This window comes from Serratia sp. PL7 (assembly GCF_945957435.1).
In genome coordinates, this window is record NZ_CAMFLB010000005.1 from 287,412 (window position 1) to 345,082 (window position 57,671).

The 57,671-nt window shown below is 55.5% G+C and carries 54 protein-coding genes (2 of these 54 cut by a window edge); 11 read left to right on the forward strand and 43 right to left on the reverse strand.

Features of this window, described 5'->3' with window-relative positions; all coding sequences use genetic code 11:
• The 16 genes from tolA to sdhC form a co-directional block, all read right to left on the reverse strand.
• Positions 1 to 302, reverse strand: partial view of a cell envelope integrity protein TolA gene (tolA, locus tag N6G83_RS23675; RefSeq protein ID WP_211135481.1) — the 5' end (the start) only. 907 nt of this gene lie to the left of the window's left edge; only the first 302 of its 1,209 coding nucleotides appear in the window; its start codon is at positions 300 to 302; its stop codon lies off the left edge, out of view.
• Between the two features lie 78 nt (positions 303 to 380).
• Positions 381 to 809, reverse strand: a complete 429-nt coding sequence (gene tolR, locus N6G83_RS23680; protein ID WP_024529347.1) for a colicin uptake protein TolR — start codon at positions 807 to 809, stop codon at positions 381 to 383.
• Positions 810 to 825: 16 nt separating this feature from the next.
• Positions 826 to 1,509, reverse strand: coding sequence for a Tol-Pal system protein TolQ (gene tolQ / locus N6G83_RS23685; protein WP_024483139.1), 684 nt, complete (start codon positions 1,507 to 1,509; stop codon positions 826 to 828).
• A complete protein-coding gene (gene ybgC / locus N6G83_RS23690; RefSeq protein WP_021805263.1) occupies positions 1,506 to 1,913 on the reverse strand; it encodes a tol-pal system-associated acyl-CoA thioesterase in 408 nt (135 codons plus the stop codon). Before ybgC ends, tolQ begins: the two co-directional genes overlap by 4 nt.
• 133 nt (positions 1,914 to 2,046) lie before the next feature.
• Positions 2,047 to 2,343, reverse strand: coding sequence for a cyd operon protein YbgE (gene ybgE, locus N6G83_RS23695; protein ID WP_024529346.1), 297 nt, complete (start codon positions 2,341 to 2,343; stop codon positions 2,047 to 2,049).
• Positions 2,343 to 2,456, reverse strand: a complete 114-nt coding sequence (cydX, locus tag N6G83_RS23700) for a cytochrome bd-I oxidase subunit CydX (protein ID WP_021805265.1) — start codon at positions 2,454 to 2,456, stop codon at positions 2,343 to 2,345. Before cydX ends, ybgE begins: the two co-directional genes overlap by 1 nt.
• A gap of 17 nt (positions 2,457 to 2,473) precedes the next feature.
• Positions 2,474 to 3,613, reverse strand: coding sequence for a cytochrome d ubiquinol oxidase subunit II (cydB, locus tag N6G83_RS23705; RefSeq protein WP_074027944.1), 1,140 nt, complete (start codon positions 3,611 to 3,613; stop codon positions 2,474 to 2,476).
• A gap of 15 nt (positions 3,614 to 3,628) precedes the next feature.
• On the reverse strand, positions 3,629 to 5,197 hold the full coding sequence (gene cydA, locus N6G83_RS23710) for a cytochrome ubiquinol oxidase subunit I (RefSeq protein WP_021805267.1): 1,569 nt from the start codon (positions 5,195 to 5,197) through the stop codon (positions 3,629 to 3,631).
• Positions 5,198 to 5,963: 766 nt separating this feature from the next.
• The gene (sucD, locus tag N6G83_RS23715; protein WP_024483143.1) at positions 5,964 to 6,836 is read right to left on the reverse strand and encodes a succinate--CoA ligase subunit alpha; all 873 of its coding nucleotides are present in this window, start codon (positions 6,834 to 6,836) and stop codon (positions 5,964 to 5,966) included.
• On the reverse strand, positions 6,836 to 8,002 hold the full coding sequence (sucC, locus tag N6G83_RS23720; RefSeq protein ID WP_004949756.1) for an ADP-forming succinate--CoA ligase subunit beta: 1,167 nt from the start codon (positions 8,000 to 8,002) through the stop codon (positions 6,836 to 6,838). The genes sucD and sucC overlap by 1 nt, the downstream gene beginning before the upstream one ends.
• 119 nt (positions 8,003 to 8,121) lie before the next feature.
• Positions 8,122 to 9,339: a 2-oxoglutarate dehydrogenase complex dihydrolipoyllysine-residue succinyltransferase gene (odhB, locus tag N6G83_RS23725; RefSeq protein ID WP_021805269.1), complete on the reverse strand. Its 1,218-nt coding sequence runs from the start codon at positions 9,337 to 9,339 to the stop codon at positions 8,122 to 8,124.
• Positions 9,340 to 9,349: 10 nt separating this feature from the next.
• Positions 9,350 to 12,166: a 2-oxoglutarate dehydrogenase E1 component gene (sucA, locus tag N6G83_RS23730; protein ID WP_024483146.1), complete on the reverse strand. Its 2,817-nt coding sequence runs from the start codon at positions 12,164 to 12,166 to the stop codon at positions 9,350 to 9,352.
• 256 nt (positions 12,167 to 12,422) lie between these two features.
• Positions 12,423 to 13,139 (reverse strand): succinate dehydrogenase iron-sulfur subunit, encoded by a 717-nt coding sequence (locus N6G83_RS23735; protein ID WP_021805271.1) that lies wholly within the window; start codon positions 13,137 to 13,139, stop codon positions 12,423 to 12,425.
• A gap of 16 nt (positions 13,140 to 13,155) precedes the next feature.
• Complete coding sequence (sdhA, locus tag N6G83_RS23740) at positions 13,156 to 14,922, reverse strand: succinate dehydrogenase flavoprotein subunit (RefSeq protein ID WP_024529344.1); 1,767 nt, start codon at positions 14,920 to 14,922, stop codon at positions 13,156 to 13,158.
• Positions 14,923 to 15,270: a succinate dehydrogenase membrane anchor subunit gene (gene sdhD, locus N6G83_RS23745; RefSeq protein ID WP_021805273.1), complete on the reverse strand. Its 348-nt coding sequence runs from the start codon at positions 15,268 to 15,270 to the stop codon at positions 14,923 to 14,925.
• Positions 15,264 to 15,653: a succinate dehydrogenase cytochrome b556 subunit gene (gene sdhC / locus N6G83_RS23750; protein ID WP_024483149.1), complete on the reverse strand. Its 390-nt coding sequence runs from the start codon at positions 15,651 to 15,653 to the stop codon at positions 15,264 to 15,266. Before sdhC ends, sdhD begins: the two co-directional genes overlap by 7 nt.
• 646 nt (positions 15,654 to 16,299) lie before the next feature.
• Here sdhC and N6G83_RS23755 point away from each other — a divergent pair.
• Positions 16,300 to 17,589: a citrate synthase gene (locus tag N6G83_RS23755; protein WP_021805275.1), complete on the forward strand. Its 1,290-nt coding sequence runs from the start codon at positions 16,300 to 16,302 to the stop codon at positions 17,587 to 17,589.
• Positions 17,590 to 17,676: 87 nt separating this feature from the next.
• Here N6G83_RS23755 and nei read toward each other — a convergent pair whose 3' ends face one another.
• The 12 genes from nei to N6G83_RS23815 form a co-directional block, all read right to left on the reverse strand.
• Positions 17,677 to 18,468: an endonuclease VIII gene (gene nei / locus N6G83_RS23760; RefSeq protein ID WP_211135483.1), complete on the reverse strand. Its 792-nt coding sequence runs from the start codon at positions 18,466 to 18,468 to the stop codon at positions 17,677 to 17,679.
• A gap of 72 nt (positions 18,469 to 18,540) precedes the next feature.
• Complete coding sequence (gene pcp / locus N6G83_RS23765; RefSeq protein ID WP_074027942.1) at positions 18,541 to 19,185, reverse strand: pyroglutamyl-peptidase I; 645 nt, start codon at positions 19,183 to 19,185, stop codon at positions 18,541 to 18,543.
• An 8-nt stretch (positions 19,186 to 19,193) separates the two neighbouring features.
• Positions 19,194 to 20,201, reverse strand: coding sequence for a DUF979 domain-containing protein (locus N6G83_RS23770; protein ID WP_199062902.1), 1,008 nt, complete (start codon positions 20,199 to 20,201; stop codon positions 19,194 to 19,196).
• Positions 20,198 to 20,929, reverse strand: a complete 732-nt coding sequence (locus N6G83_RS23775) for a DUF969 domain-containing protein (RefSeq protein ID WP_021805279.1) — start codon at positions 20,927 to 20,929, stop codon at positions 20,198 to 20,200. The genes N6G83_RS23770 and N6G83_RS23775 overlap by 4 nt, the downstream gene beginning before the upstream one ends.
• A gap of 66 nt (positions 20,930 to 20,995) precedes the next feature.
• Positions 20,996 to 21,733 carry a 5-oxoprolinase subunit PxpA gene (gene pxpA, locus N6G83_RS23780; protein WP_074027941.1) on the reverse strand — a complete coding sequence of 246 codons (738 nt, stop codon included), beginning with the start codon at positions 21,731 to 21,733 and terminating at the stop codon, positions 20,996 to 20,998.
• The gene (pxpC, locus tag N6G83_RS23785; RefSeq protein ID WP_074027940.1) at positions 21,730 to 22,656 is read right to left on the reverse strand and encodes a 5-oxoprolinase subunit PxpC; all 927 of its coding nucleotides are present in this window, start codon (positions 22,654 to 22,656) and stop codon (positions 21,730 to 21,732) included. Before pxpC ends, pxpA begins: the two co-directional genes overlap by 4 nt.
• Complete coding sequence (pxpB, locus tag N6G83_RS23790; protein WP_199062900.1) at positions 22,650 to 23,306, reverse strand: 5-oxoprolinase subunit PxpB; 657 nt, start codon at positions 23,304 to 23,306, stop codon at positions 22,650 to 22,652. Before pxpB ends, pxpC begins: the two co-directional genes overlap by 7 nt.
• Positions 23,307 to 23,530: 224 nt before the next feature.
• Entirely contained in the window at positions 23,531 to 24,274 is a 744-nt protein-coding gene (locus N6G83_RS23795) for a type 2 GTP cyclohydrolase I (protein WP_211135506.1), read from the reverse strand.
• A 17-nt stretch (positions 24,275 to 24,291) separates the two neighbouring features.
• Positions 24,292 to 25,272, reverse strand: coding sequence for an MBL fold metallo-hydrolase (locus tag N6G83_RS23800; RefSeq protein WP_211135485.1), 981 nt, complete (start codon positions 25,270 to 25,272; stop codon positions 24,292 to 24,294).
• 22 nt (positions 25,273 to 25,294) lie between these two features.
• Positions 25,295 to 26,719, reverse strand: a complete 1,425-nt coding sequence (gene phrB, locus N6G83_RS23805; RefSeq protein WP_024529336.1) for a deoxyribodipyrimidine photo-lyase — start codon at positions 26,717 to 26,719, stop codon at positions 25,295 to 25,297.
• A gap of 15 nt (positions 26,720 to 26,734) precedes the next feature.
• Positions 26,735 to 27,688 carry a YbgA family protein gene (locus N6G83_RS23810; RefSeq protein WP_024529335.1) on the reverse strand — a complete coding sequence of 318 codons (954 nt, stop codon included), beginning with the start codon at positions 27,686 to 27,688 and terminating at the stop codon, positions 26,735 to 26,737.
• A 122-nt stretch (positions 27,689 to 27,810) separates the two neighbouring features.
• On the reverse strand, positions 27,811 to 28,017 hold the full coding sequence (locus tag N6G83_RS23815; RefSeq protein ID WP_024529334.1) for a YbfA family protein: 207 nt from the start codon (positions 28,015 to 28,017) through the stop codon (positions 27,811 to 27,813).
• Between the two features lie 431 nt (positions 28,018 to 28,448).
• Between N6G83_RS23815 and N6G83_RS23820 the strand changes: the two genes are divergently transcribed.
• The 6 genes from N6G83_RS23820 to kdpE all read left to right on the forward strand — a co-directional run bounded on the left by N6G83_RS23820 (position 28,449) and on the right by kdpE (position 36,391).
• The gene (locus tag N6G83_RS23820) at positions 28,449 to 28,538 is read left to right on the forward strand and encodes a K(+)-transporting ATPase subunit F (protein WP_037375124.1); all 90 of its coding nucleotides are present in this window, start codon (positions 28,449 to 28,451) and stop codon (positions 28,536 to 28,538) included.
• Positions 28,538 to 30,226 (forward strand): potassium-transporting ATPase subunit KdpA, encoded by a 1,689-nt coding sequence (gene kdpA, locus N6G83_RS23825; protein ID WP_211135487.1) that lies wholly within the window; start codon positions 28,538 to 28,540, stop codon positions 30,224 to 30,226. The genes N6G83_RS23820 and kdpA overlap by 1 nt, the downstream gene beginning before the upstream one ends.
• Before the next feature lie 25 nt (positions 30,227 to 30,251).
• On the forward strand, positions 30,252 to 32,321 hold the full coding sequence (gene kdpB, locus N6G83_RS23830) for a potassium-transporting ATPase subunit KdpB (RefSeq protein ID WP_211135489.1): 2,070 nt from the start codon (positions 30,252 to 30,254) through the stop codon (positions 32,319 to 32,321).
• An 18-nt stretch (positions 32,322 to 32,339) separates the two neighbouring features.
• Entirely contained in the window at positions 32,340 to 32,909 is a 570-nt protein-coding gene (kdpC, locus tag N6G83_RS23835; protein ID WP_024529331.1) for a potassium-transporting ATPase subunit KdpC, read from the forward strand.
• An 80-nt stretch (positions 32,910 to 32,989) separates the two neighbouring features.
• A complete protein-coding gene (gene kdpD, locus N6G83_RS23840; protein ID WP_024529330.1) occupies positions 32,990 to 35,683 on the forward strand; it encodes a two-component system sensor histidine kinase KdpD in 2,694 nt (897 codons plus the stop codon).
• 18 nt (positions 35,684 to 35,701) lie between these two features.
• On the forward strand, positions 35,702 to 36,391 hold the full coding sequence (gene kdpE, locus N6G83_RS23845; RefSeq protein ID WP_024529329.1) for a two-component system response regulator KdpE: 690 nt from the start codon (positions 35,702 to 35,704) through the stop codon (positions 36,389 to 36,391).
• Here kdpE and N6G83_RS23850 read toward each other — a convergent pair.
• The 4 genes from N6G83_RS23850 to seqA form a co-directional block, all read right to left on the reverse strand.
• Positions 36,388 to 36,696: a DUF3861 domain-containing protein gene (locus N6G83_RS23850; protein ID WP_021805293.1), complete on the reverse strand. Its 309-nt coding sequence runs from the start codon at positions 36,694 to 36,696 to the stop codon at positions 36,388 to 36,390. The genes kdpE and N6G83_RS23850 overlap by 4 nt on opposite strands.
• On the reverse strand, positions 36,696 to 37,334 hold the full coding sequence (locus tag N6G83_RS23855) for a PadR family transcriptional regulator (RefSeq protein ID WP_024483167.1): 639 nt from the start codon (positions 37,332 to 37,334) through the stop codon (positions 36,696 to 36,698). Before N6G83_RS23855 ends, N6G83_RS23850 begins: the two co-directional genes overlap by 1 nt.
• Before the next feature lie 189 nt (positions 37,335 to 37,523).
• Complete coding sequence (gene pgm / locus N6G83_RS23860; RefSeq protein WP_211135492.1) at positions 37,524 to 39,167, reverse strand: phosphoglucomutase (alpha-D-glucose-1,6-bisphosphate-dependent); 1,644 nt, start codon at positions 39,165 to 39,167, stop codon at positions 37,524 to 37,526.
• A 77-nt stretch (positions 39,168 to 39,244) separates the two neighbouring features.
• On the reverse strand, positions 39,245 to 39,787 hold the full coding sequence (gene seqA / locus N6G83_RS23865) for a replication initiation negative regulator SeqA (protein WP_021805296.1): 543 nt from the start codon (positions 39,785 to 39,787) through the stop codon (positions 39,245 to 39,247).
• A gap of 241 nt (positions 39,788 to 40,028) precedes the next feature.
• Between seqA and ybfF the strand changes: the two genes are divergently transcribed.
• From ybfF to fur, 4 genes are all read left to right on the forward strand, one after another.
• Positions 40,029 to 40,811: an esterase gene (gene ybfF / locus N6G83_RS23870; protein ID WP_211135499.1), complete on the forward strand. Its 783-nt coding sequence runs from the start codon at positions 40,029 to 40,031 to the stop codon at positions 40,809 to 40,811.
• 247 nt (positions 40,812 to 41,058) lie between these two features.
• Positions 41,059 to 41,346, forward strand: a complete 288-nt coding sequence (ybfE, locus tag N6G83_RS23875) for a LexA regulated protein (RefSeq protein WP_021805298.1) — start codon at positions 41,059 to 41,061, stop codon at positions 41,344 to 41,346.
• Positions 41,347 to 41,549: 203 nt separating this feature from the next.
• On the forward strand, positions 41,550 to 42,089 hold the full coding sequence (fldA, locus tag N6G83_RS23880) for a flavodoxin FldA (RefSeq protein ID WP_021805299.1): 540 nt from the start codon (positions 41,550 to 41,552) through the stop codon (positions 42,087 to 42,089).
• Positions 42,090 to 42,414: 325 nt separating this feature from the next.
• On the forward strand, positions 42,415 to 42,861 hold the full coding sequence (gene fur / locus N6G83_RS23885) for a ferric iron uptake transcriptional regulator (protein ID WP_021805300.1): 447 nt from the start codon (positions 42,415 to 42,417) through the stop codon (positions 42,859 to 42,861).
• A gap of 182 nt (positions 42,862 to 43,043) precedes the next feature.
• Here fur and N6G83_RS23890 read toward each other — a convergent pair whose 3' ends face one another.
• The 11 genes from N6G83_RS23890 to N6G83_RS23940 form a co-directional block, all read right to left on the reverse strand.
• Complete coding sequence (locus tag N6G83_RS23890) at positions 43,044 to 45,707, reverse strand: beta-N-acetylhexosaminidase (RefSeq protein ID WP_211135500.1); 2,664 nt, start codon at positions 45,705 to 45,707, stop codon at positions 43,044 to 43,046.
• Positions 45,708 to 45,725: 18 nt separating this feature from the next.
• Positions 45,726 to 46,052 carry a ChiQ/YbfN family lipoprotein gene (chiQ, locus tag N6G83_RS23895; protein ID WP_024529321.1) on the reverse strand — a complete coding sequence of 109 codons (327 nt, stop codon included), beginning with the start codon at positions 46,050 to 46,052 and terminating at the stop codon, positions 45,726 to 45,728.
• 50 nt (positions 46,053 to 46,102) lie between these two features.
• Positions 46,103 to 47,491 (reverse strand): chitoporin ChiP, encoded by a 1,389-nt coding sequence (gene chiP / locus N6G83_RS23900; RefSeq protein ID WP_211135501.1) that lies wholly within the window; start codon positions 47,489 to 47,491, stop codon positions 46,103 to 46,105.
• A gap of 578 nt (positions 47,492 to 48,069) precedes the next feature.
• Positions 48,070 to 48,804, reverse strand: coding sequence for an SDR family oxidoreductase (locus tag N6G83_RS23905; protein ID WP_024529319.1), 735 nt, complete (start codon positions 48,802 to 48,804; stop codon positions 48,070 to 48,072).
• Between the two features lie 4 nt (positions 48,805 to 48,808).
• A complete protein-coding gene (locus N6G83_RS23910) occupies positions 48,809 to 49,057 on the reverse strand; it encodes an acyl carrier protein (RefSeq protein WP_024529318.1) in 249 nt (82 codons plus the stop codon).
• 14 nt (positions 49,058 to 49,071) lie between these two features.
• Positions 49,072 to 49,881 carry a MaoC/PaaZ C-terminal domain-containing protein gene (locus N6G83_RS23915; protein WP_312847378.1) on the reverse strand — a complete coding sequence of 270 codons (810 nt, stop codon included), beginning with the start codon at positions 49,879 to 49,881 and terminating at the stop codon, positions 49,072 to 49,074.
• Positions 49,878 to 51,128 carry a beta-ketoacyl-[acyl-carrier-protein] synthase family protein gene (locus N6G83_RS23920; protein WP_211135502.1) on the reverse strand — a complete coding sequence of 417 codons (1,251 nt, stop codon included), beginning with the start codon at positions 51,126 to 51,128 and terminating at the stop codon, positions 49,878 to 49,880. The genes N6G83_RS23915 and N6G83_RS23920 overlap by 4 nt, the downstream gene beginning before the upstream one ends.
• Entirely contained in the window at positions 51,121 to 52,524 is a 1,404-nt protein-coding gene (locus tag N6G83_RS23925) for an efflux transporter outer membrane subunit (protein ID WP_211135508.1), read from the reverse strand. Before N6G83_RS23925 ends, N6G83_RS23920 begins: the two co-directional genes overlap by 8 nt.
• A complete protein-coding gene (locus N6G83_RS23930; protein WP_211135503.1) occupies positions 52,524 to 54,479 on the reverse strand; it encodes an ABC transporter permease in 1,956 nt (651 codons plus the stop codon). Before N6G83_RS23930 ends, N6G83_RS23925 begins: the two co-directional genes overlap by 1 nt.
• On the reverse strand, positions 54,472 to 55,623 hold the full coding sequence (locus N6G83_RS23935; RefSeq protein ID WP_409529722.1) for an efflux RND transporter periplasmic adaptor subunit: 1,152 nt from the start codon (positions 55,621 to 55,623) through the stop codon (positions 54,472 to 54,474). The genes N6G83_RS23930 and N6G83_RS23935 overlap by 8 nt, the downstream gene beginning before the upstream one ends.
• A gap of 8 nt (positions 55,624 to 55,631) precedes the next feature.
• Positions 55,632 to 57,671: the 3' portion of a peptidase domain-containing ABC transporter gene (locus tag N6G83_RS23940; protein WP_211135505.1), read on the reverse strand. The gene runs 99 nt beyond the window's last position; the window shows 2,040 of its 2,139 coding nt (coding positions 100–2,139); the start codon falls outside the window, past its right edge; it ends in the stop codon at positions 55,632 to 55,634.

The following is a 57,671-nucleotide window of genomic DNA, read 5'->3' on the forward strand; positions in this document are numbered from 1 at the left end:
TCCGCCGCCTGTTTCTGCTGCAGCTCTTCAGCCTGCTGCTCCGCCTTCTTCTGGCGCTGCTTTTCTGCACGCTGTGCATCGCTGCTCTGTTGCTGCTGGCGGTTGTACTGCTCTACCACCGCCCCTGGATCGACCATCACGGCCCCGACCACGGAACCATCACCGCCGCCGCCTGCACTACTCATTTCAGTATTTTCGTACAGCGAACCCCAAATCAACAGGGCAATCAATAGAATGTGCAGAACCACCGAAACAATCACGGAGCGGTTCAGCTTATCATTTTGCTCAGTTGCCTTTACCAAAATAGAATCCCAAAAACTGCTGCTTAAACGGGGTTCCTGCACCACAGTGCAGGAACCGGGTTGCCACTGACCTTACGGTTAGATTGGCTGGGTCATCAACCCTACGGAAGCGACACCCGCCTGATGCAGAATATTCAATGCCTTGATAATCTCATCATACGGGACTTCCTTGGCCCCACCGATCAAAAACACCGTCTTCGGATTAGCTGCCAGACGCGACTTGGCTTCGGCCGCCACCTGCTCAGGCGGCAACAGCTCCATACGGTTGTGATCCACCACCAGGGTGTATTGGCCTACGCCGGAAACTTCCAGGATCACCGGAGGATTATCGTCGCTGGACACCGTCTTGGAATCGGTGGCATCAGGCAAATCAACTTCAACGCTTTGGGTAATGATTGGCGCGGTTGCCATAAAGATCAGCAACAGCACCAACAAGACGTCCAGCAGCGGAACAATGTTGATTTCCGACTTCAGCTCACGCTTGTTACGACCACGAACTTTCGCCATGCTACCCTCCTACTTCCTATTTGCTGTCGCTGGAGAAGGCCTGACGATGCAGAATAGCGGTGAACTCTTCCATAAAGTTGTCGTAATTCTGCTCAAGCTTGTTAACGCGCTGGTTTAGGCGGTTATAGGCCATAACGGCAGGGATCGCGGCAAACAGACCGATGGCCGTGGCGATCAACGCTTCGGCGATACCCGGAGCGACCATCTGCAAGGTGGCTTGTTTTACCGCGCCCAGGGCGATAAAGGCGTGCATGATCCCCCACACGGTACCAAACAGGCCGATGTACGGGCTGATGGAACCCACGGTGCCGAGGAAAGGAATATGGTTTTCCAGCGTTTCCAGCTCACGATTCATCGAAATACGCATCGCACGCGTTGCCCCTTCGATCACCGACTCCGGCGCATGGCTGTTAGCGCGGTGCAAACGGGCAAACTCTTTGAAACCGGAATGGAAAATCTGCTCTGAGCCAGTCAGGCTATCGCGACGCGCCTGGCTTTCCTGATACAGACGGGAAAGCTCGATACCAGACCAGAATTTGTCTTCGAAGGCTTCGGCGTCGCGAGTGGCCGCATTGAGGATGCGGGTCCGCTGGATGATAATCGCCCAAGAGGCCACTGAAAAGCATATCAAAATCAGCATGATAAACTTGACCAGCAGGCTCGCCTTCAAGAATAGATCTAGGATGTTCATGTCAGTCACTGCTTAAACTCCGCGACAATAGACTTAGGAAGCGCTATCGGCTTCATTTGGTGTGGATCAATGCATGCAATCAATACATCGGCCTGACTCAAGAGAGTACCGTCAGAATTAACAATGCGTTGAGCAAACGTAAGAGAAGCCCCGCGTATTGAGGTGATTTTGCTCTGCACTTCCAGCAGGTCGTCAAGACGAGCTGGTGACAGATAATCCACCGTCATACGCCGGACAGCGAAAGCGACATGTTCTTCACTGAGCAGCTGCTGTTGATGAAAGTTATGTTGACGCAGCATCTCGGTGCGCGCTCTTTCATAAAAAGCGACGTAACGGGCATGGTAGACCACACCACCGGCATCGGTGTCTTCAAAGTAAACACGAACCGGCCATCGAAACAACTTATTACTCACGAGACTTCCAAACCAAGGCAATTGAACGCTTGCTACTATACGCAAGACGGATCGGGTTGGGAATGGGTTACTGAATGGGAATGAAAATAATTATGGGCCTGAACGGCCCATAACAGGGGGGATGCGTAATAGATTATAAAGAAACGTAAAGTAATCCTGCGGCCAGGATCACAATTGCAGGTAATGGCGCGAAAAATGCACGCCAAAACGTGCTCTGATGCCGAAAGCCGACACCGTGAATGATGCCCGCACATACCGCCCAGATCAGCAAGATGCCCTGCCAGATCTCTAACGAGCTGGTACGTGCTGCAAAACGGCTAGGATCCCAGAAGATACATCCCGCCAAAATCACCGCCAACACCAATGAAAGGGCCCGAACCGGGCCCTTGTCGGTGATAGCGTACAGCTTATCCACCAGTGACGAACTCATCACTTACCGTCTTGCTGCGCTTTTGAATCTTCACTGTGCTCAAGCGCCAGCGCCGTGATGATACCGAAGGCACAGGCAAGAAGCGTTCCGAGGATCCAGGCAAAATACCACATGGTTTAGCTCCTTTTGCTTAGTACAGCGAATGCTTATTTTTTTCGATGAAGTTCTTATCCAGGCGACCAAACATTTTGTAGTACGCCCAAGCGGTGTACGCCAGAACGATTGGCACGAAGATAATGGCAACAACGGTCATCACCTGCAGCGTGAACAGGCTGGAAGTCGCATCCCACATGGTCAGGCTGACGTTAGGCACGGTGCTTGATGGCATAACGAACGGGAACATGGTTACCCCAGCCGTCAGGATCACGCAGGCAATCGTCAGTGATGAACTCAGGAACGCCATCGCAGCTTTGTCCAAACGGGCAAACAGGATAGTGAACAGTGGCAGAACCACGCCCAACGCCGGCAGTGCCCACAGGATTGGATACTTGTTGAAGTTGATCAACCAGGCACCTGCCTGATGAGCGACTTCTTTACGCAGTGGGTTGGATTCCGCTGCCGTATCCAGTGCTGAGGTGATCACGAAACCGTCGATACCTTTCACCAGCCAGATACCCGCCAACAGGAAGCATACGCCCATCACCAGCGCAGAAATCTGCGCCGCAGCGCGTGAGCGCAGGTGAATCTCGGCAGTGGTACGCATCTGCAGGTAGGTTGCCCCCTGAGTCACCAGCATGGTCAGGCTGACAATACCGGCCAGCAAACCAAACGGGTTCAGCAGTTGGAAGAAGTTGCCGGTATAGAACAGACGCAGATATTCGTCAATATGGAACGGTACGCCCTGTAACAGGTTACCGAACGCCACGCCGAACACCACCGCAGGCACGAAGCTACCAACAAAGATGCCCCAGTCCCACATGTTACGCCAGGTGCTGTTCTCCAGCTTCGAGCGGTAGTCAAAACCGACCGGGCGGAAGAACAAGGCAGCCAGCACCAGGATCATGGCCACATAGAAACCAGAGAACGCGGCAGCATAGACCATTGGCCAGGCGGCAAACAATGCGCCACCGGCGGTGATCAGCCACACCTGGTTACCGTCCCAGTGCGGGGCAATGGCGTTGATCATTACCCGGCGCTCGGTATCGGTTTTACCGATGATGCGCATCAGAATACCGACACCCATATCGAAACCATCGGTGACGGCGAAACCGATCAGCAGAATGCCAACCAGGAGCCACCAGATAAATCGCAGTACTTCATAATCAAACATATCTTGGACTCCTGTTTAGCGCGCTTCCTGCACGGCGGCAGTCGGTTGTTCAAAGTGGTAGCGGCCAGTTTTCAGGCTGCTTGGACCCAGACGTGCAAACTTGAACATCAGGTACATTTCAGCCACCAGGAACAGGGTGTACAAGCCACATATCAGCCCCATCGAGAACAGAATGTCGCCTGCGGTCAGCGAAGAGGTGGCGACTGCGGTTGGCAGCACCTCACCTATCGCCCACGGCTGACGGCCATACTCCGCCACGAACCAGCCCGCTTCAACGGCAATCCATGGTAACGGCAGGCCGAACAACGCAGCGCGAAGCAGCCATTTCTTCTGACCGATACGACCACGTACCACGCTCAAGAATGACAGGCCGATAATAAACAGCATCAGCACACCACAGGCCACCATGATACGGAAGGCGAAGTACAGTGGAGCAACGCGCGGGATAGAATCTTTGGTTGCCTGCTGGATCTGCGCTTCCGTTGCGTCGGTGACGTTTTCGGTATAGCGCTTGAGCAGCATGCCGTAGCCCAGATCCTGTTTGGTATCGTTGAATGCGGTACGCACTGCAGGATCGGTATTACCACCACGCAGCTCTTCCAGCAGTTGGTAAGCTTTCATACCATTACGGATACGCACCTGGTGCTGAGCCATCAGTTCGCGCAGACCGATAACCGGGGTGTCGATAGAACGGGTAGCAATCAGGCCGAGCGCCCAAGGAATTTGAATCGCGAAGGAGTTCTCCATTTTCTCCTGGTTCGGAATACCGAACAGGGTAAATGCGGCCGGAGCCGGTTGAGTTTCCCATTCGGCTTCAATGGCAGCCAGTTTGGTTTTCTGCACGTCCCCCATTTCGTAGCCGGATTCATCACCCAGTACGATAACGGAAAGGATAGCAGCCATACCGAAGCTGGCAGCAATGGCGAACGAACGCTTGGCAAAAGCAACGTCACGCCCTTTCAGCAGGTAGTAAGAGCTGATACCCAGCACGAACATCGCGCCGGTGGTGTAGCCAGAGGCCACGGTGTGAACAAATTTCACCTGAGCGACCGGGTTCAAAACCAGCTCGGAGAAGCTGAGCATCTCCATACGCATGGTTTCAAAGTTGAAGTCGGAGGCGATTGGGTTTTGCATCCAGCCGTTGGCGACCAGGATCCACAACGCAGACAGGTTTGAGCCGAGGGCAACAAACCAGGTGACCGTCATGTGCTGGATCTTGCTCAGGCGATCCCAGCCGAAGAAGAACAGACCGACCAGCGTCGATTCCAGGAAGAACGCCATCAGACCTTCGATAGCCAGCGGGGCCCCGAAGATGTCACCAACGTAATGAGAGAAGTACGACCAGTTGGTCCCGAACTGGAACTCCATGGTCAACCCGGTGGCCACACCCAGAGCAAAGTTAATTGCGAATAACTTGCCCCAGAATTTGGTCATATCTTTATAAATTTGTTTGCCGGACAGCACATATACCGTTTCCATAATTGCCAGCAAAAACGCCATACCCAGCGTTAATGGGACAAATAGGAAGTGGTACATCGCCGTTAAAGCAAACTGTAAGCGCGACAGTTCGACAATATCAAACATCTTGACTCCTTGCTCCTCGCAGGAAGACTCCGACTTGCGGTTATCGGTATTACTCCCGAAAGAGTAGCCGGTAACGCCCCGCAGTGAATGCCCTTAAACACAACAAAATTTGATCCAGCCTCTCCGCTTTCAACCGCACGTTCAGAGCCAGACCACGAGGGACGGGAGCAAAACGCACCAATGAAAACCGACAGCGGGTAACAAATGCAACAAGATCAACCATCCGTAATTACACAATGGCATGATACTCGCCAAAGCCCATACAATAAATAGGTATTTGCGTGACACAGGTTGGACTTTTGGCTACAGGTCAAAAATCAGCCTAAATAGGTAGCTAGGCCTATATTGATCTAAAACAATTTAAGCCTATCTGCATATTATTGCTAGGCTCATTACACATTTTACTGTAATTTCCCAGCGCCCATGTTAAGCAATGGTTTAATTGTTTTTTATTGATATCTTTGTGTTAAATAAATGTAATTTAAAATACCCTCAATTGTATTAATTCAGCATTACCATTCGATAGATATTAACTTTTTATTTTCAATGCCGATTACAGTGAGTTAACTCACAAATCTGCTTTTTGCTAAGTAATCATAGACCATGTTGCGAGGTTGATCTCAGAACCTGCAAATACTGAGTGGTCAGTTCGCACCTCCCGCAACAATACCTTGCAAAAACCCCCTTCCCTCTCAGTGACATACAAAAAAAAGGCCGCCCAAAGGGCGGCCAAACATGTCGAGATATTATTATTTGCTATAGGGTACTAACGATTCAGGATCGCCTTCACTGCGTCACCGATATCAGCCAGGCTGCGTACGGTTTTCACCCCTGCCGCTTCCAGAGCCGCGAACTTCTCATCCGCAGTCCCTTTGCCGCCGGCAATGATGGCGCCAGCATGGCCCATACGCTTGCCTTTAGGTGCAGTAACACCGGCGATATAGCCCACCACCGGCTTGGTGACGTGCTCTTTGATATAGGCCGCCGCTTCTTCTTCCGCGCTGCCGCCAATCTCACCGATCATGACGATAGCTTCGGTCTGCGGATCTTCCTGGAACAACTTCAGGATATCGATAAAGTTGGAACCCGGGATCGGGTCACCACCGATACCGACGCAGGTAGACTGCCCCAGACCGGCGTCAGTGGTTTGTTTTACCGCTTCATAGGTCAGAGTACCTGAACGGGAAACGATGCCCACCTTGCCTGGCAGATGGATATGGCCAGGCATGATACCGATCTTGCATTCGCCCGGGGTGATTACACCTGGGCAGTTCGGGCCGATCATGCGCACGCCGGCTTCATCCAGCTTCACTTTCACGGTCAGCATATCCAGAGTTGGGATACCTTCGGTGATGGTGATGATCAGTTTGATGCCCGCATCGATAGCTTCCAGAATGGAGTCTTTGCAGAATGGCGCTGGCACGTAGATAACAGACGCGGTAGCGCCGGTCGCTTCAACAGCTTCACGCACGGTGTTGAACACTGGCAGACCCAGGTGCTGAGTACCGCCTTTGCCTGGAGTCACGCCACCAACCATTTTGGTACCGTAAGCGATAGCTTGTTCGGAGTGGAAGGTACCCTGGCTACCGGTGAAACCCTGGCAGATTACTTTGGTGTTCTTATCGATTAAAATGGACATTATTTACCCTCCACTGCCGCAACAACTTGCTGAGCCGCATCAGTCAGGCTGGTCGCAGCAATGATATTCAAACCGCTGTCCGCCAGTTTCTTGGCGCCCAGTTCGGCGTTATTCCCTTCCAAGCGCACCACCACCGGGACGTTAACGCCCACTTCGGCTACCGCGCCAATGATACCGTCGGCGATCAGATCGCAGCGTACGATGCCACCGAAGATGTTAACCAGTACCGCTTTCACCTTGTCATCAGACAGGATGATTTTGAAGGCTTCGGTCACGCGCTCTTTGGTTGCGCCACCGCCCACATCCAGGAAGTTGGCTGGTTCGCCACCGTGCAGTTTCACGATGTCCATGGTACCCATCGCCAGACCGGCACCGTTCACCATGCAACCGATGTTACCGTCGAGGGCAACATAGTTCAGTTCCCACTGAGCCGCACGGGATTCACGCTCGTCTTCCTGAGAAGGGTCACGCATTTCACGCAGTTCGGACTGGCGGAACAGGGCGTTGCCATCGGCACCCAGCTTACCATCCAGGCAGATCAGATCGCCCTGCTTGGTCACGACCAGCGGGTTGATCTCAACCATCGCCAGATCGCGCTCCAGGAACAGCGTTGCCAGACCCATAAAGATTTTGGCAAACTGGCCGACTTGCTTGCCGGTCAGGCCCAGTTTGAATGCCAGCTCACGCCCCTGGTAAGGCTGTGGGCCTGCCAGTGGGTCGATGGTCATTTTGTGGATCAGTTCCGGGGTCTCTTCCGCAACTTTCTCAATTTCAACGCCGCCTTCGGTGGAAGCCATAAACACTACGCGACGGCTGGCACGGTCAACTACCGCTCCCAGATACAGCTCTTTATCGATGTCAGTGGCCGCTTCTACCAGGATCTGGTGAACCGGCTGGCCCAGCGCATCGGTCTGGTAGGTCACCAGGCGTTTACCCAGCCAGGCTTCGGCAAAAGCACGGATATCTTCTTTGCTGTTAACCACTTTAACGCCACCAGCTTTACCACGGCCGCCAGCATGAACCTGACATTTTACCACCCACGGGCCGGAGCCGATTTTAGATGCGGCTTCTTCTGCTTCACGCGGAGTGGTACAGGCGTAACCGGTTGGTGCTGGCATGCCATACCGAGCAAACAGCTGTTTTGCCTGATATTCGTGTAAATTCATGATGTTCTATCCATTCAGGTCAGAAAGTTTTAGCCGGGTCACTTTCGCGGTATTCCGCATGACTTATCGGCCACATAGCACAGGGTGTGGGCGCGGCAAGGCCGCGCCCTTGCAGGGATTTAAACGTCCAGCAGCAGACGAGCCGGATCTTCCAGCATGTCTTTCACCGTCACCAGATAACTCACCGACTCTTTGCCATCGATCAGACGATGATCGTAAGACAGAGCCAGATACATCATCGGCTGGATCACGACCTGACCATTGACCGCCATTGGGCGATCCTTGATGGCGTGCATACCCAGGATGGCGCTCTGCGGTGGGTTGATGATCGGGGTAGACATCAATGAACCGAAGACGCCGCCGTTGGTAATGGTGAAGTTACCGCCGGTCAGCTCTTCCACGGTCAATTTGCCGTCACGGCCTTTGATCGCCAGCTCTTTGATTTTCTTCTCGATGTCCGCCATGCTCATGGAGTCGACGTCACGCAGTACCGGCGTTACCAGGCCACGTGGAGTCGATACCGCAATGCTGATATCGAAGTAGTTGTGGTAAACCACGTCGCTACCGTCGATAGAGGCGTTCACTTCAGGGAAGCGTTTCAGCGCTTCGACTACCGCTTTGATGTAGAAGGACATAAAGCCCAGACGTACACCGTGGCGTTTTTCGAAGGCTTCACCGTACTGCTTGCGCAGATCCATGATCGGCTGCATGTTGATTTCGTTGAAGGTGGTCAGCATCGCGGTGCTGTTCTTCGCTTCCAACAGGCGCTCGGCAACGCGTTTGCGCAAACGGGTCATAGGAACACGTTTTTCGCTACGGCCGCCCAAGGCTGGCTGAGGTGCCGCCGCTGGGGCTGCTGCAGCCGGTGCCGCTTTCTTGCTGGCAGCCAGGTGCGCTTCTACGTCTTCACGCGTGATACGGCCACCCACGCCGCTGCCTTTGATGGCGGCAGCATCGAGATCGTGTTCGGCAATCAGGCGGCGGATCGCCGGGCTGAGTGCGTCGTTGTTCTCTTCTTCCAGGCTGGCGGTTGCACGCTGAGCCGGAGTTGATTCAACGCTCTGAGCTTTCGCTTCGGTCGGCTTGCCAGAGCTGTCACCCTGACGGATACGCCCGAGAAGCTGACGTGAAGTCACGGTTGCGCCTTCGTCTTCCAGGATTGCTTCCAGTACACCGGCTTCACTGGCTGGCACTTCCAATACAACTTTGTCGGTTTCAATCTCAACCAGCACTTCGTCACGCTGAACGGTGTCACCCGGTTTTTTATGCCAGGTGGCGACGGTCGCATCGGCAACGGATTCAGGGAGGTCAGGAACCAGAATATCTACGCTACTCATTAGCTTTCCTTTAAATTTTTTCTTCAATATTCAGCGCGTCATTCACCAGAGCCTGCTGCTGCTTCTGGTGTACGGACATATAACCTACCGCCGGAGAGGCAGAGGCTGGACGTCCTGCGTAACGTAAAGAGGCCCCAAACGGGATCACTTCACGGAAATTGTGTTGGCTGCAATACCAGGCGCCCTGGTTCAACGGCTCTTCCTGACACCAGACGAAATCATGCACGTGGGCATACTGTTCCAATACCGCCTGAACGGCCTGATGCGGGAACGGATACAGCTGCTCGATACGTACGATGGCCACGTCTTTCTGGTCGTTCTTGCGGCGTTGCTCCAGCAGATCGTAATAAACCTTACCAGAACACAGCACCACGCGTTTCACCGCTTTGGCATCCAGCTCGTCAATTTCGCCGATGGCCGGTTGGAAGGTGCCGTTTGCCAGTTCTTCCAGAGAAGAGACTGCCAGCGGATGACGCAGCAAGGACTTCGGTGACATCACCACCAGCGGACGGCGCATACCGCGCAACGCCTGACGGCGCAGCATATGGTAGACCTGTGCCGGAGTGGATGGGATGCACACCTGCATGTTCTGTTCCGCACACAGCTGCAGGTAACGTTCCAGACGCGCAGAGGAGTGCTCTGGGCCCTGGCCTTCGTAACCGTGCGGCAGCAGCATCACCAGGCCACACATACGGCCCCACTTCTGCTCACCGGAGCTGATGAACTGGTCGATCACTACCTGAGCACCGTTGGCAAAGTCACCAAACTGCGCTTCCCAGATGGTCAGGGTGCGCGGTTCTGCGGTGGCGTAGCCATATTCAAATGCCAGAACGGCTTCTTCAGACAGCACTGAGTCCCAGACTTTGAATTCGCCCTGGCCGCTGTGGATATTAGCCAGCGGGACATAGACAGAACCATTTTTCTGGTTGTGCACCACCGCATGACGGTGGAAGAAGGTGCCACGGCCAGCATCTTCGCCGGAAATACGGATCGGGATGCCTTCATCAGCCATGGTGGCGTAAGCCAGCGTTTCCGCTGCGCCCCAGTCGAACGGTTTGTTGCCTGCGGCCATCTCGGCACGATCGCCGTAGATTTTCGCGACGCGCGACTGCATTTCGATCGCTTCCGGTACGCTGCTGATGCGGCGAGCCAGTTCCTGCAGGCGCTTCATCTCAACCTTGCTTGGGTACTCTTCGTCCCACTCATGGTTCAGGTATGGCGACCAGGTAAAGGAGTGCAGGTTCATCGGACGCCACTCTTCAACCACGCAGTCACCGCGGTCGAGAGCATCGCGATACAGGTTGACCATTTCCGTGGCATCTTCCAGGCTGGCAACCTTCTGTTCGGTCAGCACGTCAGCGTAGAGCTTGCGTGGCGTTGGGTGTTTCTTGATCTTCTGGTACATCACCGGCTGGGTAGCACTTGGCTCATCGGCCTCGTTATGCCCATGACGACGGTAGCAGACCAGATCGATCATCACGTCACGTTTAAAGGTGTTACGGAAATCCAACGCCAGACGGGTGACAAAGGCCACCGCTTCCGGATCATCGGCATTCACGTGGAAGATAGGAGCCTGCACCATCTTGGCAATATCGGTACAGTATTGGGTGGAACGCGCGTCCAACGGGTTGGAGGTAGTGAAGCCAACCTGGTTGTTGATGACGATACGCACCGTACCGCCCACTTCATAACCGCGAGCCTGCGACATGTTCAGGGTTTCCTGAACCACGCCCTGCCCGGTGATTGCCGCGTCACCATGAATGGTGATTGGCAGCACCATGTTGCTGCGCGCTTCGTCCAGACGGTCGCGGCGGGCACGTACAGACCCCATGACAACCGGGCTGACGATTTCCAGGTGTGACGGGTTAAACGCCAGCGCCAGGTGAACCATGCCGCCTTCGGTTTCCACGTCGGAAGAGAAGCCCTGGTGATATTTCACGTCACCGGTGCCCAGGTGTTCTTTATGTTTGCCGGCAAACTCGTCGAACAGGTCAGCCGGTTTTTTACCCAGCACGTTGATCAACACGTTCAGACGGCCACGGTGGGCCATACCCAGCACCACTTCACGCGTGCCGTTTTTGCCCGCGTGACGCACCATTTCTTTCAGCATTGGCACCAACGCGTCGCCACCTTCCAGCGAGAAGCGTTTAGCCCCAGGGAATTTGGCACCCAGGTAACGCTCCAGCCCTTCGGCTGCCGTCAGTTCGCTCAGGAAACGGCGTTTCTCATCGGTGGTGAAGCTGGCACGCCCCGCGACCGATTCAATGCGCTGCTGGATCCAGCGTTTCTCTTCGGTGTTGGTGATGTGCATATACTCGGCACCGATCGAACCGCAGTAGGTCTGCTTCAGCGCCGCGTACAGATCGCTCAGCTTCATGGTTTCTTTGCCGATGGCAAAAGAACCCACGTTGAAGGTTTCCTGGAAGTCGGCTTCGGTCAGGTTGTGGTACGCCGGATCGAGATCGGGAACGCGCTCCTGTTTCCACAGATCTAACGGGTCGAGGTTGGCGTGCTGATGCCCACGGAAGCGGAAGGCGTTGATCAGCTGCAATACCTTGACCTGCTTGGCATCGGTTTCAGGATCGTTGATGGTGGTGTTATAACGAGCAGAATCTTTCGCCAGGCGGCGGAAGTAATCTCGCGTTTGGGAGTGGAGCTGATCGGGTTTGACACCCGCAGTTGGTAGTTGCTGGAAAATGGAACGCCAACTATCTTCAACGGAGCTCGGATCGGTTAAAAAGTCTTCATAGAGCTGCTCTATGTAGGACTGGTTCGCGCCCGCCAGATAGGAGGAATCCAGCCAGGCCTTCATTGCGCCGTTCTGCATTTTGATCCCTTAAGCTTTAAAGCTTCAGTTTTCGCCGTGGTTAACATAATTACCGTAATGGTACGCTTAACGGTTCACTAGACGTGCTTATACCTAAGTGCACGTTCTGTTTTGGACCTTGCGGCCCCTTACAAGGAACCTCTAAAAACCGGCGGGACAAACCTGATTGCCTTTAACCACAATCACGGGTCAGTTTTTAGAGATCCCCTCTTGGGATGTGCGCCGGTAAAGCCCCCGGCGCAGCATCTCGTTCTGTTTATGCGCCGCGTTGCAGCAGCATAGACTTGATATGACCAATTGCACGGGTCGGATTCAAGCCCTTAGGACATACACTGACACAATTCATAATGCTATGGCAGCGGAAAACACTGAAAGCGTCGTTCAGATCGTCCAATCGTGCTTCAGTTTCCGTATCACGGCTGTCGATCAGGAAGCGGTACGCCGCTAACAGACCGGCCGGGCCAACAAACTTGTCAGGATTCCACCAGAACGATGGGCAAGAGGTGGAGCAACAGGCACAGAGAATACATTCGTACAATCCATCCAGTTTTTCCCGCTGATCCGGCGTTTGCAGGTGCTCACGCGCCGGAGGATTCTTGCCATCATTAATCAGGAACGGCTTGATCTTTTCATACTGGGTATAGAACTGCCCCATATCCACCACCAGATCGCGCACCACCGGTAAACCCGGCAGCGGGCGGATCACAATCTTGTTGTTGCCTTTACGCAACGACGAGACCGGAGTGATACAGGCCAGACCGTTCTTACCGTTCATATTGATGCCGTCTGAACCGCACACGCCTTCACGGCAAGAGCGGCGGAAAGATAAGGTCGGGTCCTTTTCTTTCAGCTGGATCAACGCATCCAGCAGCATCATGTCACGGCCTTCTTCCGCTTCCAGGCTGTAGTCCTGCATATGCGGGGCGCTATCGACATCCGGATTGTAGCGATAGATAGAGAATTCAAGTTTCATCAATCGAGCTCCGCAATTAGTAAGAACGCACTTTCGGCGGGAATGCCGCGCGCAGCTTCGGTTGCATGTTCACTTCACGACGCGTCATGCTTTCCGATTGCGGCAGATACAGCGAATGGCACAGCCAGTTGGCATCGTCACGCTCCGGGAAGTCGAAGCGGCTATGCGCGCCACGGCTCTCGGTACGGAAGTTGGCCGACACGGCGGTGGAATACGCGGTCTCCATCAGGTTATCCAACTCCAGGCATTCGATGCGCTGGGTGTTGAATTCGCTGGAGGTATCATCCAGGCGTGCGTTCTTCAGTCGTTCACGGATCACTTTCAGCTCTTCCAACCCTTTCGCCATCGCATCACCTTCGCGGAACACCGAGAAGTTATGCTGCATACAGGATTGCAGTGCCTTACGGATCTCCACCGGATCTTCACCAGAACGGGTGTTGTTCCAACGGTTCAGACGATCCAGCGAAGCTTCGACGTCCGATTCGCTGGCTTCGCGGCTTTCGCCCTGCTCTGCCAACGACTCTTGCAGGTGCATACCGGCAGAGCGACCAAATACCACCAGATCCAGCAGCGAGTTGCCACCCAGACGGTTGGCGCCGTGTACCGATACGCAGGCAATTTCGCCTACCGCGAACAGACCTGGGATCACCACGTCTTCGCCTTTCTCGTTCACGGTCAGCGCCTGGCCGGTCACTTTGGTCGGAATACCGCCCATCATATAGTGGCAGGTAGGAATGACCGGGATCGGCTCTTTCACCGGATCGACGTGGGCGAAGGTACGGGACAGCTCCAGAATACCCGGCAGGCGGGACTCCAGCACTTCCTTGCCCAGGTGATCCAGTTTCAGCTTGGCATGTGGGCCCCATGGACCATCACAGCCGCGACCTTCACGGATCTCAATCATGATCGAACGTGCCACAACGTCACGGCCCGCCAGATCTTTGGCATTTGGCGCATAACGTTCCATGAAACGTTCGCCATGTTTATTCAGCAGGTAACCACCCTCACCACGACAACCTTCGGTGACCAGTACGCCAGCCCCGGCAATACCGGTTGGGTGGAACTGCCACATTTCCATATCCTGCACCGGTACACCGGCACGCAGCGCCATACCGACACCGTCACCGGTATTGATGTGGGCGTTGGTGGTGGATTGATAAATACGGCCTGCCCCACCGGTAGCCAGAATGGTTGCCTTGGCTTTGAAGTACACGACTTCACCGGTTTCGATACAGATAGCGGTGGTACCGACTACCGCACCGTCCTGGTTTTTCACCAGATCCAGCGCATACCACTCGGAGAAGATGGTGGTATGGTTTTTCAGGTTCTGCTGATAAAGGGTGTGCAACAACGCGTGACCGGTACGGTCTGCCGCCGCAGCGGTACGGGCCGCCTGCTCGCCACCAAAGTTCAGTGACTGGCCGCCAAACGGGCGTTGATAAATGCGGCCATCGTCCAGACGGGAGAACGGCAGGCCCATGTGTTCCAGTTCCAGAATCGCTTCCGGGCCGGTTTTACACATATATTCAATGGCGTCCTGGTCACCGATGTAGTCGGAACCCTTCACCGTGTCGTACATATGCCATTCCCAGTTGTCTTCGTGGTTATTGCCCAAGGCAACGGTAATGCCGCCTTGTGCAGACACGGTATGGGAACGGGTCGGGAATACTTTGGAAAGCAGGGCACAGGTTGAGCCCGCCTGGGAAATCTGCAGCGCCGCGCGCATACCTGCGCCACCAGCACCGATAACAACTGCATCAAACTCTCTGATTGGCAGTTTCATTTATGCACCCCACACTACGATTGTTCCGTACAGTAAATAGACCAGCAACGTGACAACAATCGCCAGTTGCAGCACCAGGCGTAACGCCAGTGGCTTGATATAGTCCGTCAGCACCTGCCACATTCCCACCCAGGCGTGAACCAGGATCGACAGCAATGTCAGCAAGGTGAATACTTTCGTAATGGAGGTGGCGAAGAAACCGCGCCAGATTTCATAGGTGATGTCCGGAGCCGTAACCACGAAGCCCAGGATATAGAGAACATACAGGGTGATGACGATAGCGGAAGCACGCAGTAACAACCAGTCGTGTACGCCGTTACGTCCTAATGCAGAAACGTTGCTTACCATACGAGGACTCCAGCCAGAATTGACAGCACGACGGTCAGACCGAACGCCACCTGGGCAGAACGGGTACCTGCGGCTAAACTCTCTTCGATATAGCCAAAATCCATTAACAAGTGACGAATGCCACCGCAAATGTGATAGGCCAACGCGGTGAGGATCCCCCAGAAGATGAATTTCACGAAGAAGCTATTCATGATGGCGGCAGCGTGCAGGAAGCCCTCTTGAGAAGAGAGAGAGATACCCAGCAGCCAGAGGAGAATGCCCACGGCAACGAAAGTAATTACGCCAGAGACTCGGTGTAAGATGGACGCTATCGCAGTTACAGGAAACCGGATCGTTTGCAGATCCAGATTGACAGGTCTTTGTTTTTTCACGGTTTTGCCCACACAGCTCTTATTATTTTCCTTCCTCCGGACCTGGGTGGGGATCAGACAGCGTCCAAGAGTTTTCACTCTTACACCTCACGCGCTCAAACATCGACATCCTAGTGCTTAAACGGCGCGTAGTGATAACGCTGGGTGCTCCTACTTCAGGGTAATCCGGAGACCTGGCGGCAGTATAGGAGGTTCACATTCTTATTACAATTCCCATACAATCCCTTTGGTCACATTTCCCCAGAACAGTGATTTAGATCACGATTATTACATTTAGCACGAAATTAATTATCTGATTTGACAAGAGATCAACATTTCCATTACAAATAGGGTAGCAATCAACCCTATGATGCACTAGCGGTCACCGGATACACTTCCCCCTAAGCACAAGTTATGCAAGAGTGTAGCGATAGTGTATGTGGTTAACATTCCAAACAGATCGTAGGTAATGATTAAAAGAAAATAACGAATCCCGATGAATCGTTAACGGCTGCTAACCCGTCTTGTTCGCCTGGTGCAAACTCTGTCCCCTACCGGCGCAAATGCGCTGTCGCTCACAGAGTTAGCGTTCGCTCGACTTTAATGCGGGCAACCTGCGGAGATTTAAGGTATTTCAGTTGTTAGAGGTTTTTAAAATAAGGCGTTAAGGAGACTGTAAATGACTGATAAGAAAGCGACGCTAAGCATCAACAACGGCGAAGCTCCGATCGAACTGGGCGTACTCACCCCTTCACTGGGTCCTGATGTGATTGACGTACGCGCCCTGGGCTCCAAAGGTTATTTCACATTTGATCCCGGCTTTACTTCTACCGCTTCCTGTGAATCCAAAATCACGTTCATCGACGGCGACAAAGGTATCCTGCTGCACCGCGGCTTCCCGATTGAGCAGTTGGCAAAAGAGTCCTCCTACCTGGAGGTGTGCTACATCCTGCTGTACGGCGAAACCCCGAGCGCTGAAGAGTTCGAAACCTTCAAAACCACGGTAACCCGTCACACCATGATCCACGACCAGATCACCCATCTGTTCCGTGGTTTCCGCCGTGACTCGCACCCAATGGCGGTGCTGTGCGGGGTAACAGGTGCCCTGGCCGCGTTCTATCACGATGCGCTGGACGTCAACAATGAACGTCACCGTGAGATCACCGCGTTCCGCCTGCTGTCCAAAATGCCTACCGTGGCAGCGATGTGTTACAAATATTCCCTTGGCCAGCCGTTTGTTTATCCACGCAACGACCTGTCCTACGCCGGTAACTTCCTGCGCATGATGTTTGCTACACCTTGCGAAGAGTACGTGGTGAACCCAGTGCTGGAACGCGCCATGGATCGTATTCTGATCCTGCATGCCGACCATGAGCAGAACGCGTCCACCTCCACCGTGCGTACCGCCGGTTCCTCAGGTGCCAACCCGTTTGCCTGTATCGCGGCCGGTATCGCTTCCCTGTGGGGGCCTGCCCACGGCGGTGCCAACGAAGCGGCACTGAAGATGCTCGAAGAGATCAAAACCGTTGAGCACATCCCTGAGTTCATCAAGCGCGCCAAAGACAAGAATGACTCGTTCCGTCTGATGGGCTTTGGCCACCGCGTGTACAAAAACTACGATCCACGCGCCACCGTGATGCGTGAAACCTGTCACGAAGTGCTGAAAGAACTGAACAAGAAAGACGACAACCTGCTGCAGGTCGCGATGGAGCTGGAACACATCGCGTTGAACGACCCGTACTTCATCGAGAAGAAACTGTACCCGAACGTCGATTTCTATTCAGGCATCATCCTGAAAGCGATGGGTATTCCTTCTTCCATGTTTACGGTGATCTTCGCAATTGCCCGTACCATTGGCTGGATTGCCCACTGGAACGAAATGCACGACGAAGGCATCAAGATCGCCCGCCCACGTCAGCTGTATACCGGCTATGCCGAGCGTGAGTTCAAGTCTCAGGTTAAGAAGTAAGCTTTAGCAGGGGCGTCATATTCGCCCCAACTCGGCTAATGACCCTATCGACTTAACGCTGCCCCACTGGCAGCGTTTTTTTATGGGTTACTTCTGGCAAACCGGGCACCAATAGAACGGTCGCGAAGATAGCGCCGTTTTCTCGATCATTGCCCCACAGCGCGGGCAAGGCTCACCACTGCGATGAAACACCTTGAAGCTGAACAGCGTGCCATGATGGCGATTTTCATCTACCTGACCACGGGTCTGGTATGAAATACGTGGAATATCCAACAACGCCTGCGCCAACTGATGCAACGCATCAGGGGTGAGATCCTGCGGTTTATGCTTGGGTGCCAGTTCTGCCTGCCACAAAATCTCGGCTCGCAGGTAGTTGCCCAGGCCAGCCAGAAAAGACTGATCCAGCAGCATCCCGCCCAACTGGCGCTTACAAAACGCCGGCGATAACAGCCGCTGTTCCACCTGATCTACGGTCAAAGCCATATCCAGCACATCAGGACCAATACGCTTTAAGAACGGGTGTTGCTCGATCTCACCGCGCGGCGCAATGGTGATATCCGAAGCGCTGTACAACAAGATCGCCCACTCGGCAGTCTCCAGTCGTACGCGCAGATCGCGCTTGGTTTCTGGCGTTTCGCCCGCTCGCACCACCTTCCACACGCCGTAAAGCTGGTTGTGGCTGTACATGGTCAAACCGTTGGAAAAATCGGTTAACAAGGCTTTACCACGCGGTTCAATGGCAGTGATACGTTCACCGACCAGCTCGCCCTGATAGTGTTTCAATTGCGGGAAAGCAAACCAGACTTCGGTCAGTGGCTGATCGATCATCACCGCCGCCAGCTTATCTGCCGCCCGGCGGATCTCCGGCCCTTCTGGCATGGACAACTCCTTGATTGAAAAGGGTCCGGCAAGCCGAACCCTAAGGTTAACATGGAGGTAGCATAAATCACCTCAATGCGTGGCGCCACCCACCACTTTCAAGTCATGCTCTACCTGCAAGGCAATCGAAATCGCCATTTCCAAAGCAAACAGCACCGTCTGTGCTGCCATACTCGGCGCACCAGGATGCTGTGCAGCCTGCTCAGGCAGGTAAGGGATATGGATAAAGCCGCCCTTCACCGCCTGCTGCCCGCTTAAGCGGTGCAACAGACCGTACATCACATGGTTACAGACATAGGTCCCGGCGGTTTGTGATACCGAGGCCGGAATGCCAGCCTCACGCATCGCATTCACCACCGCCTTGATCGGCAAGGTGCTGAAATAGGCCGCCGGGCCGTCAGCTACAATGGCCTGGTCGATCGGCTGCTGTCCCTGATTATCGGGAATGCGCGCGTCATCGACGTTAATCGCGACCCGCTCCAGCGTGATGTCGGTACGCCCGCCCGCCTGACCGATCGCCAACACCATCGCTGGCTGAACTTCGTCAATGGCCGCGTTCAACACCGTCAACGCCTCACCGAAGACGCAAGGTAGCTGACGCGCAATAATATGCGCCCCGCCAAGCTCCAGATCGTTAAGCTGCTTCACTACCTCCCAGGATGGGTTGACACGCTCGCCGTCAAACGGCTCAAAGCCGGTAATCAATACTTTCTGCATGCGTTCTCCTAGAGGAACATCAGGAAATAAAGCAGGAATACGTTAACCAATAGCAACGTGACCCCGGTCGGTATCTGCGCCTTGATGACCGCATTCTTGTCCGGCAACTCCAGTAACGCCGCCGGTACAATATTAAAGTTAGCAGCCATTGGCGTCATCAACGTGCCGCAATAGCCGGAGAACATGCCGATAGCCGCCATCACCGCGGGGTTACCACCATGTTGCAGTACCAAGATCGGAATACCGATACCCGCAGTGACAATCGGGAAAGCCGCAAACGCGTTCCCCATGATCATGGTCAACACGGCCATGCCGATGGCATACACCGCTACGGCGATAAAGCGGTTATCTACCGCCAGGTATTCCTGCGTTAAGTGGGAGATGGCCGTACCAACGCCCGCAACGGTGAACAGCAGGCCAAGAGTAGCCAGGATCTGCGGCAGGATGAAGGCCCAGCCGATGGAATCCAACAGACGACGAGCTTCCTGCACTGGCTGCGACATTTTCTCACGGGTCATCTTCACCGCAATAACCAGGCCAAGCAAACAGCCGAGGGTCATGGAGAACAGCGTGATCAAGGTGGAGTGGTTACCGCTGCCAAACACCGCCTGTTGCAAGGCCGGGATATTATTGAACAGCAGCACACCGATCACCGTGACGACCGGGATCGCCAGCGCCGGGATAAACAGACGGTTGCCCAAGCGTTTGGCACTGGTTTCGCGCTCTTGCGGGCTGCGCTGATGATAGCTGCCAAGACGCACACCGCCAAAACCGGCGATCAGAGCCATCACCACCACCAGAACCCCCACGGTGATATGCAGTTGACGTTTGGCTTCGGCCCCTGAGCCAAATAGCCCATAGGTCCAATCCCCCACCAGGAAGATCAATCCATACAAGGCCCAGAACAGACCGGTAGAGATACGACGTGGGTTGGCCTTATCGCCAAACGACATCGCGGCGACGATCAGTAATACCGCGCCCGCCAGCCAATAGAGATATTGTTGTTGGAATATCATTGGCCTTCTCCCTTGGCCTGCAACGCAGCCTGGTTAAGTTTGCTCAGTTCAGCGTTGAGTTGCTTGTCCATGCGGTACAAACGGAACGAGTGGATCAGGAAGGCAAAGATCGCCGTTGGGATCCCCCACAGCGCAATGTGCAGCGGTTCGGTCTGAATGCCGCCGGATTCCAGCATAAAGTTATGCATAAAGATGATCGCGCCAAAGGCGACAAAAATGTCTTCGCCAAAGAACAGCCCGACGTTATCGGTCGCGGCAGACATTGCCCGCAGACGATAGCGCACACGTTCCGGCAGTTCCCCATAGCGGTTTTCCGTGGCCCCCTCCGCCATCGGTGCCAACAGCGGACGTACCATCTGAGGTTGGCCGCCCAGGCTGGTCAGCCCCATTGCCGCCGTCACTTCACGCACAAACAGGTAAACGATCAGTAAACGCCCTGCGGTGGCGCTTTTGATTTTGGCTATCCACGCCTGCGCACGCTCTTTCAAGCCGTGGCGCTCTAACAGCCCGATAATCGGCAGCGGCAACAGCAGGATCAGCGGCAGGTTACGGGTATTGAGAAAGCCCTCGCCGAGCTTTTCCAAAATGACATCCAACGGCATCAAAGCTGCCAGCCCGGTGATAATACCGGCGGCGATCACCACCAGCACCGGGTTAAAACGCAATACAAATCCAACCACGATGGCAGCGATGCCTATCAGTGGCCAGAGGTTTACCGCTTGTTCCATATTAACGTCCCTCTTGTCGCCCTCGGTCTTACGGGCAATGTTGTGTTTGCTGTAGTCATTATTTTTTTATGTGGCGCTGACGCCAATCTGCTGCTGAGCAAAGCTCTCTCTCAGCTTCCTGGCATAGGCCAGCGCATGTTCCCCGTCGCCGTGCAGGCAAACGGTTTCAGCCTTGACGGAGGCCCAGCCCCCCTCAATGGTTCGTACACGCTGGTGGCGAACCATTTCCAGCGTCTGTTGCAATGCCAGTTCATCACTGGCGATCAGTGCCCCAGGTTGCCCACGAGGTACCAATGTTCCATCGGCCTGATAGCCACGATCGGCAAACACTTCCTGCCGCGTCGCCAACCCCAGTTTTTCACCAGCGCGGATCAGCTCACTGCCAGCCAACCCCACCAAGCGTAACGAAGGATCTACCGCATACACTGCACGAGCGATGGCTTCGGCCAGTTCAGGCTCCACCGCCGCCTGGTTGTAGAGCATACCGTGCGGTTTCACATGCACCATCACGCCGCCTTCAGCACGGGTAATGGCGGCCAGCGCACCCAACTGATACACCACTTGGGCATACACCGTTTCTACCGGTAACTGCATCCGGGTACGGCCGAAGTTTTCCCGATCCGGGAAACTGGGATGGGCACCAATCGCCACACCGTATTGCAACGCCCAGCGCACCGATTGGCGCATGGTCTGGGCATCCCCGGCATGGAAGCCGCAGGCAATATTGGCCGAGCTGACCAACTGCAACAACGCTTCGTCATTGGCGCAACCTTCACCGAGATCGGCATTCAAATCGACGATCATTTAACCCCCCAGGCAATCTGTTGAATAAAGTGATCCTGCTCAGCCTTGGCGCGCTGCGCCTCTGCCAGGGTGCAGGGGATAAAGTGAAGCGCATCCCCCAGGCGGATCTGCGCCAAGTGGAACAGATCGGCCTCGATCACGCAGGCAATACGCGGGTATCCCCCGGTAGTCTGAGCATCGGCCATCAAGACGATCGGCTGACCATTGTGTGGAACCTGGATGACTCCAGGTATCAGGCCATGGGAGAGCATTTCCCGTTCAGTGGTGCGCGTCAGGGCACTACCACCGTGCAGGCGATACCCCATGCGGTTACTCTGCGGACTGAGCTGCCAAGCAGTGCGCCAGAAATCGTCGTGCGCCTGTTGGCTGAACTCGTCATATTCCGGCCCGGTCAACACCCTTATCCGGTTGCTGAACAGCGGCTGTTTCACACCGATGACCGTAGTCGGCAGCGCCTGCGGCTTACCCGCTGGCAGCAGGTCGCCTTCCTTCAACTGACGACCTTCCAATCCACCAAAGCCCGCTTTCAGATCGGTGCTGCGTGAGCCCAGCATCTCCGGCACATTGATACCACCAGACACCGCCAGATAGCTACGCATCCCGCGTTTAGGCATCTTCAGCGTCAGTTGCTGGCCTTTTTTTACCGGATAGCGCCAGCCCGTCCACAAAGATTTGCCGTCCAACTGAGCATCGCAGCCTGCGCCGGTCAGCGCAATCCACCCATTATGGGTAAATTCGGCACTGAATTGCCCCAGCGTGATCTCCAACCCGGCCGCTTCAGCCGGGTTGCCCACCAGCAGGTTGGCTATTTTCAGCGCGGGGATATCCAGAGCGCCGCCCTGGCTGATGCCCAAACGCCGGAAACCGTTACGCCCCAGGTCCTGGACGGTGGTGTAAATACCGGCTCGCAAGATCTTCAGCATACGCCCCCCTTTTGCGGTACAAAGCGCACGTTATCGCCCGGGCGCAACAGCGTCGGCGGCATTTCATTAGGATTAAACAGCGCCAGCGGCGTGCGGCCAATCAGTTGCCAACCGCCTGGCGTAACCAGCGGATAGATCCCTGTCTGGCCGCCACCAATCCCCACAGAACCCGCAGCAACAGACAGGCGCGGTTCCGCTCGGCGAGGAGTAGCCAGACGCTCCGGCATCCCACCCAGGTAGGTAAAACCAGGTTGGAAGCCCAGGAAATAAACCACATACGCGGCCGATGAATGGCATTCCACCACCTGTTGCGGCGTCATGCCGGTATGGCGCGCCACCTCATCCAGGTCTGGGCCATATTCACCGCCATAGATCACCGGGATATCGACATCGCGGGATTCTGGCACCAGACTTTCGTTGCCTTCCCATCCTTGACGCAGCAGTTCCAGCATCGCCTCGGCATCGGCCTGCGGCGTATACAGCAACAGCGTCAGGTTATTCATTCCCGGCACCACTTCCCGCACGTCAGCGTGGTGATTTAACTTTTCTGCCAATGCCCAGATGCGCTGCTGACTTTGCAGCGTCACCGGGGGTGCCAATTCAAGCACTACAGCGCGTTCCCCTAGCAGGTAATATTGTGCTCGTTGCACCCCTATCTCCTTATACTCGTCGTGTTTCAAGCCGCAGCATGACTGACCGCTCACGAACGAATGAGCGGGTCACTGGGTAGCAACTTGAAGTTCACAGGGTATTTTATTATTTGAAAAGCGTATCAGTTATGCGGGACGTAACGTCGGCTGTCAAGAGAGCAACCTTCGGGAATATAAGGGATTAGCAGCGCTAAAGGGTTCATTTTACCGAACCCATAGGCAAATCAGGCCGGATTGGGGATATCGATAAAGGTGACGTCAAAGCCGTGATGTTGCGCTAACCACTCGCCTAACGCCTTGATCCCACCGCGTTCCGTCGCGTGATGGCCGGCGGCAAAAAAGTGCACCCCCATCTCCCGCGCCGTATGAATGGTTTGCTCAGAAACCTCTCCGCTGATAAACGCATCAACGCCAAATCGCGCAGCGCTGTCGATAAATCCCTGGCCGCCACCGGTACACCAGGCCACCCGACGGATTGCCTGCGGAGCATTATCGCCACAGTGCAGCACCGCACGGCCAAGACGGCTTTCGATACGCTGTTGCAGTTCACCTGCGCTGAGCGGTTGCTCAAATTCTCCGTACGGCACCAAAGGCTCGATCTCACCGATCACGCGGATGCCCAACGCCTTTGCCAACTGCGCGTTATTGCCCAGTTCCGGGTGTGCATCCAGCGGTAAGTGGTAGCCATACAGGTTGATATCATTGCTCAACAGAGTTTTCAGCCGGTTACGCTTCATGCCGCGCACCGCGGGTGCTTCGTTTTTCCAGAAGTAACCATGATGCACCACTATGGCATCGGCCTGATGTTCCACCGCCGCATCCAACAATGCCTGGCAGGCCGTCACTCCCGTCACGATGCGCTGCACATGCGCCCGCCCTTCCACCTGCAGGCCATTTGGCGCGTAGTCCTGGAAGGCCGCACAGTTGAGTTCGCTGTTGATCAGATGTTCCAGATCTAGGTTATGCATAGTCATCTCACTCTCATTCAAAATTGTTGCCGATCGCCCTGTTCCATCAGGATAAATTTCACCCCCAGATCGTTGCCCTGATCCAGCTGTTGCTTGATGGTAGCACGCGCATCTTCCCCCTGTTTCAGGCTGGGCTTGATGTGGCTGATGATCACCGGCAGATCTTTTAACGATCCCTCTCCGCCGCTGTACTGCTGTAGGTTTTTCAGCTCTTTCAGTAGCCAGGCCGGGGTAAGATGACCGTACAGGTGTTTATCATCCACCTCGTTCGGGTAAGAGGCTTCGATAATCATGCCCTTTAGCTTCTTCTGCTCAATCAGCGGCCCCAACTCGCGCCACGCGCTATCCAAATTACGAGACTGCTCCAGCGCGTCCGGCCCGGTATCGCCAAAGTAGGCAAATGATCCTTCACGGTCGGCCACCAGCAACATCGATGAGGGATAGCGATCGTGGCTAAGGGGGTACATCACCCCGCTCAAACCGGTCAGGCCCAGGGTGACACGCTGCAGCGGGCGTACCGTTTGCAAACGGTAAGTGCCCAGCCGCGAGCCATTACCGGCATCGGTAAAGTTGGGCCAGGCCTTCCAGTTAAAATAGTGATTGCGTAGCGTCAATACGGTATCGGCCTGCGCATAAACGGTTTTCTTACTGTCTTGCGGTGAACCGAGGATCAGCCCAGCGACGTGATCCAGATGGCCGTGGCTAATGAAGTAACCGCCAATCAGTTGACGGAAAATATAGCCCTGTGGGGTGTAGGGAGCCGCCAGTTCGGGCGTGACCTGAGGAAAACTGCCCTTTTCCAGCCCTTTGGCAATCCCCGGCAGCAGCGTCCCGGCATCCAGTGCCAGATACTGCGTCTGGCTATCACTGCGGATCAGATAAGAAGTCAGATTGCCGTCGGTGACGCCACCGTCGACGCCCAGCGCCACTACGTCAAAACCGGCCAAGGCCAACGCGGAATAGCCGCCCAGGCACAGGGCCAGTAGTTTCTTCATCATCAGGAAGCTCCTTGCTGTTACTTTAAAGTCCCCCTCGCTTGGCCGCTTCAAAAGCCGCCAACGTCTCCAGCCGAGCCTGCTGGTGTTGGACTATCGGCGGCGGATAATTCAGAACCTGCTGCTGCTTTTCCGCCCAGCGATGGGGTTGATGGAGCTCATTGTCCGGTACATCCGCCAGTTCAGGCAACCATTTACGGATAAAAGTGCCTTTTGGATCAAAACGTTCGCCCTGAGTGGTCGGGTTAAAGATACGGAAATAAGGTGCAGCATCGGTGCCGGTAGAGGCGGCCCACTGCCAGCCACCGTTGTTGGCGGCCAGATCGCCATCCAGCAATTGGGACATGAAATACTGTTCACCGGCGCGCCAGTCGATCAGCAAATCCTTGACCAGGAAGCTGGCCACGATCATCCGCAGGCGATTATGCATCCAGCCGGTTTGATTGAGCTGACGCATGGCAGCATCGACAATCGGGTAACCGGTATTGCCCTGTTGCCAGGCCAGTAACGCCGCGTCGTTGCGTTGCCAGCATACCTTATCCGTCCAGGCGATAAAGGGACGGTGCTTGCATAACGCAGGATACGCCACCATCAGGTGACGATAAAATTCTCGCCAGATCAGCTCATTAAGCCAACAGAAAGCGCCACTTTGCGGATCTTCCAGCACATCAGGGCACTCGACGCGCAGACGGTTGACGCACTGGCGCGGGGAGATAACGCCAATAGCCAGATAGGGTGACAGATTGCTGGTGCCGGCAATGGCGGGCAAATCGCGCTGTGTGGCATAGTCTTGCACCTGCTCGCGGCAGAAAGCACGCAGCCTCTGCAATGCAGCCTCTTCGCCTGTGGGATAGCCCTCTCCCACTTCAGCCAAGGGATAATCGAACGCCGCCGCGGCGGTAAAACCAACGGCTTCCCCACGCGGGCGTGGGGCCGGCAGAGAGCTCACATCGGACTCGGTCAACCGCTGGATAAAGGCTTTGCGAAAGGGCGTATAGACCTTGTACATCTCGCCGTTGCCGGTTTGCACGCTGCCGGGGGGTAACAGCAGGCTATCATCAAAGCTGTGGCAGCTCACCTGCCCGGCCAACGCCTGCTCAAGGCGGGCGTCACGTTGACGCTCATTGATTTCATACTGACGGTTGTAAAACAGGGCCGAGACCTGCTGGCGCTGGCAGAACTCCACCAGCCAGTTAACCGAACCGGCAAAATCGTCGCCCTGATGGCAAATCAGTTCAATGCCCCGAGCCGCCAGCGCCGCTTGTACCTGTAGCAGATTAGCGTGAATAAATGCCGCCTGGCGCGGTGCCATATTGTGCTGCCGCCATTGCGCGGGTGTAGCGATAAATACCGCCATCACCTTGGCTTGCGGATCGCTACAAGCGGCGGAGAGGGCTTTATTGTCCGTAATGCGCAGATCGTTACGCAACCAGACCAGATGCGTGGTCATAACACTCCTTGCGGGTTAATGGCCGTAGCGCAGGCGCAGCGCCTCCGGGTAGGGCTCAAAATAGCGCTGTTGCGCCAGATAGCTATCAGGATATTCGGCCATGTAATGTTTTAACAGCGTAATCGGTGCCAGCAGCGGTTGCATCCCCTGGCGATAGTGATCGATAAGCCTGGCCAGTTCCTGGCGCTGAGAGCTGCTGAGCTGGCGGCGGAAGTAACCCTGAACATGCATCAAGACGTTGGTGTGGTTGCGCCGTGTCGCCTTGTGTTGCAATAGCCTCATCAGGCGTTGGCGATATTCCACCGCAAAAGCGTCCAGCGACTCCCAGCGTTCAATATCCGCGACGAAACGCCCCAGCTCCCGGTACTCTGGCTGTGAATGCGCCAACAGTGAAAGTTTATAACGGCTATGAAAAGCGATCAGCCCACCACGAGTTAACCCCTGGCGCCACAGCATATTCAGTTCATAAAGGGCAAACACCCGTTCGACAAAGTTTTCCCGCAGCACGGGATCGGTCAGACGACCGTCTTCTTCTACCGGCAACCACGGCATTTGCTGGAGCAGCTCGGCGGCAAACAACCCGACGCCACTTTTACGCGCCCCCTGGCCGTTCTCATCCCAGAGCTTGACCCGCTCCATTCCGCAAGTAGGCGATTTTGCGCAGACTATGTAGCCGCATAAATGTTGCAACTGGCTAACCCGCAGTTCAGAGAACTGTTGCATCCGTTCGGTAAGATCTACATTGGGGTCATTGCTGTGGAGCAACCGCGTCTGCTGTTGGTTTTTAACCAAACGCAGCGCAGGCCGTGGCGTTGGCAAGCCAATCGCCATTTCGGGACAAATCGGCTCAAACGCGACATAGGGCGCCAATTGTTCCACGGCAAATTCGCAGCGTTTATGGCCACCATCGAAACGCACCGCACTGCCCAACAGGCAGGCGCTGATTCCAATAGGGATCTTGTTGCTCATATCTTGTCTCCCACCAACGGGTTAATGCTAGAAGTGTAGAGGAGTTAATGCGTTACTGCGGCTTAAAACGCAAAAACCCCCGCCAAAGGGGCGAGGGTTCGTAGTATTGCTACGGGCCAGGATTAATAAAAATCGCAGGACGCCGTTTCTGCCTGTTGCAGCCAGACCGGTTTATTGCTGGTTTTTGACCAGACGCGGTGTAAATAGCTGTAAAAACGTGCGCGATCGGCACGGAACAGCATCACCGGCAAGGCAAGAACACCGACCAGAATCACTGCGCTACGGCGCAGGAGGACCCGATGCAACGGATAGGCTTGGTAGTTAGACATACGAACCTCCTTAAAAACATCCGCGCCAGGTTGTCAGGACCCGACGCAATGCAAAACGATAAATGATGGCCAATTGGAAACTGAGCAAAATATTACCGCATAGGGTGTAATTTTACAACTCATCCGACCACTAAAATGCGCAAAAAGAGCACAAAAAAGGCCTCCACAACGTAATTTTGTTACATCAAGGTTAATAACTAACTTAACATTGGTTACATTGTGGTTTCTTGGCGTTGTTAGGGTCGTTAAACGGATTTTTATGCCAACACCCCATCCCCCCACGCCCTTTCTGCGTATAAAACCGCCAATTTTTGCCGTTATTTCAATCATTTTTATACTTTTTTTACACCCGTCCCCGCTATTTTTTCATCTTCTTTCTACTGCCCTCCCTACACTCAGGCTATCAAAAACAACACCTCTGGAGGTGTCCCGTGAGTTTCAGCGTTATTGGTGGTGCGCTGTTGGTTCTGCTGCTGTTGGGCTATCTGGTTTATGCCCTGTTTAATGCGGAGGACTTCTGATGGCAGCTTCAGCCTTCTTGTTGATCGCCAGCTTTATGCTGGTGCTTCTGGTGCTGGCCCGTCCCCTGGGCAGCTTTATGGCTCGCCTGATCGAGGGAGAGCCGCTACCGGTGCTGCGCCATGTGGAAGCAACCATCTGGCGTTGCTGCGGTAATGACACCGCCGAGATGACCTGGTGGCAATACGCACTGGCGATCCTGTGGTTCAATATCCTCGGTTTGGTGCTGCTGTTGGTGCTGCTGATGGCACAGGGTTCCTTACCGCTCAACCCGCAAGGGTTCCCCGGTTTATCTTGGGATCTGGCGTTCAATACTGCCGTCAGCTTCGTCACCAATACCAACTGGCAGGCCTACAGCGGGGAAAATACCCTCAGCTATCTCAGCCAGATGGCCGGGTTGACGGTACAGAACTTCCTGTCTGCCGCCACCGGTATCGCCGTTGCCTTTGCCCTGATCCGGGCCTTTGCACGCCGTTCCAGCGCCACCATCGGTAACGCCTGGATCGATATCCTGCGCATTACCCTGTATGTGTTGTTGCCGCTGTCACTGCTGATCGCGTTGTTCTTCGTCAGCCAGGGGACATTGCAGAACTTCCTGCCTTACCTGCATATCACCACGCTGGAAGGAGCACAGCAGACCTTGCCAATGGGACCAGTGGCTTCTCAGGAAGCGATCAAGATGCTCGGTACTAACGGCGGTGGCTTCTTCGGTGCCAACTCGGCGCATCCGTTTGAAAACCCGACCGTATTGACCAACTTTGTGCAGATGCTGGCGATCTTCCTGATCCCTTGCGCCCTGTGCTTCGCCTTTGGTCAGGTGGCCGGTGAAAACCGTCAGGGTCACGCGCTGATCTGGGCCATGGCGCTGATCTTTATCGTTGCGGTGATCGTGGTGATGAATGCTGAACTGGCTGGTAACCCGCATCTGAGCACGCTTGGCAGTAGCAGCAACATCAATATGGAAGGTAAAGAGTCCCGTTTTGGCATTCTCGCCAGCAGCATGTTCTCGGTGGTGACCACTGCGGCCTCCTGCGGTGCGGTCAACGCCATGCATGACTCCTTTACCGCACTGGGTGGCATGGTGCCGATGTGGCTGATGCAGATTGGCGAGGTCGTGTTCGGCGGCGTCGGTTCCGGCCTGTACGGCATGCTGCTGTTCGTGCTGCTGACGGTATTTATCGCCGGGCTGATGATTGGCCGCACGCCGGAATATCTCGGCAAGAAGATCGATGTTTATGACATGAAGATGACCGCACTGGCAATCCTGGTGACGCCGACCTTGGTGCTGCTGGGCACCGCGTTGGCGATTGCTACCGACGCCGGTCGTGCTGGCATCCTCAACCCAGGGGCGCATGGCTTCAGTGAAGTGCTGTACGCAGTCTCTTCGGCAGCCAACAACAACGGTAGCGCCTTTGCCGGTCTGAGCGTCAACACGCCGTTCTACAACCTGCTGCTGGCCTTTGCGATGTTTATTGGTCGCTTTGGGGTGATCCTGCCGGTGCTGGCCATTGCGGGTTCGCTGTGTGTCAAAAAACGCCAACCGGCGGGCAACGGCACTCTGCCAACCTACGGACCACTGTTTATCGGCCTGTTGGTCGGTACCATCCTGCTGGTCGGTGCCTTGACCTTTGTCCCAGCACTGGCGCTAGGCCCGGTAGCCGAACATTTACAACTGTGGTTGGCCAATTAACAGTCATAACAGAGAGAAGAACAAGATGACTCGCAAACAACGCGCACTGTTTGAACCGGCACTGATGCGTACCGCGCTGATCGATGCGGTGAAAAAGCTGGACCCACGCGTTCAGTGGCGTAACCCGGTGATGTTCGTGGTGTACCTCGGCAGTATCCTGACTTCAGTCATTTGGCTGGCGGTGCTTTCAGGCAACGCCGAAGGTAGCGCGGCCTTTACCGGCAGCATCGCCATGTGGCTGTGGTTTACCGTGCTGTTCGCCAACTTCGCCGAGGCGCTGGCGGAAGGACGCAGCAAGGCTCAGGCAGAAAGCCTGAAGGGCACCAAGAAAACCTGTTGGGCGAAGAAACTCGCCACACCGAAGCGTGATGGGGCCACCGAGAAAGTCTCGGCCGAGAGCCTGCGTAAAGGGGATATCGTGCTGGTAGAAGCTGGCGATACTATCCCTTGCGATGGCGAAGTGCTGGAAGGCGGCGCATCGGTCGATGAAAGCGCCATCACCGGTGAATCTGCACCGGTGATCCGTGAATCCGGTGGTGACTTCTCCTCCGTGACCGGCGGGACGCGTATTCTGTCCGACTGGCTGGTGGTGCAGTGTAGCGTCAACCCAGGGGAAACCTTCCTCGATCGTATGATCGCCATGGTCGAAGGTGCCAAACGCCGTAAAACCCCAAACGAAGTGGCGCTGACCATTTTGCTGGTGGCGTTGACTATCGTGTTCGTACTGGCAACCGCAACCCTGTTCCCTTACTCGCAATACAGCGTGGAAGCCGCAGGCAGCGGCAGCATAGTGTCGATCACCGTGTTGGTGGCCTTGCTGGTCTGCCTGATCCCGACCACCATCGGTGGGCTATTGTCCGCTATCGGCGTCGCCGGGATGAGCCGCATGCTGGGAGCCAACGTGATTGCCACCAGCGGGCGCGCCGTTGAAGCCGCCGGTGACGTTGACGTATTGCTGTTGGACAAGACCGGCACCATCACCCTCGGTAACCGTCAGGCATCCGAATTCCTGCCGGCTCCCGGGGTAAAAGAGCAAGAGCTGGCCGATGCAGCCCAACTCTCTTCGCTAGCCGATGAAACGCCGGAAGGCCGCAGTATCGTGGTGCTGGCCAAGCAGCGCTTCAACCTGCGCGAACGTGATTTGCAGGCGTTGAATGCCACCTTCGTACCTTTCTCTGCGCAAACCCGCATGAGCGGCGTCAACGTGCAGGACCGGATGATCCGTAAAGGGGCGGTGGACGCCATTCGCCGCCACGTCGAATCCAATAATGGCCACTTCCCACGTGCAGTAGATGAGTTGGTGGAAAGCGTCGCTCGTACCGGCGGTACGCCGTTGGTGGTCGCCGAAGGGCCACGCGTGCTGGGGGTCGTGGCGCTGAAAGACATCGTCAAAGGCGGGATTAAAGAACGCTTTGCCGAACTGCGCAAGATGGGCATCAAGACGGTGATGATCACCGGGGATAACCGCCTGACCGCCGCCGCCATCGCAGCTGAAGCCGGTGTGGATGACTTCCTTTCGGAAGCCACGCCAGAGGCCAAACTGGCGCTGATCCGTCAGTATCAGGCGGAAGGACGCCTGGTTGCGATGACCGGCGACGGCACCAACGACGCCCCTGCACTGGCACAGGCCGACGTGGCGGTTGCCATGAACTCGGGGACGCAGGCGGCCAAGGAAGCGGGCAACATGGTCGATCTGGACTCCAACCCGACCAAGCTGATCGAAGTGGTGCATATCGGTAAGCAGATGCTGATGACGCGCGGTTCACTGACCACCTTCAGTATCGCCAACGATGTGGCGAAGTACTTTGCCATTATCCCGGCGGCCTTCGCGGCAACCTATCCGCAGTTGAATGCGCTGAACGTGATGCAGTTGCACTCCCCCGCCTCGGCGATTATGTCGGCGGTGATCTTCAACGCTCTGGTGATCGTCTTCCTGATCCCACTGGCGTTGAAAGGGGTGAGTTACAAAGCAATGAGCGCCGCGGCTCTGCTGCGCCGTAACCTGTGGCTGTATGGTGTGGGTGGCCTGCTGGTACCGTTCGTGGGTATCAAGCTGATCGACCTGCTGCTGACCGCGCTGAATATGGCCGGCTAAGATAACGAGGAATTTATGATGTCTTATTTACGTCCTTCTCTGGTTATGCTGATCCTGCTGACGGCGATCACCGGTATCGCTTACCCATTACTCACCACTGGGCTGTCACAGTTGCTGTTCAGCGGGGCGGCCAACGGCTCGTTGCTCTATCAAGGGGATAAAGCGGTCGGCTCGGCGTTGATTGGCCAGAACTTCACCCAACCGGGTTATTTCTGGGGTCGTCCTTCTGCCACCAGCGATTCGGCCTATAATGCGATGGCATCCGGCGGCAGTAATCTGGCCGCCACCAACCCGGCGCTGGATAAAGCGATCGGTGAGCGGGCAACGCAGTTGCGCCAGGCTAACCCGGCGATGAGCGGGCCGATCCCGGTCGATCTGCTGACCGCTTCCGGCAGTGGCCTGGATCCGCAGATTTCGCTGGCCGCCGCCAAGTACCAGGTAGCGCGTGTCGCCAACGCTCGTCAGTTGCCACAGGAGCAGATTGCCAAGCTGATTGATGAAAACACCGATCGCGCCACGCCCAATTTTATGGGGGAATCGGTGGTCAACGTGCTGAAGCTGAATATGGCGCTGGATGCGTTGAAATAACTGAAGACGTGATAAAAAGTAGCTAAATAAAGGGTTCGGCATTGCCGAACCCGCTTTGCATGGGTAAACAAGGAACTCTGATGGTGGATGACGAACTGCAACGCCCCGACCCAGACAGCCTGCTGGCGTTAGCCAATGAAAAGCCACGCGGCAAACTGAAAGTCTTCTTCGGGGCCTGCGCCGGGGTAGGTAAAACCTACGCCATGTTGCAGGAGGCTCAGCGGCAACGGGCGCAGGGGCTAGACGTGCTGATTGGCGTGGTGGAAACCCACGGCCGCCAGGAAACGGCAGCGTTGCTGCAAGGGTTGTCGATCCTGCCAGCAAAACGCATCCAACATCGTGGCCGCCAGGTGCAGGAGTTCGACCTCGATGCCGCTTTGGCACGCCATCCGGCCCTGATCCTGATGGATGAGCTGGCGCACAGTAACGCCCAGGGTTCACGCCATCCCAAACGTTGGCAGGATGTGGACGAACTGCTGGATGCCGGTATCGATGTGCTGACCACGGTTAACGTCCAGCATCTGGAAAGCCTGAACGACGTCGTCGGCGGCATCACTGGAGTACGGGTCAGGGAAACCGTGCCTGACCACGTGTTTGACGAAGCGACCGAAGTGGTGTTGGTGGACCTGCCCCCAGACGATCTGCGTCAGCGGCTCAACGAAGGCAAGGTCTATATCCCAGGCCAGGCCGAACGCGCCATCGAGCATTTCTTCCGTAAAGGTAACCTGATCGCCCTGCGCGAATTGGCACTACGCCGCACTGCCGACCGCGTTGATGACCAAATGCGGGCCTTTCGCGATAATCAGGGGCGTGAAAAGGTCTGGCATACCCGGGACAGCATCCTGCTGTGCGTCGGCCATAACAGCGGTAGCGAAAAGCTGGTGCGCATCGCAGCACGGCTCGCGGCACGCCTCGGTTGCCACTGGCATGCCGTATATGTTGAAACCCCCAAGCTGCACCGCCTGCCGGAAAATCAACGGCGAGCCATCCTGCGCGCCTTACGGCTGGCGCAAGAATTAGGGGCAGAAACCGCTACCCTTTCCGATCCTTCTGAAGAACGTGCGGTACTGCGCTATGCCCGGGAACATAACCTGGGCAAAATCATTATCGGCCGCCGTGGCGAACAGCGCTGGAAGCTACGCGGCAGCTTTGCCGATCGCCTTGGCCAGCTTGGGCCGGATCTCGATCTGGTGATTGTAGCGCTGGAAAACGATACGCCCCAGCCGCAGATAAAAGAGCACGATAACCGCGCCTTTAGCGAAAAATGGCGTTTCCAATTGCGGGGCTGTGCCGTTGCCGTAGCTTTGTGCGCCATCATCACGTTGCTGTCACAATGGTTACTGCCGGGCTTCGATTCCGCCAACCTGGTGATGGTTTATCTGCTGGGCGTGGCGATTGTTGCCCTATTCTTTGGCCGCTGGCCTTCGGTGCTGGCCGCGGTGATCAACGTCGCCAGCTTCGATTTGTTCTTCGTACAGCCCGAATGGTCGTTCGCCGTCAGTGATATGCAATATCTGCTGACCTTTGCCGTGATGCTGACCGTCGGTATCACCATTGGTAATCTGACCGCCGGGGTACGTTATCAGGCCCGGGTGGCACGCTATCGCGAACAACGGGCGCGCCATTTATATGAGATGTCCCGTGGGCTCAGCCAGGCGTTGAGCAGAGAAGATATTGCCAAAACCAGCCGTCATTTTATCTCCAGCAGCTTCCAGGCCAAGACCGTACTGCTGCTGCCGCAGGAGGATGGCTCCCTGCAACAGATGGTGGGTGAAGAAGGCGGCTTGCTGTCGGTGGATGAGGCCATCGCCCGCTGGAGCTATGGCAAAGGCTTGCCCGCCGGGGCCGGTACCGACACCCTGCCCGGTGTGCCGTACCAACTGCTGCCGCTCAGCACCTCCAAACAAACCTTTGGCCTGCTGGCAATTGAGCCGAACAATGTGCGCCAGTTAATGGTGCCGGAGCAACAGCGGCTGTTACAGACCTTTGCGGTGCTGATCGCCAGCGCGCTGGAGCGCCTGCATCTGGCCCGCAGCGCCGAAGAGGCCAAGCTGGATGCCGAACGCGAACAGCTACGTAACTCGCTGCTGGCCGCCCTTTCTCACGATCTGCGTACTCCGCTTACCGTGCTGTTTGGTCAGGCAGAGATCCTGACGCTGGATCTGGCCACCGAAGGCTCCAGCCACGCCCCACAGGCCAGCCAAATCCGCCAGCAGGTGCTCAGTACCACCCGCCTGGTAAACAATCTGCTGGATATGGCACGCATTCAGTCCGGTGGTTTTAACCTGCGTAAAGAGTGGCAATCGCTGGAAGAGATCGTCGGTGCCTCACTGCATATGCTGGAACCGCTACTGGTATTGCACGAGATCAAGGTGGAGTTGCCGCCAGAGATGGTGTTGATCAACTGTGATGGCAGCCTGTTAGAGCGGGTGTTCACCAACCTGGTGGAAAATGCCAATAAATATGCCGGTGCCGATGCTATCATCGGGATCCGCGCCCACGCAGTAAAGGACTGGCTGGAAGTGGAGGTTTGGGATAATGGCCCCGGCATCCCAGAGGAACAGACGCAACTGATATTTGACAAGTTCTCCCGTGGCAATAAAGAGTCGGCGATCCCCGGCGTCGGCTTGGGGTTAGCGATTTGTCGTGCCATTATTGAAGTACACGGCGGCCGCATCTGGGCGGAGAACCGCGCCGAAGGCGGAGCCAGTTTCCACTTTATGCTGCCGTTGGAAAAGCCACCCGAACTGGATGGAGCAGATTTTGACTTGTAACCAAAGAGTAGAGGCCCCGTGACCACATCGCCGACTAACATTCTGATTGTGGAAGACGAGAAAGAGATCCGTCGCTTCGTGCGCACCGCGCTGGAGAGCGAAGGGTTACGGGTATTTGAAAGTGAAACGCTGCAGCGTGGGCTGATAGAAGCCGGCACGCGCAAGCCGGATCTGATCATTCTTGATTTGGGGTTACCCGATGGCGACGGGCTGGACTACATTCGCGATCTGCGCCAATGGAGCGCCGTGCCGGTGATTGTCCTTTCCGCTCGCCATGCCGAAGAGGACAAGATTGCCGCGCTGGATGCGGGGGCCGATGACTATCTGAGCAAGCCGTTCGGCATTGGTGAACTGCTGGCCCGGGTGCGGGTTGCGCTACGCCGCCACGCCAATAGCCAACAGGAAAGCCCGTTGGTCAGCTTCTCCGATATCACCGTCGATCTGATCAACCGTAGCGTCTTGCGTAACGGTGAAGATCTGCATCTGACGCCCATCGAGTTCCGTTTACTGTCCGAGTTGCTGGCCAACTCCGGTAAGGTGATCACCCAGCGGCAGCTACTCAGCCACGTCTGGGGACCCAATTACGTCGAACACAGCCACTATCTGCGCATTTATATGGGCCATCTGCGGCAAAAGCTGGAAGCCGATCCGGCGCGGCCCAGGCATCTGCTCACTGAGACCGGCGTCGGCTATCGGTTTATGCCTTAATCCTGCGACGATGTTGGCCCCTTTTTCAGTCCGATCATAAACGCCTTAAACGAGTCACGCAGTGGCTCAAACAGCGGATGCTTACGGTTTTCTATCATCACTTCGGAGAACAGCTTGAGCCCGACGGCAAAGGCCGCGCTGTTCTGTTCGCCAAAGTTCAGATCCTCTCGCCCTTGAATGCGCTCAACAATGGCCAGAATATCGTCGTGATTTTCTACCTCAAACACCAACTCCGGCTTGTCGACGGGTTCGCCTTTACGGTCTGTCAGGGCTTCTACGGTAATGCGGAAACGGTGGCCTGGCATCAGTTATCCTCCTGTGGCTGTTTTGGCGATACCATTTCGGCTTCGATAGCCTCCACGGCGGTCAGCAGTGCCTGATTGATACGCCCGACCTGCTCCTGAGACAAATCCGCACGCATCATGTTGCCGCGCAGCAGGTAGCGCAGGCGATTCATCACTTCGGAGATCCCTTCGGCCAGATTGCCCTCATGGCGATGGTCACGCCCAGCGCCAGCCAGGCGGGCAAAAATCACTTCGATGGCCGCCTGATGTTTTTGCAACTCCTGCTTGCCGAGTTCGGTAATTTGGTAGCTCTTACGGCCATTGCCAGCCACTGCCGGTTCCAGGAAGTCCTGCTCTTCCAGCAACGTGAGGGTTGGGTAAATCACGCCAGGGCTTGGCACATACAGGCCGGAAGAAGCCTCTTCGATCGCCTTGATCAGCTCGTAGCCGTGGCTAGGTTTACGCTCTACCAGCGCCAGCAGCACCAAACGCAGATCGCCGTGTTCAAACAGGCGATGACGCCCGCGCCCGCCCCGGCCATGTTCTTCACCACCACGGCCGTGTTCCCCGCGGCCAGCAAAATGATGACGGCCGCCACGGCGGTGGTGGCAATGCCCCTCTTCCCGCTGGTCGTGGTGACGTGCAAATCGATTAAACATCATGGTTGTTACCTCTTGATTGATGATATGAGCATCGACGCATTTAGATATATCTAAACTGCGTCGATGGCTCTAATCTAGATCGATATATCTAAATGCGCAAGAGGTAACCTGAAATTAGATATATCTAAATTACAGGCATAAAAAAAGCGCTGTAAAAACAGCGCCTTTTCATTATCGAGGGAGAGATTACTTGGCTGAAGCTAACACTTCGCTGACGATCTCGACCGCTTCGCGTTCGATCTTCTCACGGTGCTCGGCACCCAGGAAGCTTTCACAGTAGATCTTGTAAGCCTCTTCGGTACCCGATGGCCGAGCGGCAAACCAGCCGTTGTCTGTCATCACTTTCAGGCCGCCGATGGAAGCGCCGTTACCCGGAGCTGCCGTCAAACGCGCGGTGATTGGATCGCCCGCCAGGGTGCTGGCCTTGACCATTTCCGGTGACAGCTTGGACAACGCCGCTTTCTGTGCGGAGGTTGCCGGAGCCTGGATACGGTTGTAGCTTGGCGCACCGAAGCGTTTGGCCAGATCGTTATAATGATGCTGCGGGTTTTCACCGGTGACCGCAGTGATCTCTGCCGCCAGCAGGCACATGATGATGCCGTCTTTGTCGGTAGACCAAGGTGTACCGTCGAAGCGCAGGAACGAAGCCCCGGCGCTCTCTTCGCCGCCGAAGCCGAAGCTACCGTCGAACAGGCCGTCAACAAACCATTTGAAACCGACCGGCACTTCCACCAGCTTGCGGCCCAGATCGGCCACTACGCGGTCAATCATCGCGCTGGAAACCAGCGTTTTACCTACGGCAACGTTGGCACCCCATTGCGGGCGATGCTGGAACAGGTAATTGATGGCAACGGCCAGGTAGTGGTTCGGGTTCATCAGGCCCGCAGGCGTGACGATACCGTGGCGGTCATAGTCCGGATCGTTGGCAAACGCCAGCTCGAACTTGTCGCGCAGGGCCAGCAGGCCCGCCATTGCCGATTCGGACGAGCAGTCCATGCGGATGATGCCGTCATGGTCGAGGTGCATAAAGCGGAAGGTCTGATCGATGGAGTCATTCACCAACGTCAGATCCAGCTTATAGTGCTCGGCAATCCGCTGCCAGTAGGCAATGCCGGAACCGCCAAGCGGGTCGACACCCAGTTTCAGGCCCGCACGCTGAATGGCAGGCATATCGACGATATCTACCAGCCCTTCTACGTAAGGTTGCACCAGATCCTGCGCATGCAGATGGCCGCCAGTCCAGGCTTTTTCCAGCGATTGACGCTGTACGCCCTGCAGCTTGAGGCTCAGCAGTTCGTTGGCACGCTTTTCAATCACCGAAGTCAGGTTGGTATCGGCTGGGCCACCGTTTGGCGGGTTATATTTGATGCCGCCGTCTTCAGGTGGGTTATGCGAAGGCGTAATCACGATGCCGTCTGCCTGCGCGCCCCCTTTGCGGTTGAAGCACAAGATAGCGTGTGACACGGCAGGGGTTGGCGTAAAGCCGTTATTTTCCTGCACCACCACGTCAACGCCGTTGGCGGTCAGCACTTCCAGCACGGAAATAAAGGCGGGTTCGGACAGCGCATGGGTGTCTTTACCCACGTAGCAAGGGCCAGTGGTGCCCTGTTGACGACGCACTTCGGCAATGGCCTGAGCAATCGCCAGGATATGTGCTTCGTTAAAGCTCTGACGAAGCGCGCTGCCACGATGCCCTGAGGTACCGAATTTCACCGCGTGTGCAGCATTACCGGCCTCTGGTTGCAGCACATAATACTGCGACGTCAGCTGGGCTACGTTGATCAAATCACTTTGCTGAGCGGGTTGCCCGGCACGTGGGTCATTAGCCATCGACTACTCCCTAAAATGCCAGTACTGTGGCCGGGCAATGAGTCGCTTACGGCCACCGTGACGGGCTGTTCGCTAAATTAGACGGTGCCGCAAACTTTCTCGATCAGTTCCGCTGGGAACTGCATGGCCTGCATGATGTGTTCGATCATGCTGCGTTTGCGGCCGGTATTGGTATTGGTGATCACCCAGTAAGGCGTACCTGGCACATGCTTGGGCTTGGTATGCGTTCCGTTGGCCAACAGCGTTTGCTGATCGCCAGCAAAATAGGTCCGGGTACGGCCATGCAACGAATCCGTTGCCGCGGCAAAGCCCGCCGCATCGAGGGTGTACAAGGTGGAAAGTACCAGCATAAAACGATTTACAGCTTTGCTCTGTTCGGCATATTCGTCCGATAGCAGCAGCTCGCGCACCGCACGCACGCGATCGCGTGGACGCTGTGCTGCAACGGCAGCCGCTGACGGCTCTGCCTGGCCACTGGCAACCACAGGAGCCGTGCGCACAGGCTGTCCTGCGGTAAACTTCAACATACGCCGTAAAATATCAGACGCGCTTTCACCGATATGTTGCGTGTGGCTGGCAATATAGCGGTAAAGTTCTTCGTCGACTTCAATAGTTTTCATCTTTATCCAGTACGTTTTTTCTACTTATGAACCTGAAGCCAATTGGTGCATTCAAGCCATGGGATTATAAGGTTAAAAGCGCGGGTGCGAACACTACAATGTTCTCCCAAACGGCAAAAGCAGACTTTAGCCAACCGCCTTGGCCGCCAAGCCCTCACCATACCATGAAATATCGGCAAAATTCTGCGGACCAACCAATAATCTCTCTAGCCATGTTAACCTAACTCATTATCTCAAGATCATGAACTTCACCATGAAATTACATTATCAATTATTGGCCGCAGAGGCTGCCACGCCAGCGAGCCTACCGATCGTGCTGATCCACGGCCTGTTTGGCAATCTGGATAACCTGGGCGTGCTGGCACGCGATCTGAACCAGCAGCATACGGTGATCAAGGTCGATCTGCGCAATCACGGGCTCTCACCGCGCGCGGCGGAGATGACCTACCCGGCGATGGCGCAGGATCTGTTGACGCTGTTAGACGACTTGCAAATCGAGCGAGCCATCGTAATCGGCCACTCAATGGGCGGCAAAGCAGCGATGGCGTTGACCGCGCTAGCCCCGGAGCGGATTGAACGGCTGGTGGCGATCGATATCGCCCCGGTGGATTACGACACTCGCCGCCATGACCAGATCTTTACCGCACTGCAAGCCGTCACCGATGCGGGTATCACTCAGCGTCAGCAGGCTGCGCAGCTCATGCGGGCCACGCTGGATGAAGAAGGCGTGATCCAGTTTCTGTTGAAATCCTTCCATGCAGGCAGTTGGCGGTTCAACCTGCCGGTGTTGATCGAGCAGTATGAGAACATTATCGGCTGGCAGGAGGTTCCACCCTGGCGGCACCCGACGCTATTTATCCGTGGTGGCCTCTCGCCTTACGTGCAAGATAGCTACCGCGATGACATCGCCCGCCAGTTCCCGCAGGCGCGCGCCTATGTGGTTGCAGGCTCCGGTCACTGGGTCCATGCGGAAAAACCGGACGCCGTATTACGGGCAATCCACCGCTTTATTGACCAGCCCTGAGCTTAAGTGGCGAAAAAACGCGCTAGAGAGAATAGCTTAGCGCGTTTGTGGCTAAGTTAGGCATTGTCGTCGCTCCATCTGCTGGGGTAATATGGCGCGCTATAATTTTGCCACCCTGTCCAGGTGTGAAACTGCGCTTGGCTGGGGGTGAATTTGGGTTAGGGTTTATTGGCCCGAATTGTGTAAATCGAACCGTCTGGAAGCGTAAACCGCTTTTTGATGCAAACTCCCTTGCAGTAGCGCAACAATGGCAAAAGAACAAACGGATCGCACGACGCTGGATCTGTTCGCAGATGAACGCCGTCCAGGGCGCCCGAAAACCAACCCGCTTTCCCGTGATGAACAGCTTAGAATTAATAAGCGCAATCAGCTACGACGGGACAAAGTGCGTGGATTACGGCGTGTGGAGCTGAAAATCAACGCAGACGCGGTAGATGCTCTCAACAAACTGGCCGACCAGCGCAATATCAGCCGCAGCGAATTGATCGAACAAATGCTGTTGGCCCAACTGGCAGAAGAACAGCCAGAACACTGATCTCTGCTGCCGCACGCGCGGCACGGCGTTAAGGATGACGCCAGATCGGTTCCACCTCCGCAGAGGCATCGCATAAACGCGATAAAACCTCAGGGCAAATTTCTGGCATGATACGCATTTACGGCTGAGCAAGCCTGCCCTTGGCAGCGCCTCAGGCCGCGTTTACGCAACACATTCATTTGAATTAAAAGGTTATCTTTACTATGGCTCATGTAGGCATTTTCTTTGGCAGCGACACTGGCAATACCGAAAACATTGCCAAGATGATCCAAAAGACGCTTCAGCAAAAGTTCGGCAACGATGTGGCAGAAATCCACGACATCGCCAAAAGCAGCAAAGAAGATCTGGCAGCGTTTGATATCCTGCTGCTCGGCATCCCAACCTGGTACTACGGCGAAGCCCAGTGCGACTGGGATGATTTCTTCCCGACGCTGGAAGACATCGACTTTAACGGCAAGCTGGTGGCGCTGTTTGGCTGTGGCGATCAGGAAGACTACGCGGAATATTTCTGCGATGCGATGGGCACCATCCGCGACATCATTGAGCCACGCGGTGCGGCCATCGTCGGCCACTGGCCAACCAAAGGCTACCATTTTGAAGCCTCCAAGGGTCTGGCAGACGATGATCACTTTGTCGGACTGGCCATTGACGAAGATCGTCAACCTGAGCTGACCAACGAACGCGTAGATGCCTGGGTCAAGCAAATCAGTGAAGAGCTGAGCCTGGCCGAGATCGTCGGCTAAGCCTCTGCCCCGGCGGATACGTAACACATGGAAGGGGCGCCGTTGAGCGCGCCCTTCTGTTATCGGCATCACGGATTAGAGCAATAGAAGCTACAAGTTTGTAACTTCCTACCTCGCCACGGTAGACTGAGATATCGGTTTATCCCATCCATCAAAGCTTTGCATGATTACCCTGTAAACGTGCAAAGATAGGTTTGTTAACAACCGGCGGTTTCTATTTGCGGCAACCGGTTCTATAATGAGACGCAATTAACGCTTTGTGCCAACCGATGCCATAGGCGAGAACGCCTCAACTTGATTAGCATAGTAACAGGACTGAATCCGCATGACTGATAACAACTCCGCATTGAAGAAGGCTGGCTTAAAAGTCACTCTTCCGCGACTCAAAATCCTGGAAGTATTACAGGATCCGGCATGCCATCACGTCAGTGCGGAAGATCTGTACAAAAAACTGATAGATATGGGCGAAGAAATTGGCCTGGCCACGGTATACCGCGTGCTGAACCAGTTTGACGACGCAGGTATTGTGACCCGCCACAATTTTGAAGGTGGCAAGTCGGTTTTCGAACTGACTCAGCAACACCACCACGATCACCTGATTTGCCTGGACTGCGGCAAAGTGATCGAGTTCAGCGACGAATCCATCGAAGTGCGTCAGCGCGATATCGCCAAGCAACACGGTATCAAGCTCACCAACCACAGCCTGTACCTGTACGGCCACTGTGAAACCGGTGATTGCCGCGAGAATGAAACGCTGCACAACAAGAACTGATTCTGGCCCGCCAGAACGCGAAAACCGCCTACACGGCGGTTTTTTTATGCCCAGATGACAGGCAAAAAAATCCCCGGACAGGCCCGGGGAAAAATATCCACTCAATTATCACAATTGCAGCTTGCTCTCACCTTGCACTATCTCCGCCCCTCTACCGACACGCAGGTGGGCGGAGTTTTCACTTACGCTTTCACTGGCTCGGCACGGCTGAAGCGTTTGCCATCCGGGCTGATTGCACGGATTTGCACGTCACCCGCCACCGCTGGGCGCGCTTTATCGTCATAACGCTGCCACTGTTTGCCGCCGTCGGTGGAATATTCAATTCCCAGGCCCGGCAGAGCAATATTCGCCTCCAACTTGCCACCGATGATACGTGCCCCTGGGACCGGCAGGCGATAGCTCACGCCCGCTTTATCCATCTTGGCCAGTTCACGCTGCCCGATCAGGTTGGCAAAGCGCAGCCAGTCCTGATCCAGAGTTTTGGTATCGACCTGATGGGTTTCACCACCTTTATACTCACGGCCAGCTTTGTAATCCTGCTCCCAGCTGGCGCGGTGCCATGCACGTTCTGCAAGCGACACGGCACGTGGGTAAATCATGTATTCCATCTGCTGATCGGTACGCACCACTTCGCTCCACAGTTGGGCGGAAAGACCATATGCGCCCGGCCACGGTTTGTCGCTCTTGGCGGTGAAGTGGTTACCGTCACGGTCAACCGAGGTTTCGGCGTTCTGCGGCAGGTTGTTCGGCGCAAAGCTGAAGATCTTCTGCTCGTCGCTGAAGCGGGTGCCCCAGTAATAACCGTGTTCGTCCGGGCTGACTTCATACGGGAAGTCCATATAGACGTAGTCCGGGTTAGAGATCACCACGTCATAACCCTTGTTCGCCCAGTCGTTAGCCGAGTCGAAGCCACCCCAGTACAGAGTATCCCAGAAGTTCACCGCCACATGCTTGGTCGCGAAGGCCTTCGAGTCTTTGGCATCTTTCAGGCCGTCCTGCCACGCCTGCATTCTGTCAATGCCGTGCGCTTTCACCAACTGGCTGACTTCCAGACCGAAGTAGCTTGGCAAGTGTTCCATATCTTCCACTTTGCCATCTTTGATGATGGCCTGACAAACCTGCGACTTGGCCCACGGCTTGTCTTCTTTGCTCAGATCGAGGATGCCCTTGCCCGCTTCCGGGTTTTTCACGTCGGTATAGCCGGCGCCCAGACGGATGTTCTTCGCTTCGTCCCCACCAAAGTGCCAGGTTCTCAGTGGCTGACCGGCCTCTTTGTGCATCTGGGCCACTTCACCAATCACTTTGTCCACGAAGTTCTTGGAGGAATCCAGGCATGGGTTCAGATAGCTCTGACGGTTGAAGTACTGCACCGAGGTGGTATTGGAGGTATCGGTCGGATCCACCAGGCGGAACTGGTTGGCCTCTTTCTCTTTCCCTTCGGCAAGCAGTTTCTTGTAACGAGCTTCCATGGAAATAATCGCCGCACGGGCGTGTGCCGGCATGTCGATCTCAGGGATCACTTCAATCTGGCGCGCCTGAGCATATTTAACGATGTCGATATAGTCCTGACGGGAGAAGAAGCCACCGTGCGGTGCAGGGCCAGAGCCGTATTGTGGCATCAGGCAGGTGGTCTCGCTCAGGTCATGACAACGCTGGCCGCCCACTTCGGTCAACTCTGGCAGGCCAGGGATCTCAATGCGCCAACCTTCGTCATCCGTCAGGTGGAAGTGGAATTTGTTCAGCTTGTAGGCTGCCATTTGATCCAGCAGGCGCAATACGGCGTCTTTGTGGTGGAAGTTACGCGCCACGTCCAGGAAGATGCCGCGGTATTGGAAGCGCGGTGCATCTTTGGCATCCAGTGTCGCAATCTTCTTGCTGCCATCCGAAGGGATTAGCGACAGGATGGATTGCAGGCCATAGAACACCCCAGTCTGATCGAAACCGACAATTTCGGCACCTTTCTCGCCGATCTTCAGTTGGTAGGCACCTGGAACGGCCTGATCGCCTTTGAATGCCGCTGGCTTGATATCCGTCTTGATCGGATAACCGCTCGCCTGGCTCTCAATGCCCAGCAGGGCAAAACGCTCGGCCGCCGCATCCGCCGCTGGCTTGGTCAACGCACTCAAATCCAGCGCCACGCCTTTGCTCAGGTCAATATCCTTCGCATGGACTTTAACTTCCATCGGGGTTGGGATGATTTGCCCACGCAGCGATGCCATCGGCAACACTTTCAGATCCTGGTTCTTGGTGAAGCGGCTTTCCGGGACCATCAGAATGTTGTTGTCATCCTTGGTACGCTTCCACTGATCGCCAGTGAATGGGGCAACAAACTGGTTAATATCATCGGTATCGGTATTCGACAGGATCTTCGGCTGAGCATCGCCGGAAGTGGCATACCAACGCGGTAGGAAGTCGGTGCGGAACAGCTGCCAGTATTCAGCGATAATCGGGATTTCCACCGCCTGATTGGCCGGGAAGCTGGTGAATTTGTCTGTCGGTTCCAGCTTATACAGATCGCCGGTAATGTGGGTGATTTTGAACTGGTCGTTATCAACCTTCAGCGTCTGGCGCGGGCTGTGGAAATAGATCGCCCAATCTTTATCTTTGATTTCCTGATTGCCGTTGGTCAAGGTGATCAGCACCTTATGGCAGGACGCCCAGTCGGCACCCAGCTTGGCACAGTCCACGCCGTGTTCAGCGGCACGGTTGTCCAACATCTTCAGATTGACCTGCAACTGGCTGAGTTGATCAACCACCTGCTGGTTGGCCATGGCAGAACCTACGCTGCCAAAGAGCCCAACGGTAGCCGTCAGGGCGGCGAGAGCACTCATCTTAAACTTGTTCATCTGCAACCTCTTGCGTAATCAGTTGTTGTTTGCGCGAATTTCTTTCCACAGCTTGCCGCATTTGGCGTCATACGCCTGGCCATTGCCGGTATGGGCGGCCTGGATGCAGCTTTGATAATCCAGCACTCGCACGGTTTCCTGCTCAGCAAACTGTTGGTGCTTTTTCTCTTGCTTCAACACGTTCAGCACCGCCTGGCAGGCCTGTAATTTCTCTGGGGAACCTTCCGCGGTATTGATACAGGCGCTGTAGGCCTGGCGCAGTTTGGCATCTTCCGGTGGCGCGGCCGATTGCGAACAGGCGCTAAGCCCGGCAACCGCAGCGATAATCAGCATCAGTTTTTTCATGGTTAAAGTCCTGTGACCTTTCCCCGGCAGCCTGGCCACCGGGGAGCGCATTAGAAGATGGTGAACGGTGCGATAACGATGAATTTGACGTCTTTCTCGTCCTGGAAGATGTTGCCGTAACCGCCGCCCCAGCTTGGGATATCGGAATGGTTGTCATACTGCGTGAAGTGCAGCTTGAACAGAGTGCCTTTGGCGCGCCCGTCCTGCATGGTGTACATCGCATCCAGGCTGTAAGCGCTCTCTCTCACGCGCTGGCTCTGATCGTAAATCGGGTTGGTGCTTGGCTTGGCGTCCCAGGCATAAACGTAGGAAGCTCCGACGGCCATGCCAGGCAGGTTCCAGTTGCTCAGGTCATACATCACGCCACCGAACACGGCTTTTTCGCCGTTGGCGTTAAAGTCGGAACGGTTATCCCACCAGATATCAAGGCGACCGTTTGAGGAAGCATAGGTTGGGGTCATACGCTGCAGGAAGAAGCCTTGGTTACCTTCCGCCTTGACCATGGTGCCTTCCAGACGCCAGTTGAACTGGCCGGTGGTATAACCGAAGGTCAGCGCCTGCAACCACGCCAGGCCATCATAGATGCTGTTCGGATCGCGATTATCACCGATACGGTCTTCTGCGCCGTAGAACTGGTAGCTGGTGGTCATCGGATTACCAGCCAGGTCAAACTTGTAAGACGCCTTGGTGAAATACTGATTCACGTAGCCTTGCGCCTGGCCAAACGCGGCTTCCAGCACCAGGTTGTTCTTGAAATCATACTTGGCACCCAGAGAGTGCAGATAGGAAACGTCGGTTTTGCGATCGTTCTGACGGAAGTCGTCCATCTCGATGTGCCAAGGCGCTTTGTACTTGTTGGTCCACATGTAGGAGAAACTCAGCGCACCTGAATCGCCATAGTCAAAGTTGGCACCGGCTTCAGCACCCTGGTAGGTACCCGGCATAAAGCTCCAGTGCGGGGCCAGCAAGGTTTGCCCGCTTGGCTGGATATAACCGGCACGCGCCCAGACCGGGCCATACTTGAACTTACCGGCCGCTTTATACAGGCTGATACCGCTTTTATCGCCGGAGTAATCTTCGTCATAGGTACGGTTACGGCTGGAGAACGCGATTTCGTTCGGGTGGCCACTCTCGCTGGATTCGGCCATTTCGATGGCGGTGAACGCCGCTACATCGATACCAAACATGTCCGCCGCATAGCCGGAGTTGAAATCCAGGTTGGCGTTCCAGGTAGAGTGAGAGAGGTTGGTTTTAAAATCACCGGTTTCAACGTCTTTGCGATCGCGTTGACGTTGCCAGTAATACACCCCACCGGTCAGCGTAGAATCGTCGATAAACCCAGCCGCTTGCGCTTCTGGGGCCATGACAAATCCGCTTCCTAATAGTGCACCCGCGACAGCGAGCGCCAGCGTTTTACGCTGAGCACCGTGCGTACCCATAAGAAAATTCCTCTTTGACTTTGACTTTAAAGTGCGCCCGCCTGCGTTCACCACTGCCCTGCACGGTCGCTAATAAAAAAACCCTAATCGGGTAAAATTGTGCCGGATGAGAAAATTCACCTCGGCCTTGATACTGTAGCTAGACTATTTTTCGCGACGCGAATTATCAAATGAAAAGTGACAGAGATTTGTCAAAGTATGACAAGGTGCACACATTGATGATATTTCGTTACAATAATGAGCAAGGTCACTATTTATAAATAAATCCCAATAAAATCAGATAATAAAAGCTTAAAAAAGCCAATCCCCTGTGGATTGAAAGGTTTCAGCAAGCGAAAAGCACTGATTTACTCTAAAAATGAGAGCGCTCTACAAATGATATTAATTCGCATCGCGAATATATAAGTCAAGATGATGAAAAATGATACACAGTGACAACCAAGTTATTTCTTAGAAAAAAACAAGCGTGATCACCGCTAACCACAACGCAAGGGAGGATTGGTTTTAGGTGTAAGCGCAGCATGTGTGCACTGGAGGTGCGGAATTTGTAGGGGACGAACATGTTCGTCCCCAGTGGGTCAGGCAGTTAACCCTCCGTCGAGGATCAGGCTCTGTCCTGTCATATAACGACTGTCATCGCCGATCAGAAATACCGCCGCCCTGGCGACTTCACTGGCCTTGCCTAAACGCCGCAGCGGGATTTGTTTGCGCAGCGCCTTCAGCGCCTCCGGTGGGATCGCGTCTGTCATTTCACTGTGAATGATCCCAGGCAGCAGGCAATTCACCCGGATGTTAAAACGCGCCACCTCCAACGCCAGCGACTTGGCCAGGCCTATCATCGCCGATTTGCTGGCAGCGTAGGCCGTTTGCCCCACATTGCCCTTGATCCCCGTTACCGAAGACATCAGTACCATGGCGCCTTCGCCCTGCCCCATCATGGCTGGCAGCAGGTGGCGGTTCCAGTAGAATACGGCATTGAGGTTAGTATCGATCACCTGCCGCCAGCGCTCGCTCGTTTGTTGGATATGCAAACTGTCTTGGGTAATTCCCGCATTATGGATCACCGCCAAAGGTGCTCCAAGGCGAGTCAACAGATCTGGTGCTACCAGGTTCACCGCCTGTTCATCACTGCCATCGCAAATACAGTTTTCCACCCAGCCTGGCAAACCGGCACAGGCCTCAATCACCTCGGCTGAGGGCGATTGATCGCTACGGCAGGTCAACACCACGTTCCACCGTTTGGCCAACTCTTCCACCAGCGCGCGGCCAATCCCCCGGCTACCGCCGGTCACTAATACCCATTGTCTGGTCATGGGCTTATTTTTGCTGTTCGGCCAGAGATTGGCACAGTTCACCCAGCGTCATATTGGGTTTATCGATAAACATTTCGGCACTCAACGTGGCGCCAAATTCACGCTTGGCCAGAACCATCAGTTCGACGTAATCCAGGCTGTCGAGTTTTAGCTGATGCAAGGGCATCTCTGGCGAGAGGTCGTCCATTTCCAGATCTTTGGCGTCACAGATCATTTCGCTGACGGTGAGGTAAACTTGTTGGTACTTTTCCATGGTATATCCTTATGTTATTCACTGACCAACGGCCAGGTTTTCAAGGTGACTGCCGTTGTTATCAGCGGCTGCGAAAGCGTGTTAGCCTGGATCTCCACCCGTAATACCAGGCCGCTGTGTTTATCCCCCATGATCAGCATTGGCGAAATCTGGTAGTACAGCCGCTCTGCAAGGTGAAAATGGGGATCGGGGGTAAAAAGTTGGGCGCTGAAGTGGGTTTCATGGTGTGTCTGCACCACCGGGATCTGCGCGAACACGTCGATCAGCGTCTCGGCAGCCAATTCGGGAAACGCTGCGCTCAGCGTCACCAGCGTTGCCGGGGATTGCACCAACAGCTGAAATAACAACGCATCCAGGAATCCCCAAGTCTGAGTGATATCATAAACCTCTCCTGGAAACCGGCGGGCCAGTGTCATCACTTCAGCCGCCGTCAGCGAGTGTTCCTTCACGCCAGCACTTGATGGCAAAAGTGGGGCCGAAGTCAACGTACTGCTAAAACAGCGTTCCTGCGTGGTACTGTCCAGCAGTGCACCGGTCACCGAGCTTCCCTTGCTGGCTATCTGCAACTGATATGACGTCTGGCACAGCACTGGCTGGCGCAAACGTGCGCGGAAGATACAGCCATCCTGATCCGGCGCTGTAGCCAACAGGGCTGTGCTCAGGTGGCGTTTCATATCCAGCATCGCACGCATCCCATGCACGCTCAGTTGCGCCACACCGATTTTGTGCGCCTGTTGCAGGTCAAAATGGATCGGATTGTAATCGCCAGAAAATGCTGCCCAGGCTTCAGCATCTTGCACGGTGTAAGTGAGATCCATACTCATGCCAGCCCAATCACCAAGGCCGCATTGGCTCCGCCAAATCCAAAGCTCAGATTCAGCGTGTTTTGTAACGCTGCGGAGCGATGCCCCTCACCGATGTAATCCAGATCGCATTGTGGATCGGCATTCGTCAGGTGGCAGGTCGCGGGCATCATCTGATGTTGCATGGCTTGCAGGCAAATAATGGATTCAAAGCTGCCCGCCGCCGCAATAAGATGCCCGGAATAAGATTTGGTGCTGGAAAGCGGTGTGCTAAAAGCGGCTTCACCGAAGGCCAGTTTGATGGCCTGTGTTTCATTCAGATCGTTGAGCGGCGTCGAGGTGCCATGCGCATTGATATAGTCGATATCAGCCGCCGCCAATCCCGCCTGATCCAATGCTCGCGCGATAGTCCTGACCCGGGCAAGCTTGTCTTCGGCTGGGGCAGTAAAATCGACGGCATCGGAATAATTACCATAGCCTTTGATCTCGCCAAGGATAGTTGCCCCGCGAGCCAGCGCGGCTTCTCGTTCTTCCAGGCACAAAACGGCCGCCCCTTCTGACAGCACAAAGCCGTTGCGATCCAGGCTGAACGGGCAGCAGGCCTTGCGGATATCTTCCTGCTCGCTCGCCAACGCTCGAAGGATATCGATGTTCCACACTGCGGCATCGGTACGCAGCGACTCCCCGGCCCCGGCAAGCATCATGGAGGCGCGACCACTGCGGATCACCTCAAAAGCATCACCGATGGCGATCGTCCCGGTCGCACAGGCCGCAATCGGGCTGTTTTGATAACCGCGCAGGCCCCAGAACAGGCTGCACGCCGCCGTAGCCGCATTCGGCATCGACAGGAAACAGCCAAAAGGTGACCCCAATCCCGTGCGCAGATAGCCTTCATAATTCATATGAGTTTCATCCTGCCCCGCCCAGCCGCTGCCCATAATCGTGCCGCACTCCAGCAGATCGTAATAGGCCGCCGGGCTGTCGCCCTGAAACGCCATGCCCATCGCCTCACGGGCCGCGGCCAACACCAGCCGGGCAAAACGCGGCAGGCGACGACGGATCGCAGCAGGAACCCCTTTCAAGCTTGGCTCCTCGTCGATCAGCCCCAGAAAACGCGACTGGATCCCCACGCTGGATTTATCGTAATAACGGTAACCTAGCTGATAATCCATGATCGCTGCCCAGCTTTGCGCTGCATTCATTCCCAGCGGCGTCACCGCCCCGTAACCGGTGACCACCACTCGGCGCGGCATTAAACCTTTATTCATGATTTCTCCTTTCCCTGTCATCTTCTTTTGCCACACCACCGCCCAGTGCCAGCCAGAGTTTCATGGTGGCATTGAGGTAGCTGTACTGCAGATCCGCCAGATTATTTTCAATGGTCAGCAGGGCATCTTCTGCATCCAGCAGAGTCTGGAAAGAAACGGCTCCCGCCTGGTATTGGCTAGTCGCCAGCGCTAAACGCTGCTGGCCTAGCTGCAGATTCTGCTGCTGGTTTTTCCTTTGCTGCTGATAGCCAAGCCGCTGCGTCATGGCGTTATCCACATCGGACAAGGCACTGTAGACCGTGCGACGAAACACAATCGCCGCTTGCTTGACATCCAGATCCGACTTTTCGATGGTGAGTTGTACGGTGTTCCATTCCACAAACGGTAAGGCAGCGTTAGCGCCCAATGTTCTGGCCGGGTTGCTGAACCACTGCTGGAAAACATTACTGGCAGCCCCGAGTGACGCACTCAGCGAAAGCGTCGGATAAAAACTCAGGCGAGCCACATCCGACCCCGCCAACGCCGCGCGCAGCTGGCTTTCCGCCGCTTTCACATCCGGGCGGCGGGCGATAACCTCAACCGGCAGCATCTTGGCTATCGGTACATCCTGGTGGGTGTCCAGAGAAGATCGCTCTACCTGACGATCGGTGGGCGAGCGGTTGAACAGGATGGCCAACGCGTTGCGGGCCTCCTCGCGCTGTTGTTGCAACAGACGCAGCCGGTTTTCACGCTCAATCACCGATTGCTGCGCCTGCAATACATCAAGTTGCCCAGCCGCGCCTGCTGCGAAGCGGGACTGCACCATGTCGAGCGTCTGCTTACTGATTGCCAGCCCGGTCTGCTGCTGCGTGATCTGCTGATTGAAGCTGGCGATCTGCCAGTAATAGCGCGCGGTATCACCGATCAATATCAACGCGGTGTTTTGCCGATCCTGCTCCGAGGCCTCAACCTGCCACTGAGCCTGCTCTCTGGCCCGCGCCAGCTTGCCCCACAAATCCAATTCATAGCTCAGATCCAGCGAGGTGCGGTAAGACTCCGTCGGGGTGGTATTGCTGCGCAGATTTTTTTCATTGCTTGCACCGCCGCTAGCCGCCACGTCCGGTGTCAGGTTGGTATCCGTTAACCCCGCCGCCAGCCGCGCCTGCTGTAGCTGCAATCCGGCAATCGCCAGATCGTTGTTACTGGTCAGCACCCGACCAATCAGTGTCGAGAGTTGTGGATCGTCAAAGCTGTCCCACCAGCGTTGGCTGTGCTGTAAATAACCTGCCCCGCTCTCCTGCTGCCGCCATTCGGAGGGCACAGAAAGCATGGGCTGCTGATAGTCGCTTTTGACTAATGAGCCACATCCCGTGAGCAATAAAGGGAATAACAGTGTCCAGGAAAGTTTGCCCATCATCATTCGCGTGCCAGCGCCTCCGTAGGGTGAAGACGCGCTGCATTTCGCGCAGGGAAAAAGCCAAACCCCAGGCCGATCAGCGCCGAGAACCCGCAGGCCAGCACCATCGGTGGCCAGGTAAAGATCATGGAAAACTCCTGCGTTACCCAGGAGAAAATCACCCCGGCCAGCCCGGCACCAATAATGCCAATCAGCCCACCCAGCGAGCAGATCACCATCGCTTCGATCAGGAACTGGCGCATAATATCCGCAGGGCGCGCCCCAACCGACAGGCGGATGCCGATCTCATGGGTTCGTTCAGTCACCGATACCAGCATGATATTCATCACGCCAACGCCCCCCACCAGCAGGGAAATTCCGGCGATGGCGGTGATTAGCAGCGTCATGGAATCCGACGCCTTACGGATGGCCTGCGTCATCTGGTCATTGGTCTGGGTGAAAAAGTCACGCTGGCCGTGCGCCTGTTCCAGTAGCCTTTCTACCCGGCCTTGCACCTCGTTCAGTGAAATGCCGTCGTTGACCCGTAAGGTTATCGACTCGATCGGCATATCGCCGGACATCCGCTCCAGCAGCGCGGTGTAAGGCATCCACGCCCCAAGCATCATGCCGCTGAACTTGCCGCCTTTACGCTCGGCAATACCGATCACCCGGTAAGGCGTACCCGCCAACTGGATGATCTCCCCCTCGGGCACCTCATCCGGTTCAAACAGCGTGGCGCGCAGTTCTGGATCGATGATCACCACCGGTTCACGCTCGTCCAGATCGCGTCGGGTAAAGCCGTTGCCGGAGAGGAAATGCAGGCCCTGCACGCGAAAATACGCGTTGCTGATGCCGGAAATCGACACCATGGCCTGCTTGCCTCCACGTACCGCTTTTACCGTATTGCTGACCACTGGTGATACGCTATCGACATAAGGTTGCTCCGCCAGCAGTTCGACATCGGACACCGTGAGCGCCCGCGCAAAATCGGGACGGAGATTATCCCAGCCTAGTCCTGGCCGTATCTCCAGCGTACTGGTGCCCAGCTGGCTGATTTCATTCAGAATACTTTGCCTAGCCCCTTCCCCGACCGCCATGGATGACACCACCGAAGAGATACCGATGATGATACCCAGCATCGATAGAAAGGCCCGGGCGCGGTGCCCCAACAAAGCCCGCCAGGCCATCTTGACGGCCTCTTTCACACTTTGCCAAAACCGTGTACGGCCAGTAGCCACAGCAACCGGCAGCGCTGGCGGGGTCTCCAACGGCGCGACGGCATAGTTGGCCTGGTCGGAAATAATCTCACCGTCGCTGATTTCAATGATGCGCTGCGCCTGATTGGCGATATCACGATCGTGGGTCACGATAATCAGAGTGTGTCCTGCCTGGTGCAGTGCGTGCAGGATCCCCATTAGCTCCTGGCCACTGGCACGATCGAGCGCTCCCGTCGGTTCGTCAGCCAGAATGATTTCCGCCCCGTTCATCAGTGCCCGGGCGATACTGACCCGCTGTTGCTGCCCACCAGAAAGTTGAGCCGGTTTGTAATGGATACGCTGCTGCAACCCAAGCCGGGTCAGTAAATACTCGGCCCGTTGCTGACGCTCAGCCGTCGGCATCGCCGTATACAGAGCCGGAATGGCGACGTTTTCAGCGGCGCTGAGGTACGGCATCAGATGATAGCGCTGGAAAATAAACCCAATGTACTGGCTGCGTAATTGAGCCAACTGTTCGCTACTGGCCTCTGGGGTGGAAATTCCCTTGATGGACATCTCCCCCTGCGTCGGCTTATCCAGGCAGCCGATAATATTCATCAGCGTGGATTTCCCCGATCCGGAAGCGCCAATGATCGCCACCATTTCTCCCCGCTGAATAGTGAGTGAGATAGATTTCAACACCGCTACCGTCTGCAATCCGGACACGAAATGTCGGGAGACGCCACTCAGGGCGATCAAAGGATCACTATGTTCAGCCATGATGATCGCTTCCCGGCACCGAGGAGCTCAGCACCACGCGATCTCCCTCGTTGAGCCCTTCTTTGACTTCGGCAAACTGCCGGTCATTAAGCCCAATACGGACCCAGCGTAGCTCAAGCTGCTTGCCATTCATCACCTGCACCTGATAGCGGTCAGCATCCCGCTGTGCGCCAAAGGCGGCAACCGGCACACGCAGGATATTCCTGGCCTGTTCGGTGATGATAAACACCTGAGCAGTCATTGAGGTTCGTAGCAAACGCTGGGCGTTGGCGATCACAAATACGCCGTTGTAATACACCGCAGAGGCTTGTTGGCTGGAGGAAGTCGCAAGGTTGTCGTCCAGCAAGGCCTCCCCAGGCGCATCCTGGATCGAGCCCATCACACTCTCATAGCGCTTTTTCGGATCGGCAACCACGTAAAACCACAGTGGCTGCCCAACGCGAACCTTGAGGATGTCCGTTTCTGATATGCGGGTATGCACTGACATGGTGTCGACATCCGCCAATACCAAAATAGTGGGTACGGTTTGAGAAGAGACAATGGTTTGCCCTTCTTTGGTGACAATCCCCAACACTTCACCATCTATCGGCGCGACAATTCGGGTAAAGCCCAGGTTGGCACGGGCCGTTTCCAGCTCCATCTGCGCCTGAACGATTTGGGCATCATTCACCTTTAGCTGGGCGACCTGCGTCTGGAGCTGGGCCTGGGCTTTCTGCAACTCACTCTTTATGCCGGAACCTTCGCGATCCATTCTGCGCTGCCGGGTCAGTTCCTGCTGATACTGTTTGAGCATCGCCTGAGTGACCTGTTTCTGCGCCTGAGCGCTTTGTAATGCCGCTTCCGATTTCCGCAGCGCATTCTGCTGCAACGTGGGATCAATTTCTGCCAACAGTTGCCCGCGAGTGACGCGATCCCCCTGTTTCACATACAGCTTTTGCAGTTGCCCGTTGACCTGCGCCCCGACGCTGACTTGCAGCAACGGTTTAAGTACCCCGGTAGCCAGCACCGTTTTCTCAATATCACCGCGGGTAATTTCGGCAGTATTGAGGGCGCCATCTGATGTTGGCGTCATGGCATACCAGACAACCGCACCGCTCACTGCGGCCAATGCCAGCACAGCCATCAGCAGCTTCGTCCCTGTCATTTTAATCTTCATGAGTATGCTGCCGCTGTCAGGTCTGGTTGCGGTGCGAACAGGGTATCAACCTGCTTCATTCTCCCATTGTCCATGCGATAAACCCGATCAAACATCGACAGCACGCTTTCGCTGTGTGTCACGGTGATCAGCGTTTTGTGCTGTTCACGACAATGGGCCAGCAAGGTCATCATCACCTGATGCGCCGTATTTTCATCCAGGTTGGCCGTCGGTTCATCCAGCACCAGCACCGGGCAGTTACTGTACATTGCCCGTGCCAATAACAGGCGTTGGCGCTGTCCCAGGGACAATCCGGCATGGCTTTCACGGATCAGGGCATTAAGGCCACCCGGCAGTTTTTCTACTACCGAGTGCAGATTCAGCCCCTCAAGGGAACGCTTAATCCGCTGGTGTTGGTGCTCATCCACGTTCTCATCAAACAACGTGATGTTCTCTAGCACCGAGGCATTGAACAGAATATCTTCCTGACTTTGCAGGAAGAACAAGGTGTGTATCTGCCGATAATCGACCGGCTGACCATCGACCACCACCTCACCTTGCTGTGGAGCCATCAGGCCGGTCATCACTTTCAGTAATGTGCTTTTGCCCGTCCCCGACTCACCGACAATGGCAATCCGTTGGCCGGGTTGCAGCGATATCGACAAATCATGCAGCACCGGCAGCTGTGCATCGTAGGCAAAGACAATATGGCGAAAACTCAACCGAGCGCTGAACTGCGGGAGCGTCTTGGGAGCAACTTCATGCTCTGACCTGGAAGGAAACAGATCCCGCGCACGGGTATCGATGACGTGCAGCTGGTTCTTCTGCAAAATGGCGTAGAATATTTTGGTGATATACGAGGTGAAAATCTCCCGCACAAAACTGTAGGCGAAAAACTCCCCCAGCGTCAGGACACCCTTTTTCAACAATGGCAACGCCAGCAGCATGAAAAACACCATCTCCAGGCTGCCGATCAGCTGATACAGGCTGCTTTTGACCTGCTCATAGATCCTCTGCTGCTGTTGGCAGGTAAACAGAGAGAGCGCGTAGCGGGCAAACACGCTTTTGCGCTGGCTATCCAGCCCGGCGGATTTGATGGTGGAAAAACCCTGAATGCTTTCCAGAATAAAGTCGCTTTGCTCCGCCGTTTTTACCTGCAACTGCTGGGTATAATAGCGATCGCGGTAGATGGCCCAGATGCTGATCAATCCCATTAGCGTAACGCCAACGCCAGAGACCATCGCCAGCAGCGGGCTCATGTAACACATGACGCCTAACGCGATAGCGCCGATAATCCAATCGGTACGCAGGCCGTTATCCAGCTCGATCTTGATGCCGGACGCCAACTGCCAGTTGGAAAAGCGGCTGAACACGTCGCCCGGTGCACGTTTGGCAAAGAAGTTGAGCGAATTACTGAGTAACCGCGAGAAACCGGCTACGCTGTTGACCACCACAAAACGTTTGATAAACCGCTCCGTGACCCAACGCACGGCGAAGGCCAGTAGGGTAGAAACAAAAAATGCCAGCAGGAAATAGAAATACGGAAAGTCGGCGTCACCCGCCGAGGAGTAAACCTGATTGATGGCGCTGCCCACCATCGTCGGCATGATGAACAGGGTTAAGGAAATCAGAAAGGCCAGCACCATCAGCCGATAGATACCCGGCATCCTGGCAGTCTCTTTCAGGCTCATGCACTCCAAGGCTTTGAAACCCGTACCGCGCTTTTTATCCGCCTTTGCCTGGGAAGCGGGTGGGCTTTCACTGTCCAGCACCAGCGCGTAGCCGCTGATTTCCAATTTTAATGCATCGATGGGCAACAGCTGCTGACCTATCGCCGGGTTCATCACGCAAACATAGTTGCCCTGGCGGTACGCCAACAGCACATAGTGGCTGGCACCATAGTGTAAAATGGCAGGCAGCGGCAGCTCCGCCAGCTCACCATGATCGAAAATCACCGGGTAAGCGGGTATGGCCAGCTCAGAGAGAATGGTACATAACGTGGTCAACGAGGTGCCGTGCTGCGACGCAGGATAGCGTTCACGCAAGTTCTCCAGCGG

Coding starts and splice junctions, on each gene's coding strand:
- tolR (WP_024529347.1), bottom strand. CDS start 809: ATGGCGAAAGTTCGTGGTCGTAACAAGCGTGAGCTGAAGTCGGAAATC.
- sucA (WP_024483146.1), bottom strand. CDS start 12,166: ATGCAGAACGGCGCAATGAAGGCCTGGCTGGATTCCTCCTATCTGGCG.
- pxpC (WP_074027940.1), bottom strand. CDS start 22,656: ATGCTGAAGATCTTGCGAGCCGGTATTTACACCACCGTCCAGGACCTG.
- N6G83_RS23930 (WP_211135503.1), bottom strand. CDS start 54,479: ATGGCTGAACATAGTGATCCTTTGATCGCCCTGAGTGGCGTCTCCCGA.
- kdpA (WP_211135487.1), top strand. CDS start 28,538: ATGGCAGCTTCAGCCTTCTTGTTGATCGCCAGCTTTATGCTGGTGCTT.
- pcp (WP_074027942.1), bottom strand. CDS start 19,185: ATGCAGAAAGTATTGATTACCGGCTTTGAGCCGTTTGACGGCGAGCGT.
- cydA (WP_021805267.1), bottom strand. CDS start 5,197: ATGTTTGATATTGTCGAACTGTCGCGCTTACAGTTTGCTTTAACGGCG.
- N6G83_RS23775 (WP_021805279.1), bottom strand. CDS start 20,929: ATGGAACAAGCGGTAAACCTCTGGCCACTGATAGGCATCGCTGCCATC.
- seqA (WP_021805296.1), bottom strand. CDS start 39,787: ATGAAAACTATTGAAGTCGACGAAGAACTTTACCGCTATATTGCCAGC.
- ybfE (WP_021805298.1), top strand. CDS start 41,059: ATGGCAAAAGAACAAACGGATCGCACGACGCTGGATCTGTTCGCAGAT.
- N6G83_RS23800 (WP_211135485.1), bottom strand. CDS start 25,272: ATGATGAAGAAACTACTGGCCCTGTGCCTGGGCGGCTATTCCGCGTTG.
- sdhD (WP_021805273.1), bottom strand. CDS start 15,270: ATGGTAAGCAACGTTTCTGCATTAGGACGTAACGGCGTACACGACTGG.
- ybfF (WP_211135499.1), top strand. CDS start 40,029: ATGAACTTCACCATGAAATTACATTATCAATTATTGGCCGCAGAGGCT.
- cydB (WP_074027944.1), bottom strand. CDS start 3,613: ATGTTTGATTATGAAGTACTGCGATTTATCTGGTGGCTCCTGGTTGGC.
- N6G83_RS23855 (WP_024483167.1), bottom strand. CDS start 37,334: ATGTTTAATCGATTTGCACGTCACCACGACCAGCGGGAAGAGGGGCAT.
- chiP (WP_211135501.1), bottom strand. CDS start 47,491: ATGGGTACGCACGGTGCTCAGCGTAAAACGCTGGCGCTCGCTGTCGCG.
- N6G83_RS23925 (WP_211135508.1), bottom strand. CDS start 52,524: ATGATGGGCAAACTTTCCTGGACACTGTTATTCCCTTTATTGCTCACG.
- phrB (WP_024529336.1), bottom strand. CDS start 26,719: ATGACCACGCATCTGGTCTGGTTGCGTAACGATCTGCGCATTACGGAC.
- ybgE (WP_024529346.1), bottom strand. CDS start 2,343: ATGAGTTCGTCACTGGTGGATAAGCTGTACGCTATCACCGACAAGGGC.
- N6G83_RS23890 (WP_211135500.1), bottom strand. CDS start 45,707: ATGAACAAGTTTAAGATGAGTGCTCTCGCCGCCCTGACGGCTACCGTT.
- sucD (WP_024483143.1), bottom strand. CDS start 6,836: ATGTCCATTTTAATCGATAAGAACACCAAAGTAATCTGCCAGGGTTTC.
- N6G83_RS23920 (WP_211135502.1), bottom strand. CDS start 51,128: ATGAATAAAGGTTTAATGCCGCGCCGAGTGGTGGTCACCGGTTACGGG.
- cydX (WP_021805265.1), bottom strand. CDS start 2,456: ATGTGGTATTTTGCCTGGATCCTCGGAACGCTTCTTGCCTGTGCCTTC.
- kdpB (WP_211135489.1), top strand. CDS start 30,252: ATGACTCGCAAACAACGCGCACTGTTTGAACCGGCACTGATGCGTACC.
- nei (WP_211135483.1), bottom strand. CDS start 18,468: ATGCCAGAAGGGCCGGAGATCCGCCGGGCGGCAGATAAGCTGGCGGCG.
- pxpA (WP_074027941.1), bottom strand. CDS start 21,733: ATGATCGTCGATTTGAATGCCGATCTCGGTGAAGGTTGCGCCAATGAC.
- odhB (WP_021805269.1), bottom strand. CDS start 9,339: ATGAGTAGCGTAGATATTCTGGTTCCTGACCTCCCTGAATCCGTTGCC.
- N6G83_RS23755 (WP_021805275.1), top strand. CDS start 16,300: ATGACTGATAAGAAAGCGACGCTAAGCATCAACAACGGCGAAGCTCCG.
- N6G83_RS23815 (WP_024529334.1), bottom strand. CDS start 28,017: ATGTCTAACTACCAAGCCTATCCGTTGCATCGGGTCCTCCTGCGCCGT.
- N6G83_RS23915 (WP_312847378.1), bottom strand. CDS start 49,881: ATGAGTATGGATCTCACTTACACCGTGCAAGATGCTGAAGCCTGGGCA.
- chiQ (WP_024529321.1), bottom strand. CDS start 46,052: ATGAAAAAACTGATGCTGATTATCGCTGCGGTTGCCGGGCTTAGCGCC.
- N6G83_RS23770 (WP_199062902.1), bottom strand. CDS start 20,201: ATGATATTCCAACAACAATATCTCTATTGGCTGGCGGGCGCGGTATTA.
- N6G83_RS23935 (WP_409529722.1), bottom strand. CDS start 55,623: ATGACAGGGACGAAGCTGCTGATGGCTGTGCTGGCATTGGCCGCAGTG.
- fur (WP_021805300.1), top strand. CDS start 42,415: ATGACTGATAACAACTCCGCATTGAAGAAGGCTGGCTTAAAAGTCACT.
- pgm (WP_211135492.1), bottom strand. CDS start 39,167: ATGGCTAATGACCCACGTGCCGGGCAACCCGCTCAGCAAAGTGATTTG.
- N6G83_RS23735 (WP_021805271.1), bottom strand. CDS start 13,139: ATGAAACTTGAATTCTCTATCTATCGCTACAATCCGGATGTCGATAGC.
- sucC (WP_004949756.1), bottom strand. CDS start 8,002: ATGAATTTACACGAATATCAGGCAAAACAGCTGTTTGCTCGGTATGGC.
- fldA (WP_021805299.1), top strand. CDS start 41,550: ATGGCTCATGTAGGCATTTTCTTTGGCAGCGACACTGGCAATACCGAA.
- N6G83_RS23905 (WP_024529319.1), bottom strand. CDS start 48,804: ATGACCAGACAATGGGTATTAGTGACCGGCGGTAGCCGGGGGATTGGC.
- kdpC (WP_024529331.1), top strand. CDS start 32,340: ATGTCTTATTTACGTCCTTCTCTGGTTATGCTGATCCTGCTGACGGCG.
- N6G83_RS23850 (WP_021805293.1), bottom strand. CDS start 36,696: ATGCCAGGCCACCGTTTCCGCATTACCGTAGAAGCCCTGACAGACCGT.
- N6G83_RS23795 (WP_211135506.1), bottom strand. CDS start 24,274: ATGCATAACCTAGATCTGGAACATCTGATCAACAGCGAACTCAACTGT.
- N6G83_RS23810 (WP_024529335.1), bottom strand. CDS start 27,688: ATGAGCAACAAGATCCCTATTGGAATCAGCGCCTGCCTGTTGGGCAGT.
- N6G83_RS23910 (WP_024529318.1), bottom strand. CDS start 49,057: ATGGAAAAGTACCAACAAGTTTACCTCACCGTCAGCGAAATGATCTGT.
- kdpD (WP_024529330.1), top strand. CDS start 32,990: ATGGTGGATGACGAACTGCAACGCCCCGACCCAGACAGCCTGCTGGCG.
- sdhA (WP_024529344.1), bottom strand. CDS start 14,922: ATGAAACTGCCAATCAGAGAGTTTGATGCAGTTGTTATCGGTGCTGGT.